At 52.0% G+C, this 57,671-nt stretch carries 52 protein-coding genes and 5 tRNA genes (1 of these 57 running past the window's edge); 23 read left to right on the top strand and 34 right to left on the bottom strand.

The window, feature by feature from the left end; translation table 11 throughout:
* Positions 1 to 180 precede the first annotated feature (180 nt).
* The 3 genes from RDU76_04820 to pckA all read right to left on the bottom strand — a co-directional run bounded on the left by RDU76_04820 (position 181) and on the right by pckA (position 3,663).
* Positions 181 to 1,233 carry a tetratricopeptide repeat protein gene (locus RDU76_04820; GenBank protein ID MDQ7798255.1) on the bottom strand — a complete coding sequence of 351 codons (1,053 nt, stop codon included), beginning with the start codon at positions 1,231 to 1,233 and terminating at the stop codon, positions 181 to 183.
* Between the two features lie 72 nt (positions 1,234 to 1,305).
* Entirely contained in the window at positions 1,306 to 2,076 is a 771-nt protein-coding gene (gene kdsB, locus RDU76_04825; protein MDQ7798256.1) for a 3-deoxy-manno-octulosonate cytidylyltransferase, read from the bottom strand.
* Between the two features lie 6 nt (positions 2,077 to 2,082).
* Positions 2,083 to 3,663, bottom strand: coding sequence for a phosphoenolpyruvate carboxykinase (ATP) (pckA, locus tag RDU76_04830; GenBank protein ID MDQ7798257.1), 1,581 nt, complete (start codon positions 3,661 to 3,663; stop codon positions 2,083 to 2,085).
* Here pckA and RDU76_04835 point away from each other — a divergent pair.
* Positions 3,656 to 3,949: a hypothetical protein gene (locus RDU76_04835; protein MDQ7798258.1), complete on the top strand. Its 294-nt coding sequence runs from the start codon at positions 3,656 to 3,658 to the stop codon at positions 3,947 to 3,949. The two genes, pckA and RDU76_04835, sit on opposite strands and share 8 nt — an antisense overlap.
* 17 nt (positions 3,950 to 3,966) lie before the next feature.
* Here RDU76_04835 and RDU76_04840 read toward each other — a convergent pair whose 3' ends face one another.
* From RDU76_04840 to secG, 4 genes are read right to left on the bottom strand one after another with little or no spacing between them, the layout of a single operon-like run.
* On the bottom strand, positions 3,967 to 4,626 hold the full coding sequence (locus tag RDU76_04840) for an MBL fold metallo-hydrolase (protein ID MDQ7798259.1): 660 nt from the start codon (positions 4,624 to 4,626) through the stop codon (positions 3,967 to 3,969).
* A gap of 49 nt (positions 4,627 to 4,675) precedes the next feature.
* A complete protein-coding gene (gene rpmA / locus RDU76_04845) occupies positions 4,676 to 4,954 on the bottom strand; it encodes a 50S ribosomal protein L27 (protein ID MDQ7798260.1) in 279 nt (92 codons plus the stop codon).
* Positions 4,954 to 5,388, bottom strand: a complete 435-nt coding sequence (gene rplU, locus RDU76_04850) for a 50S ribosomal protein L21 (GenBank protein ID MDQ7798261.1) — start codon at positions 5,386 to 5,388, stop codon at positions 4,954 to 4,956. The genes rpmA and rplU overlap by 1 nt, the downstream gene beginning before the upstream one ends.
* A gap of 37 nt (positions 5,389 to 5,425) precedes the next feature.
* On the bottom strand, positions 5,426 to 5,773 hold the full coding sequence (gene secG / locus RDU76_04855) for a preprotein translocase subunit SecG (protein MDQ7798262.1): 348 nt from the start codon (positions 5,771 to 5,773) through the stop codon (positions 5,426 to 5,428).
* Positions 5,774 to 5,961: 188 nt separating this feature from the next.
* Between secG and RDU76_04860 the strand changes: the two genes are divergently transcribed.
* Positions 5,962 to 6,948: an FAD-dependent oxidoreductase gene (locus RDU76_04860; protein ID MDQ7798263.1), complete on the top strand. Its 987-nt coding sequence runs from the start codon at positions 5,962 to 5,964 to the stop codon at positions 6,946 to 6,948.
* Between the two features lie 120 nt (positions 6,949 to 7,068).
* On the opposite strand, the gene asnS is transcribed toward RDU76_04860, so the two are convergent.
* Positions 7,069 to 8,367: an asparagine--tRNA ligase gene (asnS, locus tag RDU76_04865; GenBank protein MDQ7798264.1), complete on the bottom strand. Its 1,299-nt coding sequence runs from the start codon at positions 8,365 to 8,367 to the stop codon at positions 7,069 to 7,071.
* A gap of 203 nt (positions 8,368 to 8,570) precedes the next feature.
* On the opposite strand from asnS, the gene RDU76_04870 reads away from it, so the two are divergent.
* On the top strand, positions 8,571 to 10,229 hold the full coding sequence (locus RDU76_04870) for a nucleoside kinase (protein ID MDQ7798265.1): 1,659 nt from the start codon (positions 8,571 to 8,573) through the stop codon (positions 10,227 to 10,229).
* 60 nt (positions 10,230 to 10,289) lie between these two features.
* On the opposite strand, the gene RDU76_04875 is transcribed toward RDU76_04870, so the two are convergent.
* On the bottom strand, positions 10,290 to 11,348 hold the full coding sequence (locus tag RDU76_04875) for a DUF4388 domain-containing protein (protein MDQ7798266.1): 1,059 nt from the start codon (positions 11,346 to 11,348) through the stop codon (positions 10,290 to 10,292).
* A complete protein-coding gene (locus tag RDU76_04880; protein ID MDQ7798267.1) occupies positions 11,338 to 13,119 on the bottom strand; it encodes a tetratricopeptide repeat protein in 1,782 nt (593 codons plus the stop codon). The genes RDU76_04875 and RDU76_04880 overlap by 11 nt, the downstream gene beginning before the upstream one ends.
* 276 nt (positions 13,120 to 13,395) lie before the next feature.
* On the opposite strand from RDU76_04880, the gene rdgB reads away from it, so the two are divergent.
* The 5 genes from rdgB to RDU76_04905 all read left to right on the top strand — a co-directional run bounded on the left by rdgB (position 13,396) and on the right by RDU76_04905 (position 14,796).
* Entirely contained in the window at positions 13,396 to 14,007 is a 612-nt protein-coding gene (gene rdgB, locus RDU76_04885) for an RdgB/HAM1 family non-canonical purine NTP pyrophosphatase (protein MDQ7798268.1), read from the top strand.
* A gap of 52 nt (positions 14,008 to 14,059) precedes the next feature.
* Positions 14,060 to 14,135, top strand: a tRNA-Pro gene (locus tag RDU76_04890).
* Between the two features lie 92 nt (positions 14,136 to 14,227).
* Positions 14,228 to 14,304: transfer RNA gene (locus RDU76_04895), tRNA-Pro, on the top strand.
* A 164-nt stretch (positions 14,305 to 14,468) separates the two neighbouring features.
* A tRNA-Arg gene (locus RDU76_04900) sits at positions 14,469 to 14,545 on the top strand.
* A gap of 174 nt (positions 14,546 to 14,719) precedes the next feature.
* Positions 14,720 to 14,796, top strand: a tRNA-His gene (locus RDU76_04905).
* A gap of 94 nt (positions 14,797 to 14,890) precedes the next feature.
* Here RDU76_04905 and RDU76_04910 read toward each other — a convergent pair.
* From RDU76_04910 to RDU76_04925, 4 genes are all read right to left on the bottom strand, one after another.
* Positions 14,891 to 15,403, bottom strand: coding sequence for a hypothetical protein (locus RDU76_04910; protein ID MDQ7798269.1), 513 nt, complete (start codon positions 15,401 to 15,403; stop codon positions 14,891 to 14,893).
* Positions 15,404 to 15,661: 258 nt separating this feature from the next.
* Positions 15,662 to 16,387 (bottom strand): CPBP family intramembrane glutamic endopeptidase, encoded by a 726-nt coding sequence (locus RDU76_04915; GenBank protein MDQ7798270.1) that lies wholly within the window; start codon positions 16,385 to 16,387, stop codon positions 15,662 to 15,664.
* 201 nt (positions 16,388 to 16,588) lie between these two features.
* Positions 16,589 to 17,197, bottom strand: coding sequence for a thymidine kinase (locus RDU76_04920; protein ID MDQ7798271.1), 609 nt, complete (start codon positions 17,195 to 17,197; stop codon positions 16,589 to 16,591).
* Positions 17,198 to 17,564: 367 nt separating this feature from the next.
* Entirely contained in the window at positions 17,565 to 18,647 is a 1,083-nt protein-coding gene (locus RDU76_04925; protein ID MDQ7798272.1) for a nitronate monooxygenase family protein, read from the bottom strand.
* 352 nt (positions 18,648 to 18,999) lie between these two features.
* Between RDU76_04925 and RDU76_04930 the strand changes: the two genes are divergently transcribed.
* The 8 genes from RDU76_04930 (at position 19,000) to RDU76_04965 (ending at position 28,687) form a co-directional block, all read left to right on the top strand.
* Complete coding sequence (locus RDU76_04930) at positions 19,000 to 20,169, top strand: saccharopine dehydrogenase C-terminal domain-containing protein (protein ID MDQ7798273.1); 1,170 nt, start codon at positions 19,000 to 19,002, stop codon at positions 20,167 to 20,169.
* 357 nt (positions 20,170 to 20,526) lie between these two features.
* Entirely contained in the window at positions 20,527 to 21,525 is a 999-nt protein-coding gene (locus tag RDU76_04935) for a MoxR family ATPase (GenBank protein ID MDQ7798274.1), read from the top strand.
* Between the two features lie 140 nt (positions 21,526 to 21,665).
* The gene (locus RDU76_04940) at positions 21,666 to 22,559 is read left to right on the top strand and encodes a DUF58 domain-containing protein (GenBank protein ID MDQ7798275.1); all 894 of its coding nucleotides are present in this window, start codon (positions 21,666 to 21,668) and stop codon (positions 22,557 to 22,559) included.
* Between the two features lie 70 nt (positions 22,560 to 22,629).
* The gene (locus RDU76_04945; protein ID MDQ7798276.1) at positions 22,630 to 23,469 is read left to right on the top strand and encodes a hypothetical protein; all 840 of its coding nucleotides are present in this window, start codon (positions 22,630 to 22,632) and stop codon (positions 23,467 to 23,469) included.
* 2 nt (positions 23,470 to 23,471) lie between these two features.
* Complete coding sequence (locus RDU76_04950) at positions 23,472 to 24,449, top strand: VWA domain-containing protein (protein MDQ7798277.1); 978 nt, start codon at positions 23,472 to 23,474, stop codon at positions 24,447 to 24,449.
* Complete coding sequence (locus RDU76_04955) at positions 24,446 to 26,149, top strand: tetratricopeptide repeat protein (GenBank protein ID MDQ7798278.1); 1,704 nt, start codon at positions 24,446 to 24,448, stop codon at positions 26,147 to 26,149. The genes RDU76_04950 and RDU76_04955 overlap by 4 nt, the downstream gene beginning before the upstream one ends.
* A 46-nt stretch (positions 26,150 to 26,195) precedes the next feature.
* Positions 26,196 to 27,977, top strand: coding sequence for a BatD family protein (locus RDU76_04960; GenBank protein ID MDQ7798279.1), 1,782 nt, complete (start codon positions 26,196 to 26,198; stop codon positions 27,975 to 27,977).
* On the top strand, positions 27,974 to 28,687 hold the full coding sequence (locus RDU76_04965; GenBank protein ID MDQ7798280.1) for a tetratricopeptide repeat protein: 714 nt from the start codon (positions 27,974 to 27,976) through the stop codon (positions 28,685 to 28,687). The genes RDU76_04960 and RDU76_04965 overlap by 4 nt, the downstream gene beginning before the upstream one ends.
* 40 nt (positions 28,688 to 28,727) lie before the next feature.
* Here RDU76_04965 and RDU76_04970 read toward each other — a convergent pair whose 3' ends face one another.
* From RDU76_04970 to RDU76_04980, 3 genes are read right to left on the bottom strand one after another with little or no spacing between them, the layout of a single operon-like run.
* Entirely contained in the window at positions 28,728 to 30,092 is a 1,365-nt protein-coding gene (locus tag RDU76_04970) for an HD domain-containing phosphohydrolase (GenBank protein ID MDQ7798281.1), read from the bottom strand.
* A gap of 14 nt (positions 30,093 to 30,106) precedes the next feature.
* Positions 30,107 to 30,538: a response regulator gene (locus tag RDU76_04975; protein MDQ7798282.1), complete on the bottom strand. Its 432-nt coding sequence runs from the start codon at positions 30,536 to 30,538 to the stop codon at positions 30,107 to 30,109.
* Positions 30,539 to 30,557: 19 nt separating this feature from the next.
* Positions 30,558 to 32,684, bottom strand: coding sequence for an ATP-binding protein (locus RDU76_04980; protein MDQ7798283.1), 2,127 nt, complete (start codon positions 32,682 to 32,684; stop codon positions 30,558 to 30,560).
* 144 nt (positions 32,685 to 32,828) lie between these two features.
* Here RDU76_04980 and RDU76_04985 point away from each other — a divergent pair, with 144 nt between their 5' ends.
* Together RDU76_04985 and RDU76_04990 are read left to right on the top strand one after the other, a co-directional pair.
* The gene (locus RDU76_04985) at positions 32,829 to 34,361 is read left to right on the top strand and encodes a glycosyltransferase family 39 protein (protein MDQ7798284.1); all 1,533 of its coding nucleotides are present in this window, start codon (positions 32,829 to 32,831) and stop codon (positions 34,359 to 34,361) included.
* Positions 34,362 to 34,468: 107 nt separating this feature from the next.
* Positions 34,469 to 35,269 (top strand): outer membrane lipoprotein-sorting protein, encoded by an 801-nt coding sequence (locus RDU76_04990; protein MDQ7798285.1) that lies wholly within the window; start codon positions 34,469 to 34,471, stop codon positions 35,267 to 35,269.
* 42 nt (positions 35,270 to 35,311) lie between these two features.
* On the opposite strand, the gene mnmA is transcribed toward RDU76_04990, so the two are convergent.
* The 9 genes from mnmA to RDU76_05035 all read right to left on the bottom strand — a co-directional run bounded on the left by mnmA (position 35,312) and on the right by RDU76_05035 (position 44,858).
* Positions 35,312 to 36,379 carry a tRNA 2-thiouridine(34) synthase MnmA gene (gene mnmA / locus RDU76_04995; protein ID MDQ7798286.1) on the bottom strand — a complete coding sequence of 356 codons (1,068 nt, stop codon included), beginning with the start codon at positions 36,377 to 36,379 and terminating at the stop codon, positions 35,312 to 35,314.
* Positions 36,369 to 36,935 carry an HIT domain-containing protein gene (locus RDU76_05000; protein ID MDQ7798287.1) on the bottom strand — a complete coding sequence of 189 codons (567 nt, stop codon included), beginning with the start codon at positions 36,933 to 36,935 and terminating at the stop codon, positions 36,369 to 36,371. The genes mnmA and RDU76_05000 overlap by 11 nt, the downstream gene beginning before the upstream one ends.
* Complete coding sequence (locus tag RDU76_05005) at positions 36,932 to 37,726, bottom strand: HAD family hydrolase (protein ID MDQ7798288.1); 795 nt, start codon at positions 37,724 to 37,726, stop codon at positions 36,932 to 36,934. The genes RDU76_05000 and RDU76_05005 overlap by 4 nt, the downstream gene beginning before the upstream one ends.
* Entirely contained in the window at positions 37,726 to 38,976 is a 1,251-nt protein-coding gene (locus RDU76_05010; GenBank protein ID MDQ7798289.1) for an endonuclease Q family protein, read from the bottom strand. The genes RDU76_05005 and RDU76_05010 overlap by 1 nt, the downstream gene beginning before the upstream one ends.
* A gap of 1 nt (position 38,977) precedes the next feature.
* The gene (locus RDU76_05015; GenBank protein MDQ7798290.1) at positions 38,978 to 39,724 is read right to left on the bottom strand and encodes a class I SAM-dependent methyltransferase; all 747 of its coding nucleotides are present in this window, start codon (positions 39,722 to 39,724) and stop codon (positions 38,978 to 38,980) included.
* A gap of 14 nt (positions 39,725 to 39,738) precedes the next feature.
* On the bottom strand, positions 39,739 to 40,314 hold the full coding sequence (locus RDU76_05020) for an indolepyruvate oxidoreductase subunit beta (protein MDQ7798291.1): 576 nt from the start codon (positions 40,312 to 40,314) through the stop codon (positions 39,739 to 39,741).
* A 14-nt stretch (positions 40,315 to 40,328) separates the two neighbouring features.
* A complete protein-coding gene (gene iorA / locus RDU76_05025) occupies positions 40,329 to 42,086 on the bottom strand; it encodes an indolepyruvate ferredoxin oxidoreductase subunit alpha (protein ID MDQ7798292.1) in 1,758 nt (585 codons plus the stop codon).
* Between the two features lie 76 nt (positions 42,087 to 42,162).
* Positions 42,163 to 43,365 (bottom strand): ornithine--oxo-acid transaminase, encoded by a 1,203-nt coding sequence (gene rocD, locus RDU76_05030; GenBank protein ID MDQ7798293.1) that lies wholly within the window; start codon positions 43,363 to 43,365, stop codon positions 42,163 to 42,165.
* Positions 43,366 to 43,517: 152 nt separating this feature from the next.
* Complete coding sequence (locus tag RDU76_05035; GenBank protein ID MDQ7798294.1) at positions 43,518 to 44,858, bottom strand: acetyl ornithine aminotransferase family protein; 1,341 nt, start codon at positions 44,856 to 44,858, stop codon at positions 43,518 to 43,520.
* 177 nt (positions 44,859 to 45,035) lie between these two features.
* Here RDU76_05035 and RDU76_05040 point away from each other — a divergent pair.
* A tRNA-Gln gene (locus RDU76_05040) sits at positions 45,036 to 45,109 on the top strand.
* Between the two features lie 384 nt (positions 45,110 to 45,493).
* Here the strand turns inward: RDU76_05040 and RDU76_05045 are convergent.
* The 8 genes from RDU76_05045 to RDU76_05080 form a co-directional block, all read right to left on the bottom strand.
* Entirely contained in the window at positions 45,494 to 45,955 is a 462-nt protein-coding gene (locus RDU76_05045) for an arsenate reductase ArsC (GenBank protein ID MDQ7798295.1), read from the bottom strand.
* Between the two features lies 1 nt (position 45,956).
* Positions 45,957 to 46,622, bottom strand: coding sequence for a phosphate signaling complex protein PhoU (phoU, locus tag RDU76_05050; GenBank protein MDQ7798296.1), 666 nt, complete (start codon positions 46,620 to 46,622; stop codon positions 45,957 to 45,959).
* A gap of 41 nt (positions 46,623 to 46,663) precedes the next feature.
* On the bottom strand, positions 46,664 to 47,431 hold the full coding sequence (pstB, locus tag RDU76_05055; GenBank protein MDQ7798297.1) for a phosphate ABC transporter ATP-binding protein PstB: 768 nt from the start codon (positions 47,429 to 47,431) through the stop codon (positions 46,664 to 46,666).
* A 1-nt stretch (position 47,432) separates the two neighbouring features.
* Entirely contained in the window at positions 47,433 to 48,347 is a 915-nt protein-coding gene (gene pstA / locus RDU76_05060; protein MDQ7798298.1) for a phosphate ABC transporter permease PstA, read from the bottom strand.
* A gap of 7 nt (positions 48,348 to 48,354) precedes the next feature.
* Positions 48,355 to 49,281 carry a phosphate ABC transporter permease subunit PstC gene (gene pstC, locus RDU76_05065; GenBank protein MDQ7798299.1) on the bottom strand — a complete coding sequence of 309 codons (927 nt, stop codon included), beginning with the start codon at positions 49,279 to 49,281 and terminating at the stop codon, positions 48,355 to 48,357.
* Between the two features lie 86 nt (positions 49,282 to 49,367).
* A complete protein-coding gene (locus tag RDU76_05070; protein MDQ7798300.1) occupies positions 49,368 to 50,201 on the bottom strand; it encodes a phosphate ABC transporter substrate-binding protein in 834 nt (277 codons plus the stop codon).
* 24 nt (positions 50,202 to 50,225) lie between these two features.
* On the bottom strand, positions 50,226 to 51,548 hold the full coding sequence (locus RDU76_05075; GenBank protein ID MDQ7798301.1) for a porin: 1,323 nt from the start codon (positions 51,546 to 51,548) through the stop codon (positions 50,226 to 50,228).
* A gap of 91 nt (positions 51,549 to 51,639) precedes the next feature.
* The gene (locus tag RDU76_05080) at positions 51,640 to 52,350 is read right to left on the bottom strand and encodes a CehA/McbA family metallohydrolase (GenBank protein MDQ7798302.1); all 711 of its coding nucleotides are present in this window, start codon (positions 52,348 to 52,350) and stop codon (positions 51,640 to 51,642) included.
* Positions 52,351 to 52,529: 179 nt separating this feature from the next.
* On the opposite strand from RDU76_05080, the gene RDU76_05085 reads away from it, so the two are divergent.
* From RDU76_05085 to kdpB, 4 genes are all read left to right on the top strand, one after another.
* Positions 52,530 to 53,216 carry a response regulator transcription factor gene (locus RDU76_05085; GenBank protein MDQ7798303.1) on the top strand — a complete coding sequence of 229 codons (687 nt, stop codon included), beginning with the start codon at positions 52,530 to 52,532 and terminating at the stop codon, positions 53,214 to 53,216.
* Positions 53,216 to 54,964: an ATP-binding protein gene (locus RDU76_05090; GenBank protein ID MDQ7798304.1), complete on the top strand. Its 1,749-nt coding sequence runs from the start codon at positions 53,216 to 53,218 to the stop codon at positions 54,962 to 54,964. The genes RDU76_05085 and RDU76_05090 overlap by 1 nt, the downstream gene beginning before the upstream one ends.
* A 369-nt stretch (positions 54,965 to 55,333) precedes the next feature.
* Positions 55,334 to 57,022 (top strand): potassium-transporting ATPase subunit KdpA, encoded by a 1,689-nt coding sequence (gene kdpA, locus RDU76_05095; GenBank protein ID MDQ7798305.1) that lies wholly within the window; start codon positions 55,334 to 55,336, stop codon positions 57,020 to 57,022.
* Positions 57,023 to 57,031: 9 nt separating this feature from the next.
* Positions 57,032 to 57,671: the 5' end (the start) of a potassium-transporting ATPase subunit KdpB gene (kdpB, locus tag RDU76_05100; GenBank protein ID MDQ7798306.1), read on the top strand. The gene runs 1,436 nt beyond the window's last position; 640 of the gene's 2,076 nt are visible here — the first part of the coding sequence; its start codon is at positions 57,032 to 57,034; its stop codon lies beyond the right edge, outside the window.

Here is a 57,671-nt window from a genome sequence, read left to right on the forward strand (position 1 = left end):
CCGTTGAAAATTGAAGAAGGCCAGACTAAATCGTTCGGCGGAATGGAGATCAAAGTCGAGAGGGTACTGGTCGCGTATTTCCAGGAAGATGATGTCGTATCCGATCAGACCCTGGCCGATATTTCGATAAAAAAGGACGGTAAAACCGTCCTTTTTTTATTGATTAGCCCGTGCTGATAATTACCTTCTCTTCTTCTTGGGCTTGGCCGGAGCCTGAGAGGCCTCCTTCTGCTTTTTGGCATATTCCAGGTAATTCTTATATTCCTGGGATTCCGGTTTAATTTCCAAGGCCCTGGTATAAGCAACTATGGCTTTATCGTAATCGACAACTGACGCATGCATGGCAACCGAACCCAGAAGGCTTAAAGCCTCAACATCGGTGTTATCAAGGGCTATAACTTTTTCCAATGGCTCAATGGCCTTTTTTACGTCGCTGCCTTCGAAGTAATAGGCCTGGCCCAGATTGAACCAGGTATTCTTCTCATCCGCCTTTAACGCCCCGGCAGTAGCAAATGCTTTCTGGGCCTGGGGGTAATCCCTTTTATACATATGGACCACTCCCAGCCAATAAAACCACTGATCATTATCCTTTTTTAGTTGAGTGGCTTTTACTAAATTCTTAATAGCTTCGTCCCAGTTCTGAGACTCCATTGCTGAACGGCCGACTTGATAATAGGCATCCGGATTATTGGGATCTATGGCTATGGCCCTGGCAAACAAGTCTTCCGATTCCTTGGTCTTGCCCATATATCGGAAAAGAAGCCCTTTTCTAATGAAGTTTTCCACCTTATTGGGAACCAGGTCTATGGCAAAATTTATTTGTTCCAAAGATTTCTCAATATTGAATGCTGCAGAATCCTTGCTCCCTGATACCGATTTTTTAAGGTACACTCCCGAAAGGTTGAATAAATCGTTCCAATTATCGTCCCAGGCCTTCTGCAGGGAATCCTTCTGGGTGGAGCTGTACTCAATGGCGCTGGCGTAAGATTTCCCGGCCTCCTTGTATTTTTTGGTCTGGACATAGCAATAGGCCAACAGGCCATGCATCTCAGGGTCCTTGGGGGCGTATTCCAGACCCTCATTCAGGGTCAGTATGGCCGCATCATAGTTGGGCGGATCCTCCTGCAGGCGGACCTTGGCCCCGCTGATATACTGGTTGCATCCCACCACTCCCAGGCTGATGATCACAGCAGCTACTATAAGCATAAATGTTTGGTTTTTAAATCTGCGCATTTTTACCTTCCTCTTTTGGTTTTATTTAATTCTTTACGTTTATTTTAACCCGTTATCATTTCAAAGTCAAGTTTAATTTATCGGCTTCTTGCTCCGGCTCATAGGCCGTTTCATCTGTCGTTCGATTTGATCAACATCCCCCGGGGAATCAACCGATAGGCAAGAGTAATTCGTGCGAAGAACCTTAATATCCGCCCCATTTTCCAGGGCTCTCAGCTGTTCAAGTTTCTCCAGCCGCTCCAGCCGTCCCTCAGGCCATTGGGTGAATTTAAGCAAAAAGTTCCGGCGATAGGCATACAGCCCTATGTGTTTCAGAAAAGGTCCGGCCCTTCCGGTATTTTCATCACGGATGAACGGTATGGGGCAGCGTGAAAAATACAGGGCCCGCCCTTGGGTATCGGTCACCACCTTGGCGGTAGTGGAATTGACAACATCGCCGGCATTCTTAAAATTGGTAGCCAGGGTGGCCATCTGTTCCTTGGGATTATCTAACATTTCTTTGGCCAGCAGGTTGATGGCCCTGTGATCTATCAGTGGCTCGTCCCCTTGAATGTTCAGGATAATGTTGAAGCCTCGGTACCGGGGTTTTCTGATGACCTCGGCGATCCGGTCGCTGCCGGACCGATGTTTTCTTGAGGTCAACACTGCCTGCCCGTTAAACCCCTTGACGAAGTTATATATCCGGATATCATCGGTGGCCACCACCACCTCATCCAGCATTTTGGCTCTCAGGCATCTTTGGTAGACATGTTGGATCATCGGCTTCCCGCATATCATGGCCAGTGGTTTGCCCGGATAGCGGGTGGAGCCGTAACGGGCCGGAATAACGCCTAATATTTTCATCTTTTTTTATGCTTTTGGCCCCGAATCCGCTACTTCTTTGGAAGCATAATCCTTATACTGCTCAAAGTTTTTGGCGAACATGGCCGCCAGCTCCCGGGCTTTTTTATCGTAGGCCGCCTGGTCCGCCCAGGTGTTCCTGGGGGTCATCACTTCGGCGGGCACCCCCTCACAGGCGTCGGGCACCAGGATGTTGAACACCGGATCCGGAGTAAATTTGGATTTTTCCAGCTGGCCGCTCAGAGCGGCGGTCAGCAATGCCCGGGTGATGGAGATCTTCATCCGGCTGCCCACCCCGGCCGGCCCGCCCGACCAGCCGGTGTTGACCAGCCAGCAGTTGGTTTTATGTTTTGCCAGTTTGTCCGCCAGCATGGCGGCGTACCTGGTGGGATGCAGGGGCATGAACGGGGCGCCGAAACAGGTGGAGAAGGTGGGCTGCGGTTGGTCGATCCCGGTCTCGGTCCCGGCCAGCTTGGAGGTGAAGCCCGACAGGAAATGATAACTGGCCATCTCCGGGGTCAGCTTGGCGATGGGCGGCAGCACCCCAAAAGCGTCGCAGGTTAAAAAGAAAACGTTCTTGGGATGCCCGCACACCCCGGGGATAACGCAGTTGGGGATATGCTCCACCGGATAGGTGGCCCGGGTGTTCTCGGTGATGTCGTCGGAATTATAATCTATCAGCCGGGTGTCCGGATCGACCACCACGTTCTCCAGCAGAGAGCCGAACCTGATGGCGTTGAATATCTGGGGCTCGGCCTCGGCCGATAATTTAATGACCTTGGCGTAGCAGCCGCCCTCGAAATTGAATATTCCGGCATCGGACCAGCCGTGCTCGTCGTCTCCGACCAGACGGCGGTTGGGATCGGCCGACAGGGTGGTCTTGCCGGTGCCGGAGAGGCCGAAGAACAGCGCGGGGGCTCCATCCGTGCCCAGGTTGGCCGAGCAGTGCATGGGAAAGACGTTCTGCTGGGGCATCAGGAAATTCATGATTGAAAATATGCTCTTCTTGATCTCCCCGCCGTACATGCTGCCTATGACCAGGTTGATCTTTTTTTCAAAGCTGACCCCGACGAAAGCGCTGGATTTCGTGCCGTCGGTCTTGGGGTCGGCTTTCAGGCTGCCGCAGCCCATCAACGTAAAGCCGGGGATAAAATTTTCCAGCTCTTGCTTGGTAGGCCGGATGAAAAGGGTCTGAGCGAACAACGCATGCCAGATAGTGTCGGTTATCACCCTGACCGCCAACCGGTGTTTGGAATCGGCTCCGGCAAATCCATCGAATACGTATATATCTTTATCGCTGAGATGATGGTATGCTTTATGCAGCAATTTATCGAATTGCTCCGGGGAACATTTTAAATTGACCTTGCCCCAGGCTATCAGGTCTTTTGTGGGCAGCTCCTCGGCTATGAACTTGTCATTGGGCGACCGCCCGGTCCTTTCTCCGGTCTTCACCACCAGAGCGCCGTTGGAGGCCAGGATCCCGTCGCTGGATGCCAGCGATTTTTCGATCAGTACCGCTGCCGGCAGGTTTCGGTAAACGGCTTTGGAGGTTTTTAGGCCCAATTCCTCAAGCACTTTTCTGATGTCCATACTGGATAAAACTCCTTATGTGATAGAAATTTTATGTTGCGTTTTATGGTTTGAAGGGTATGATGATTCTTTAGATCCTGCCTTTAAAGATCAACGGATTTCCTTTGGTAAATTCCTTTTGACCGTCCGCCCGGGCCTTTCCTCAGGAAATATTTCGGAGCCCTCCCGGCCTTTTTCTGCCCTCCTGGACATCGCCTATGGGCCGGGATTGATCTGCCATAAGTTTGAAGGCCGCCATAAGGCACATCTCCCTAACGGCGGCTGTCATCTGGTCGGCAGGTGTTAAACCCGGTCGGGCGCAAATTAAAGTTTTGACGGCTTAAGCACCCAGACCTCGGTGCTCTTGGGCAACAAGGCCTTGGTTATCTCGGCCTCAGAGCTGTTCAGTATTTTAACATTGGGCCGGCCGGCGGTGAAATCCTCCAGCGGCCCCAGGTTGAATCCCACGCTTTTGGTCTTGTAATGCATGGGGAGACAGATTTTGGGCGAGAGTGATTCCATTACCTTCCCGGCCTCGCCGGCATCCACCGTAAAGGTGCCTCCCACCGGGATCATAAGAACATCCACCGGGCCGATCTGGGAAGCCTCGATTTTACTCAAGAGATGACCCAGGTCGCCCAGATGGCAGAGGGTCATTCCGTCGATGGTATAGATGAATGCTATGCAGGCGCCCCGCTCCGAACCGCGACTGGCATCGTGGTACAGGCTGACGCCCCTGACCGAAATCCCCTTGAACACAAAGGCCCCGGCCTCCCGGAAGACCCGGGCCTTGTCGTGCTCCCGGCTGATGTAATTGTGGTCGGCATGGTTATGGCTGATGGTGATGACGTCGGTGGGTTCATCGATCTTCTTGTAGCCCACCGCCCCGCCGTAAGACCCCGACTCGTAGGGATCAGTCAGCAGCCTGGTCCCCTTGGCCGAGCTTAACTGAAATGACGAGTGTGCAAAATATTTTATCTTCATTTTACGCCAGGGTATTATATTGAAGGAAATCGATGGAAAAAAAGGCGAGCTATTTGCTCGCCGCGTTGACTTTGGGTTCGGGATATACGCTTATCTTTTTGCCGTCCCGACCCCGGGATTCAAACCAGACAAAACCGTCCGATATCGCAAACAGGGTGTCATCCTTTCCCCGCATCACGTTGAGCCCAGGATGGAATTTGGTCCCCCGCTGCCGGACCAACACCGCTCCGGCGGTTACCTTCTGGTTGCCGAAAGCCTTGATGCCCAGCCGCTGAGCATTGCTCTCGCGGCCGTTTCGGGATGATCCAACGCCTTTTTTATGTGCCATTATTCCTTATCTCCTTTGCCTGGATTCTTCTTGGCCGCGGCGGGTTTGGCCGCCGGGGCTTTCTTGGGTGCTTTTTTCTTCTCGACAGCCGGGGTCGCAGGTTTGGCTATGGCCTTGATCTTGGGATGGCTGACGGTGTTGACCAGCAGGTCGGTATAATGGGTCCGGGCTCCCCAGCGCCGGCGGTAGTCTTTTTTGGGCTTGTAGATCATGGCTGATATTTTGGCCGAGCGGGAGTGGCCTACCACCGTCACTTCGACAATAGCGTCCTTGATCGTCGGCTGGCCGATGATGACATCCTGCCCGTTGGAAAGCAGCAGCACCTTCTCCATCTTGTACTTCTGGCCCTCCTGGGCATCTATCCTGGGGATCCTTACCTTCTGATTCTCGGAGACCCTCACCTGGGTTCCTCCGCATTCGATCACTGCGTACATCTGATGTTACTCCTTAAGATACGATATATTGAAACAGCTATTTGCCGGAGGGAGCTTCCGGGATTTGATTCGCCGGCAGTTCGCCCGGCCTGCTTACAGGCTGTTGGTTTGATTTCTGTTCCTGCTGCATGGCCTTCTCTATGGCCGAGGCAGCCCGCCGGTCTTTGCCGGAGATCAGTGCCAGCGACAGCGAGGTCATCATGAATACCACGGCCAGAACGGTGGTGGCCCGGGTCAGGAAGGGGGCCGCGCCCCGCCCGCCGAAGAAGGTCTCGCCACCTCCGCCCAGCGCGCTGCCCAGCCCGCCTTTGCCGCTCTGCATCAGCACCACGCCGACCAGCAGCAGGCAGGCTATCAAATGAATCACCAATAAAAGGGTATGCACCTTATGTAAACCTCCCTGTAGTCCGGAGATATATCCGCCGGATCTTAAATTATGATTTTGCGCTAAGTTTTGTATTATAACAAATTTAGATATAATATTCAAGTATTTTTATTAAATTTTATAATTGACATCGGAGCCGGCATATACTATCATCATCATATGTATAAATGCTTGATATAGGTGCTGTTATGGAACTATCATCCCTGTCGTTCTCTTTGAGTCAGGCTCCCCAGGTCGCTTTTCCCCTAGCCAGGGCTGGCAAGGACTATCAACTGGCCATCATGGGCGGCGGTCCGGCCGGCCTGACCGCGGCGGTCTATGCCGCCCGCAAGAGGACCGATACGGTGCTGATCACCAGCGATCTGGGCGGGCAGGTGCTGTGGACCTCGGGCGTGGAGAATTATCCCGGCTTCCAGTATATTAAGGGCCAGGAGCTGATCGAGAAGTTCAAATCTCAGGTGGCCCAGTTCCCCATCGATGTTTCCCTGGGGTTTAAGATCATTTCGGTCGAGCCGCTTACCCAGGGATATAAGCTCTCCTTGGAGGACGGCTCGCATTTTACCGCCCGGTCGTTGATAATCGCCACCGGGAAGAAGTACCGCAATCTTAACGTCCCCGGCGAGAAGGAGCTGATCGGCAAGGGCGTGGCCTTCTGCGCCACCTGCGACGCCCCCCTGTTCGGTGGCAAAACGGTGGCGGTGGTGGGTGGTGGGAATTCCGCCCTGACCGCGGCCCAGGACCTTATGAGCTACGCCGAGAAAATATTTATTATAAACATCTCTTCGGAGATGCAGGGCGATCCTGTCTTATTGGAGCCGCTAAAAGCATCCGGTAAGATTGAGTTTATCATGGAACACAAGGTAACCGAGATATTAGGAAAGGATTCGGTGATTGGAATAAGAGTATCATCGACCGATGATGTAAAGCAACGGAAGATAGAGCTGTCAGGCGTCTTTGTGGAGATAGGATTGATCCCTAATTCCGATCTGTTCAAAGGGCTGGTGGATATGAACCAGCGTGGCGAGATAATGGTGGACTGCGCCTGTCGGACCTCGCAAGCCGGGGTGTTCGCCGCCGGGGATGTCACCACCGTGCCGGAGAAGCAGATAGTGGTGGCGGCCGGGGAGGGGGCCAAGGCGGCGTTGAGTGCCTACGAATGGCTGGCTAGGAATTGAAAAAAATATACTGGACTAAACTGTTGCGTTAAATAATGTAGGGACATGGCAAGCCATGTCCCTATTGTTTTTTTATGCCGACATCATTTCGTCCTGCCATGGAAAGGGACAGAGATAAGATCACGGATATATTTTTTCCAGCATCCTGGCAAACGGTATGGCTTCCCTTATATGCTGCAGGCCGCAGATCCAGCTCACCGTCCGCTCTATGCCGATCCCGAACCCGGAATGCGGCACGCTGCCGTAGCGCCTCAGGTCCACGTACCACTTGTAGGGCTCATAGGGCACCTTGTGCTCCTCCATCTTCTTGAGCAGCAGGTCCAGGTCGTGTATCCGCTGGCTGCCGCCGATGATCTCCCCGTAGCCCTCCGGGGCGTACAGGTCCGAGCCCAGCACCACCGAGGGATCATCCTGATCCGGCTGCATGTAAAAGGACTTGATGGCCGCCGGGAAGCGGTCCACGAACACCGGACGGTCAAATTTACCGGCGATGGCGGTATCGTGCGGCGCCCCGAAATCCTCCCCGTATTCGATGGGCACTCCGGCCTCATTGCATAATCTGACGGCCTCTTTATATGAGATCACCGGAAATGGCGCCTTGATCTTCTCCAGCGGCGCGGTGTCGCGCTCCAGGGTCTTCAGCTCGCCCTGGCACTCGCTCAGCACCTTCTCCATGATGGCGCAGATCATCCCTTCCTGGCACTGCATGTTCTCGGCATGCTCGAAATAGCTGGCCTCGGCGTCCATCATCCATAGCTCGGTCAGGTGCCGGCGGGTCTTGGATTTCTCGGCCCGGAAGGCCGGAGTGAAGGTGTAGACCTTGCCAAAGGCCGCGGCGGTGGCCTCGATGTACATCTGCCCGGACTGGGAAAGAAAGGCCGGCTCCCCGAAATAATCGGTCTGGAAAAGCGTGGTGGTCCCCTCGCAGGAGGTGGGGGTCAGTATCGGGGCCGGGGTGTGGATGAAGCCCTCTTTATGCAGGTAGCCGTGAATGGCCTGCTCGATGGTGTCGCGGACCCGCAGGGCGGCATGCTGTTTGGACGAGCGCATCCACAGGTGGCGGTGCTCCATCAAAAAGGCCGGGCCGTGTTCCTTGGGGGTGATGGGATAATCCAGGGACAGCTGTACTATCCGGAGATCGGTGACACCCAATTCGTACCCTGAGGGCGAACGCTTGTCCTCCTTTACCATTCCCTTGACGATGATGGAGGATTCCTGGCTTACCTTGTCGCCCAGTTCGAACATCTTGGCATCCACCTCGTTCTTGACCATCACCCCCTGGATGACGCCGGAGCCGTCGCGGATCTGCAAAAAATGTATCTTGCCCGAGGACCGCTTGTTGTAAAGCCAGCCCTTGAGGGTGACCTCCTGCCCCAGGTGTTTTCCGATGTCGGAGATATAGACGAAATCCAGCTTCATATTATCCCTGCATTGATATTTTTGATTTGGTGGTAAATTTACCAAACTTCGAGCCTGCAAGTCAAGATAAAAGGCTGGCCTGAGCGGCGGTGTTATAATTCATTTTCTCTTGACATATTTGTCCTTTTAAGCTACATTATTGCATATACTGTTGGCGGGGCTTTTTTGAGTTTCGCCTTTAATTGCCAGAAAGGACATAAATAATGGGGCACAAACCTATCGAAGTTTTAATGGACGGACAGCGTCTGCCGGCCAAGGCCGGGGAGCAGGTCCATAGCTTGTTCAGGCGCTATCCTCCGAACGCCGGAAAATTGCTGGCCGCCAAGATCAACCAGAACCTGGTCAGCCTGGACGCCATATTGCACGCCAATTGCCGTCTGACCCCGGTGTTTTACACCGACCGCGAGGGCCTGGCGGTCTATCGGCGGACGGCCTGTTTGATATTGTATGAGGCGGTGGAGGAGCTTTATCCCGAGGCCCGGATTATCGTGGGCCAGTCGCTGGCCAACGGCTATTATTTTGATTTTGTATCCGATAAGCCCATCGACCAGGAGATATTGAACAACATCGAGACCCGGATGAGACAGATTGTGTCCGAGGGCCGGCCCTTTGTAAGGGAATCCATATCCATCGAAGAGGCCAAGGAATATTTCGACGCCGAGGGCTATCACGACAAGATAAAACTTCTGACCACCACCCGCCTGACCGAGGCCAAGCTTATCGGCTGCGGGGTGTTCAAGGACATCCAGCACGGACCGGTCACGCCCACCACCGGGTTTATCGACCGCTTTGAACTGGCCCTTTACGCCCCCGGTTTTCTGCTGCGCTTTCCCCAATCCAAGAACCCGGAGAGGATCCCCGACCTCTCTCCCCAGACCAAGCTGTTCAATATCCACAAGGAGACCAAGGAATGGAACAAGATCCTAGGGGTCACCAACGTAGGCGAACTTAACGAGATCTGTCTGACCAAGGAGATCGGCAACCTGATCCGGATATCCGAAGGCTTTCATGAAAAGCGCATCGCCCAGATCGCCGACATCATCACCTCCCAGCGTGACAAGGTGAAGCTGGTGCTGATCGCCGGGCCATCCTCCTCAGGCAAAACCACCTTCAGTAAAAGACTGATGATCCAGCTCAAGGTCAACGGCCTGAGGCCCATCGCCCTGTCCACCGACAATTACTTCCTGGGGCGGGCCCAGACCCCGCTGGGCGACGACGGCAAGCCCGATTTCGAATCCCTGCGGGCGGTGGATCTGGAACTGTTCAACCAGCAGATGACCGAACTGCTGAATGGCCGGGAAGTGGCCACCCCGATCTATAATTTCCACACCGGGACCCGGGACGAAAGGACCGTCAGCCTGAAGCTGGAGGCCAACGACATCCTGCTGGTGGAGGGCATTCATGGTTTGAACCAGAAGCTCACCCAGTCGGTGCCCCGGGAGAACAAGCTCAAGGTCTATATCAGCGCCCTGACCCAGCTGTGTCTGGACGACCATAACCGGATCATGACCTCGGATGTCCGGCTGTTGCGGAGGATAGTCCGCGACCGCAAGTTCCGGAGCTACAGCGCCGCCCACACCCTTCAGGTGTGGCCCTCGGTGCAGCGGGGCGAGGAACACAATATTTTTCCCTTCCAGGAGGAGGCCGATGTAATGTTCAATTCCACCTTGGTATACGAGCCATCGGTGCTGAGGATGTATGCCGAGCGTTTTTTGCTGGAGGTACCCACCGACGACGAGAGCTTCGGCGAGGCCTACCGCTTGCTGCATTTTGTAAGGATGTTCGTGCCGGTGTTTGCCGATGAAGTGCCCCACACCTCTATCTTGCGCGAATTCATCGGCGGCAGCACTTTTGAGTATTGATAAAATTCAGCAACGCAAAAGCCCTTCCGAAACATTCGGAAGGGCTTTTTTATATTCAAACTACTGCCTGGCCTCCAGCCGATAACCGGCCTCCTCTTCATTTCTATGGTAGTCGAATGAAGAAATGATTTTCCGGTCGTTGGTTATATCGCCAAGAATGGCCGGATAACTGCCGTTAAGCATGTAATAAACATCGATCCTGTTTTTCAGCCAACCCATCCTGGCCCTGATAGCCTCCCGCTGTATCAGGTTATTTTTTTTTGCTGTCAGCAGATAGATCCGGTGGGCCCCCAAGCCCGCCCCGCCCAAAACCGCCAATCCCAGCAGTACCGCTGCCGCTGTTATGATCTTACCGGCTGCGCTGGCCGTTTTCTTAGCCTGCCTTTCGGCCACCTTTGCCTCTGGCTCCGGGGTATGGATTATCTCCACCGTTCCCGACATCAGCAGATTATAGACCGCATTGAAGGTCCGGAAACGGCCCAGATAGGTATCCCCTATCATCTGGCTGATGGTCCTGGAGCCGTCTATCATTTCGAATATCTGCTGAATATCGGTTGAGATCTCAAGGCCGGTGACGGTATCCTGGATCTTTTTCAGGATGACGCCGTCGGAGGGCAGGGCCTTGGCAATGGCCGGCCATTCATCCTTGCGCCTTAAAGTTTCCAGCAGCAACGATTCGGCCGGAACGGCCACCTGGGAGCGGCTGTTCTGATACAGTCTCTCCTCGGGATTGAACTTGTAACGGGCATCGCTCCAGGTGAAGACCTCGTCCAGCACCTCCTGGATCTTGAAGATCACCAAGTCGTCTATCTCCTCCTGGGCCATCAGCCCCTCCTTCAGAAGCAGTTCCCCCAGTGGGATCCCGGTATCGACCTGTATCTTCAGGATGGATTCCAGCTTTGCCTGCTGCACCTTTTTTGACCTCAGCAGATAGTTCTGCAGCTGGTCCTGACGGCCCTGACGGCCGTACACCGCCCCGGTGATCTTACCATGATCGAAGGCGATGGAGGCTTTGTCGTTTTTTGATGTCAGCTGGAGCACCCCGGCTTTCTGGTTGCCGGCGATGAACTGCAGGACATCCGCCAGGCCGAATTCTTTTACATTACCTTCAAGCGGCATCTGATGCTCCTTGGTTTCTGAACAGATGAAGATAGCCCGCCCAGGAGATGAGATATAATCCCGCCAGGATGCCTGCGGCGGCCCAATAAAAACCATCCGCCGCCGGAAAATCCAGCCGGGCCGCTATCCAGGGAGAGATGAACAACATCAGGCCGGCATACAGCATTCCCAGGGAGAGGGAAAGAAGCAATCCCTTTATGACGCTTCCCCCCATCACATACGAGGAGCCCGGCAGGAAAAAGTTTGCCGGTCCGGAGATCATCCGCTTCCTCTTCACAGCCTGTCGGGAGAGCACCTCCGCCGCCTTTTGCTGCAGCTCCTGCGACTGGATGGAAAACACCTGGTTATGGCATTCCTGACAATATTGGTTTCCGTCCTGGGCCGGGGATTGGCATCGGTCGCAGATATATCGTCCGCATAGCCAGCAGTTGCGGACCGTTAGGCTATCCTTTACCAGGATCAGCCATATGGTGATCAGAGCCACCAGCCCCAGCCAGGCCCATAAAGACAGCCAGAGATTCAGCTGGGTGAGGCTGGTGAACTCCGTCGCATCTAAGGAAGCCAACGGCTTCCATCCCCTCCATACTTCCGGCCACAGCAGTTCCAAGCCAAGCTGGGCATCCATCACCATATTGCCGCCCGACCCCCGGCTCCGGCTTTCCATTCTGGCCGGGGCCAGCGAGGCGGCCCTCTCCAGTTCCTCCCGGGCCCGGGTGAAATCGATGGCCTTGAAATGCACCTGCCCCAGGTTGTAATGGGCCTCCGCCAGATCCTGGTCGGCTTCGATGGCTAGGCGGTAAAACGAGGCCGCGCTGTCGAACTGCCCCTTGAAATAATAAATATTCCCCAGATTATTCAGGGCGGCGGGATTGTTCCCCGATGCTTCGATAATGGCCGTCAGATAAGCCTGGGCCCGGTCAAGTTTCCCCCGGTTCTTCTCCATCAGAGAGAGGGCGTATATCGGTTTCAGGTCCGAAGGATCCAACTGCTGCTGAGCGGCCAGGTCCTGAACCAGCCCGTTGTTCCACTCCGAGGTATTGGCAACCGCCAAGGCTTCAACCCGCCCCTGATCGCTGACTTTGAAGAACTGGTGAACCAGATTGAAGCCGGCCGCCGAACAGCCGATCAGGGCCATGGTTATCCAGAAGACCACCTTCTCCCGGGTCCTTCCCATGGCGATGGCAGCTCCGGCCGGGAGGATCACGGCCAGGGCCAGACTGAATCCGGCTATGATAATCAATAAGCCGACGCCCACTGACGTAATCAGGAATATCCGCCCGAAATAAGGCCAACTTTTAGGGAGCAGGTCGGAGAGCAGGTGAAACAGGTAGGGAAGGTATTTTACCGCCAGCAACAGCAGGAAGAACAGGCCTCCCGCCATCAGGGCCAGCGAGAGTCCAAATATCCCCAGCCATAATGCCCTGTATCTATAGCGGAAATCCTGCCGGTAGCCGTTGATGGTCTGGATGAACTGCCCCAGGGCCGATGCCACTCCGCTAATGTGGCAGTTGGCCTGGAAATGGTAGATATTGTTTTTAAAGGAGTACTGATCGGCCAACAGGGCCAGCCGGGAATATTTTTGCGCCCCTTCCCAGTCCTTATCCTTCAGGGCCTGGCGGGTTATATCTCCCCAATAGGCCCCGACCACGGGAAGGTCCAATCCCAGCGCCCGGCTACGGATTAATGAGGACTCGGCGGCGGCCAAGGCCTCCTCCGGCATCCCTTGATGCTGGTAGTCCAGGCTTCTTTGCCGCCACTCCCGCCATTGCATTAGATTAGCCCAGGCGGCAGTGTCGGCAACCACGGTCGGCCCAACGGAAGCTGGGGCTATCTCCAGGCTATCTTTCTGGCCATAGCATAGCCCGGACATTAGCAGAAGGGCGGTAAATATTAATAGCTGTCTTCGCATTCTCGATTGTTGTAATTAAGTACGATAGTTGCCCAAAATGTCATATAGCAGGCTTTTTTAATGATAGTGTATATATCGGTTAAAAGTCAAGCAAAAAGGTTTGCATTTTCCCCCCTTAATTTGGTATCATTCCCCTGTATGGAGATTTTGATCGCCACCAGAAACAATGACAAGGTCCGGGAGATCTCGGAGATATTGGATCTGTCCGACACCCGCTTCGTTGGATTGGACGGCTTTCCCGACTGCCCTGAGGCCGAGGAGACCGGCCGGACCTTCGATGACAATGCCCTGATCAAAGCCAGCCAGGCGGCTTATTACAGCGGCCTTTGGGCCCTGGCCGACGATTCCGGCCTGGTGATAGATGCTCTGGATGGCCAGCCCGGAATCCTTTCCGCCCGTTTTGCCGGGCCGGAGGCCGATTCCCGGGACAACTTGATGAAAGTGCTGAAGCTGATGAAACAGGTCCCGGCCGAAAAAAGGACTGCCCGCTTTATCTGTGTCCTGTGCCTGGTGGGGAACAATAACCGGGCTTTTTTTACCCGGGGCGAGATCGAAGGGATGATAACCACAAACCCCCTCGGCAGCAACGGTTTTGGCTACGACCCCATTTTCCTTCCGGCCGGGTTTGCCAAGACCTTTGCCCAGCTGGACCCCCCGGAAAAGAACCGGATCAGCCACCGCTCCCGGGCCTTGAAAAAGATGCGGGCGTTGATCAACGGCTTGACCTCCCCGGGCTCGCCTAAAACTTAGCTTGACATATCAACCTTTGGTATAATATAATTACTGTTTGCTGAAGATGCTACGGGGTGTGGCGCAGTTGGTAGCGCGCTTGCTTTGGGAGCAAGAAGCCCCCAGTTCGAGTCTGGGCACCCCGACCAGCTTAGATTGCAGGAATAGATTTCTGATTTTGGGGTAGCTCTGAAATAGACCGGATTAAATTATCTATATTGTTCAGTTTTTTAATAAATGTCGGGGAGTAGCGCAGCCCGGTAGCGCACCTGGTTCGGGACCAGGGGGTCGGAGGTTCGAATCCTCTCTCCCCGACCATTTTGATCTAGCGGGGTCGTCCCGATAAACTCGGGATATGCCCTGTCGTTTTACGCCGGGAGTACCGGATAGATTTTAGATAATGGATTAGGGATGCCGGGAAGCAATCCGATGGTTGACATTGTTTCCCAATTATCCAATATTACTGATCTTTTATCAAAAATGCGCCTGTAGCTCAGCTGGATAGAGCATCTGCCTTCTAAGCAGAGGGTCACAGGTTCGAATCCTGTCAGGCGTACCATTTTAGGGAATTGGGAATTGATCTGTGTTATCTTGACCCTGCAATTTCGGGAACCAGAATCGGAACCTGTATTGACATTAATAAAATGCTCTGTGGGTTGCGCAAAAACCTTAGAAACAAAATGTAAATATAGCTCCCCAGGTCCCAATAATCTATTTACAAATCCCAAGCATGGTGGATGTAGTTCAGCTGGTTAGAACGTCGGATTGTGGATCCGAAGGTCGGGGGTTCGAATCCCCTCATCCACCCCACCAAATATAAAGAAACCCGGGCGATAATTCGTCCGGGTTTCTTTTAATTGGGGAAAGCGCCTGCATTTCAAGGCTGCGCTTTTTTTATTTGAGTTTATCTGCCTTTTCCGCCGTCCTTCTTTCCGCCGGCACCATCTTTAGGTGTCATTTCATCGTCTTTGCTGTCCTTTTGCTGAGTGCGGGTTTTATTTTGGGATTTTTCTTTAGTCTGAGTGGAATCGGCAATACCGTCACCGTCCTCGTCTCGGTAACGTTTCTGCTCCATGGTTCCTTTGCCTTTGTCACCCTCCTCGGTGCGAACCCGAAGCTTGTCGTCTTCCCCCTGATTCTTGGTGCGGACCTGGTTCTTTTCCTTGACCTGAGCGGAATCGCCTTCGGCCAATTTTTTCTCTTCTCTGGTTTGGGTTTGAATCATTTCACCCTGGCCCTTGTCGCCTTCTTCGGTGCGGGTTCGGATTTGGGCCTCTTCGCCCTTGTTTTGGGTCTTGATCTGGTTCTTAACCTTCAGGCTGTCAACATCGGTTTTGGGCTTTTGCCCGGCAGCGAAGACTGTGGCCGAAAAAGAAAAGATTAGAACCGGCAATAATGCCATGGTTAGTTTTTTCATTTTTCTCCTTTGGATTTAAGGGTTTATACATTTATCTAAATTAGAGACAATATGTTATCTTCGGGTTCCCTTTCGGCATTGCTGAAAAATATCATTGATACGCCTCTACTTAATGCGTCTGAATAAGCATTGCCCAATGGTCACTTATGTGGTTTACACAATTAGCATGGTATGATGCCCGGTTTGGTAAGTTACCGCAGGATATTTGGAGCACCCCAAATGAGGGTTCAAACGGGCTTTTGTCGTTGAGAAAAAATATCACTTCCCATGGTAGATGATAAATCCCAACGTCATGGCGATCAAATCGAAAACGGCATGGGCCGTTACCGCCTCCATTGCATTTCTCTTTCTCAGGTAAACCAACCCGTTAAGCAAACCTAAAATTGCGGTGGATATCATTCCCGAGGTTCCTTGATAGGCGTGCCCCAGCCCGAACATTGCCGAGAAAAATATCAGGGCAAAGATCAGGCCGGCGGTCTTGAAGGCCTTCTCGAATCTGGTCAGAACGAATATCCGCCAGATCTCCTCCAGAAATCCTCCCTTGAAAATGGCCATGGATAACAAAATCGGAATGTAATACAAATTGCTGAACAGATACCTAATGTTCTCGCCTTCGGCCGCGGCGTCGGGCAGCAGGTACTCCAGAACCGGGCTGATCAGAAAAGTATCCAGGGCAAAGATGCCGATCCCGAACAACAGACCAATAAATATCTGCCGGCCCAGTTTGCTCTTATTAAATCCCAGTGAACCGAAATTTTCATCGGTCAGTTTAAGCAGATACCAGACCAGCAGGAAGGTGAGCACACCAACCGTAACGATATACAGCGAGGCTTGTGGTAGGTTTTCGCTAAGTTTGACCTTCAGGCCCAGTTGTTCGGGCAAAGAAGGCTTGGTGGAGATATAATTGAAGATCTTCTGAATCCAGCCTATGGCGATTATGCCGATAGACAGATAGATCGCATTCCTGACCGTTGGTTTTTTCATATCATCCTCATTATCATTTGCTGTTATACTAAACCTTCAGTATGCAAAGCATGCCTGAGCCAGGCCGAAGGGAACGCTAATAAATTAATAAAATTTTATATCAATTCTTATCCCGCCGGGATATATTACTGGCTTTCGCGTGAAGGAAACAGGGCACTTCGCGTCCTTAGCATCTTTGCGGTATGGAAGCTCAATCTAATATTATATCTCAATCTGGGGCGACATGCTAAACTGCTGTTTGCCGGGCTTATTGGGCACCACGTGGCATTTGCGGCAGCGGGCCTCGTATTTCTCGGCGGACCCCACCGAGACCACCTCGCTGTCATAGGGCGCCGGATGGCCGTCCAGCAGACGCTGGGTGCGGGTGGCGGGCTCGCCGCATATTGAACAGATGGCGGATAGCTTGTCCACCTTTTCGGCCAGGGTCAACAGCTGCGGCATCGGCCCGAAGGGCTCTCCCCGGAAATCCATATCCAGCCCGGAGATTATCACCCGGATATCCTGGTGGGCTATCTCCTCGATGGCCGGAATTATATCTTCCCCGTAAAATTGCACCTCGTCTATGCCCACCACCTGAATTTTATTATCCACTGCGCCTATGATATCGCCGGCGGTCAGGCAGGTGACGGTGGGAAGTTTTAAGCCGTAATGGGTGGTTATGCACAACTCATCGTACCGGGTATCGAATGAATGCTTGAATATCTGCACTTTCTGCCTGGCATAGCTGGCCCGTTTTAACCGGCGGATCAGCTCCTCGGTCTTACCGCTGAACATGCATCCACAGATGACCTCGATTTGTCCCTGTTGCATTTCAATCCTAACGATTAATTTGGAGTAACTATACACTTAAAGCGACGTTAAAATCAAGTGAATATTAGACACCGCCAATGGTAGCTGGGTAGCAGGCGATTGTTGTACAAAGTTTAAAAATAAAAATCTTAGTGGCTTTGTAGCTAAAAAATAACCTGGATTGTTTCGTTTGCCAGCAAAGTCAGCCTGCTCGCAATGGCCGAAAATCCAAGCTCCGTAAAATCTGGGTGGATCATTGTCCTATTATCCTACAGATCTCCTGGGCTGGCCAGAAAAGACCAACAAAAAAAGCCCTGCGCAGTTAAAACGCAGAGCTTGTGACGTGGACCCAAATAAGTCCTTTGCCGGCTTATGAACCAGGGCCTGTTCAGTTCTGGCAGGCCTGGCGGTATTCCTCCACTAGAGTATCCATCAAGTCCTTGACCGACATGATCTCCGTGGCCCGGTAGGCGTTGGCGCCGGCAAAGGCGAACCCTTCATCCAACAGGCCCTTCTGGGCGTTTATCAGGGCCAGGGCGATGCAATACGGGGTGTTCTTGAAGTCGCAGGTTATTATGCAATGATGCGGACAGGTGAAAGGCTTTCTCTCCCCCCGGCTGACATCATCGAGAAATTTGTTGCGGATGGCCCGGCCCGGCATTCCCACCGGACTTTTGATTATGGTCACATCGTTCTGGCTCGAATCGATATAGGCCTGCTTGAATTTTATGGACGCGTCGCACTCGGTCGTGGTGACGAAACGGGTGCCCAACTGGACACCGGCAGCTCCCATCAACAGGAATTTACAGATATCCTGGCCGGTATATATCCCGCCGGCGGCGATCACCGGAATGGGCCTGCCGTATTTTTCGGCATAAGGTTTGATAGCCTCGATGACTTCGGGGACAAGGTTCTCCAGGATATAACGGGGATCGTCCAGATGCTCTTCCTTGAACCCCAAATGCCCCCCCGCTTTGGGGCCCTCCACCACTATGGCATCGGGAGGGTAGTTGTATTTGTCGGACCATTTTTTGGCTATGATGGCCGCCGCCCGGCCGGAGGAGACGATCGGCACCAGTTTGGTTTTGGAACCCTGCTTTAAGAACTCCGGCAGGTTGAATGGCAGGCCGGCCCCGGAGAAGATGATATCTATCTCCTCCTCTATGGCGGTCCTGACCAGATCAGCATAGTTGGAAAGCGCCACCATGATGTTCACCCCCAGAACGCCTTTGGTAAGCCTTCTGGCTTTTTTAATTTCCTTCTTTAAGGCCCGGATGTTCGCTTCCAGGTAATTGTTGTTGAAGTCCGATTCGAACATCCCGATGCCGGCGGTAGCAATGGTGCCCACCCCGCCCTGATCGGCCACCGCGGAAGCCAAGCCGGCCAGGGAAACACCCACCCCCATGCCGCCCTGAATTATGGGAAGTTTTATGACCAGATCGCCTATCTTTAATTCTTTCATTTCATTCATAATTGCAAATTTTCCTTCGAAGGCTTATGTATAGCAGGCCGGCGCTTCTATGAACATATCCGGCAGGCCATGGGTGATATTGCCCCACTGCCTGGTACTGCCGGAAATCACCCATTGAATTATCCGCCGGCCCATCCAAAAGACCAGTGCGACTATTATATGACAACTATACACTTAAAAGGCAAAAAAAGCAAGCCCCAAATTAGCAGATAAATAACTGCTGACGATATATTTACTCAACCATATGGGGCAAAGTATTATAATAAATTCCCTTGCAATCATATTTTCAATACTTTATAATGAATTTGTCTAGGTGATCTCAATAATTTAATCTAACATAAAGGCGTGAATTATGACTTTCAAATATGTGGTCCTGGGGGCCGGGAGGCAGGGCTTGGCCATCGCCTATGATCTGGCAAAATTCTGCCAGGCCAAAAGTGTCACCGTGGCCGACTTTGACGGCAAGGTTTCCTCCGCCGGGGCCAAAAAGATCAATGCCCTGTTGACAAAAAAGATCGTCAAAGCCCAGAAAGCCGATGCCGGAAACCCGGTATCATTGAAGAATTTATTCAAAGGAATGGACTGCGTGGTCAGCGCCGTCCCCTATCATTTCAACTACGGCGTGGCCAAGGCCGCCATAGACTCCGGCTGTAATTTCTGCGATCTGGGCGGCAATACCGGCGTGGTATTAAAGGAACTTTCCTTGTACCAGCAGGCCAAGAAAGCCGGGGTCACAGTGGTGCCGGATACCGGCCTGATGCCCGGCATGGGCAACACCCTGGCGGTGTACGCCATCAAAAAACTGAACCAGCCCCGGGAGATCCATATCCGCTGCGGCGGCCTGCCCCAAAATCCCAAACCGCCCTTGAATTACAAGCTGGTCTTTTCCGTGGAAGGGCTGATCAATGAGTATTTCGGCACCGCCCATATAATCAGGAAAGGAAAGGCCGCCGAGATCCCCACCTTTTCGGAATTGGAGCAGATCGATTTTCCCAAACCCGTGGGCCGATGCGAGGCCTTCGTCACCAGCGGCGGCAGTTCCACCTGTCCCTGGACCCTGGAAGGGATCGTCAAGGAATATGATTATAAAACGGTCCGTTATGCCGGCCATTATGAAAAGATCAGGACCCTGCTGGAACTGGGATTCTTTGAACAGGAGCCGGTGGATGTCAGGGGCTGCAAAGTGATCCCTCGCCAGTTGAGCCATGTTCTGCTGACCAAAAAGATAGATTTCCCCAAGGACAAGGACCTGATAGTGCTGAGGGTGACGGCCTTGGGCAAAAAGAACGGCCGGGAGACGGAAATAGTGTATGACCTGATAGATTACCAGGATGACAGAACCGGCTTCACTGCCATGGAGCGCACCACTGGATTTCCAGCCGCTATCGTGGCCCACCATCTGGTGCAGGGCAAGGCCCCCAAGGGAGCCGTACCCCTGGAGCTGGCCATCGATTCTGATGCCTTTGTGGTCGATTTCAAAAAACGGGGTTTTGCGTTAAAGGAACGGATCCGGATCAGATAATTGTCTCCCAGACCTACGGGGCAGGTAAGTACTGCCCCCTTTTTTTGGACCGTTTGTTTTGTTGATTTATTTAAACCTTTTAATAGGCTGAATGGTCAAAATGGCCGTGATTTAAAAAACATTGCTAACTCTGTTCAGCATTTAAGGTTGGTTACAAGTATATCTGTCTTTTACCGTTCTTATTGCCTCTCCGCAAATAAGTTATAATGCCCCCTGCTCCCCTGGTCTTCCCAGGAATCTGCCGGTCAAATAATGTGGCGCTACTTGACACTTGGGGATCAATTTTTTATAATACATTGTTGTGCCGAATTTTGTTTAAAATTTAACCCTTTAATATATTTTCCGGAGGGGACTTTCATGGAAAACCACAGCGACCAGATCAAGCGAATAAATGAAGAGATCGAGAAGAAGAGCATCATCATCCAAACCATCACCGCCGAGATAAGCAAGGCCATAGTCGGGCAGAATTATCTGGTCAGCCGATTATTGGTGGGGCTTTTAGCCAACGGCCACATCCTGATCGAAGGGGTGCCTGGGCTGGCCAAGACCTATGCCGTCCGGACGGTCTCTTCCGCCATCAAAGCCAAGTTTCAGAGAATTCAGTTCACCCCGGATCTGCTGCCGGCCGATATCATCGGCACCATGATATACAATCAGAAGACCGGCGAGTTCATCACCAGCAAGGGTCCCATCTTTGCCAACCTGATCTTGGCCGACGAGATCAACCGCACCCCGCCCAAGGTTCAGAGCGCCCTGCTGGAGGCCATGCAGGAACGTCAGATAACCATCGGCGAGCAGACATTCAAGCTGGATGATCCGTTCCTGGTGCTGGCCACCCAGAACCCCATTGAGCAGGAGGGTACCTATCCCCTGCCGGAAGCACAGCTGGACCGCTTTTTACTGAAGATAAAGATCAATTATCCCACCAAAGAAGAGGAAAAAGAGATAGTGGAGCGCATCGCCGTGCAGGGCGAGCCGTCCATCAAGCCGGTCATCACCCCGGCCGAGATAATCAAGGCTAGGGAGCTGTGTCAGGAGATCTATATCGACCAGAAGATCAAGGATTACATCATCGATCTGATATTCGCCACTCGGGAGCCTGAGAAATACGGCCTGAGCGAGCTCAAGGGAATGATCCGGTTCGGGGCCTCTCCCCGGGCCTCGATCAACCTGACCACCACCGCCCGGGCTTTGGCCTTTTTGAAACGCCGGGGATTCGTGATCCCGGAGGACATCAAGGAGCTGGCCGCCGACATCCTGCGGCACCGGATCATCCTGTCCTACGAAGCCGAGGCCGAGGATGTCACCACCGACGATATCATACAGAAGATCTTGGCTGGAGTGGAGGTCCCGTGATGCTGTTTCGATAATGGTTATTCGTTATCCGAAAATTGTCATTCCCGAGTCATCGGGAATCCGGGGAATTTAACCCCTCTCCCACTTCTCCCCGCAATGGAGAGAGGTTTGTTTGCAAATATTGCCTCGAGTAAAATATTGTGTTATCATCAGAATTCATAAAAAAGATCCGCCAGATCGAGCTTCATACCAAGAAGATCGTCAACACCACCTTTGCCGGGGAATACAAATCCACCTTCAAGGGCACCGGCATGGAATTCGTGGACGTGCGGGAATACCTGCCCGGAGATGATATACGCTCCATCGACTGGAAGGTCACCGCCCGGATGGGCCGTCCCTTCGTCAAAAAGTTCGTGGAGGAACGCGAACTGACGGTTATCCTGTGCCTGGACGCCTCCGGCTCGGGATATTTCGGCACCAAAATCCAATTCAAGCTGGAGCAGGCGGCCCAGGTGGCCGCCACCCTGGCCTTCTCGGCGGTCAAGAACAGCGACAAGGTCGGTCTGATGTTCTTCACCGACCGGGTGGAGAAATATATACCACCCAAGAAGGGTCGGCTGCATGTGATGCGCCTGATACGGGACATCCTTTACTTCAAGCCGCAGAGCAAAGGCACCCAGCCATCAACTGCCCTGGAATCGCTGATGCACATTTTGAAGCACCGGGCCATCATCTTTTTAATCAGCGATTTTTCCGGCAGGGGGTTTTCACCGGAAATATTCAAGACCCCGCTGGGCATAGCCGCCCGCAAGCACGACCTGGTGGCCATCGAGATCTCCGATCCGGCTGAAAGCCGCCTGCCCACGGCTGGATTGGTAGACTTCGAGGACCTGGAGACCGGCCAGCTGATGACCGTCAATACCTCCGATCCCTCTCTGCAGCAGGGATACCTGCAGTATAATCTGCTCGAAAGACAAAAACGGGAGCGCCTTTTCAAGTCCCTGGGCATAGACAGCATCAGCCTTACCACCGACGAGGATTTCGTCCCCAAATTGCACAAATTTTTCCAGCTTCGGTCCAGAAGGTTCCATTAAATAACAGTGCTTTATGCATCAAATATTATTAACGATCCTATTAGCCTCCCAGCTGCAAGGGCAGTCATCTTTGGCCACCAAAGTCGTTGCCCGAAAACTATCGGTAGGCACTCCTTTTGAATTGGTGGTCGATGTCAATTACCCCAACACCGCCAAACCTCTTGGCCCTATTGCGGATTCCACCGGTGCATTCCTGGTCATAGATCAGAAGATAAAAACTTCGAGCCACAAAGGCTTCAACACTAATACCTATCGGCTGAAGCTGGCCGGATTCAAGCCGGGGGAAACAATCCTGCCCCGTTTCATATTTTTGATAAGCGATAAAGACCGGATCGATACTCTATTTAGCGATACATTGAAGGTCAATATATCCAGCGTAATGCCGGCCAAGATGTCCGATATCAACGATATCAAACCCGCAGAGACATTTCCCAATTATTGGCTGTGGTTGATACCGGCGGCCATACTTCTGCTGGCCCTGCTGGGATACCTTGGCTACCGGATATATCTGAAGATAAAAAAGATTCAGGAATTGGCCCTGACTCCCCTACCTCCTTGGGTCGAGGCCATGAATTCCCTGAACAGCCTGTCTTTTAAGGAATTACTGGACAAGGGGCATGTCCAGAGATACTATTACGCCCTTTCCGAGATAATAAAAAGATATATCGAACGGCGTTTTGAGTTCAACGCAATGGAACAGACCACCACCGAGATAATTTACGATCTCAAAGCAAACAAGATCCCATACCGGGAGGAATTCGGAAGCTTTTTGCATAAGGCCGACCGGGTCAAATACGCCAAGCTGATCCCCACCTATCAGGAGATCGATGGAGCACTGCAGCAGGCCATAGAACTGGTGCAAAAGACCACTCCCGAAGAAATCGATGACAACAGGAAGGGGAGGGATTAGACATGCGTTTTGCTTCTCCTTTATATCTTCTGCTGCTGATTCCTCTGGTTGGCCTGATCTGGCTGGAATTAAAGAAGCGGACCGCCGCGGTAAGATTCTCCAATACCGAATTCTTCAAAAAAAATCCCGGGTACGGCAAATATATCAAGCATGCTCTCTTTGTCTTGAGTGTTGCCGCTCTGTTCCTCATGATAATCGCCCTGGCCCGGCCCCAGAAAGGCCGGGTGTACGAGGAGATCGAGGACAAGGGCATCGATATCATGCTCTGTATGGATATATCCGGGACCATGCAGGCGGAGGATTTCAGCCCCAAGAACCGCCTGTTCGTGGCCAAGGAACGGGCCAAGGAATTTGTAAATAAAAGGAAAGGCGACCGGATCGGACTGGTGCTCTTTGCCGGCCAGGCTCTGACTCAGTGTCCGCTAACCACCGATAAGAAGATACTTTCGGATCTGATAGACCGGCTTGATTTTGGATTGGTGGCCGACGGCACAGCCATCGGCATGGGCTTGGCTTCAGCCGTTGGAAGGATTAAGGATTCGAAATCAAAAAGCCGGATAATCATCCTTTTGACCGACGGCTTGAACAACGCCGGAGAGGTCGATCCAATTACGGCCGCCAAGCTGGCCCAGACTTACGGGATAAAAATTTACAGCATCGGCGTCGGTTCCAAAGGCCCGGTGCCGTTCCCGGTCGACGACCCTGTCTTCGGCCGCCGCTATGCCCAGGTCCAGCTCGATCTGGATATGGCCGCCCTGGAGGGGATATCCCGGCTGACCGGTGGACAGTCGTTCCTGGCCAGCGATGCCGAAGCATTGAAGCTGATATATGATGAAATAGACCGCATGGAACCCACCACCTATAAGGTTACTCGGCATACAGTATATTCCGAAAAAGCCGGCATCTTCATGTTGGCAGCCTTGATATTATTCCTGCTGAACCTGTTATTGTCGTTCACCTTTTTAAGGAGGCTGCCATGATCAAATGGGCTGCTTCCCAATATCTTTACCTGCTCTTGGCCATACCCCTGGCGATCGCCGGGATTTTTATCTCCTATGCGCTTAAGAAAAAGGCCTTCAAATCTCTGGCCGACCAACATTTGATATCCCGTTTAGCAGACAGCTTGAATCCAAAATTATGGTGGTTAAAATCAATTCTATTGATTCTGGGTCTATTTTTCTTGATCCTGGGATTATCCCGTCCCAAATGGGGTGAGAAACTGCAGATATACAAAGGCCGCGGAATAGATATCGTATTCTGCATCGATGCCTCCAAGAGCATGAATTCGCAGGATATCAAACCATCCCGTCTGGATTGGGCCAAGCTCCAGGCCTCTTCCTTGCTTGACAATTTGAGCACCAATCAGGTGGCCATCACCGCTTTTGCCGGAGATTGTTACGTTATGTGCCCCATGACCTCGGATGTCGAGGCCGCTAAACTGTTTTTGGATATCATCGAGCCAGGCAACATTCCCAAACCAGGCACCAATATTCAAAGAGCGGTGGAAGCATCGGGAGCGCTGTTCAATCCCAAGCAGGGAACATCAAAGGCGCTGATATTGGTCACCGATGGGGATAATCTGGAGGGCGACCCCATGGCCGCCGTCAAACAGGCCGCGGAGATTGGCATCCGGCTTTACATAATAGGCATCGGAACCTTGCAGGGCTCCACCATCCCCGAGACCGATTCCAGGGGCAATTTGATTTCCTATAAGAAGGACAGCGAAGATAAGGTCGTGGTCTCCCGGCTGGCCGAACGCCTGTTGCTGGTGATGGCCAAGGCTACCGATGGCCGTTATTATCGGGCGGAGGGGTTCCATGTGAATAACCTGGTCTCCGAGCTGGAGGGCATGGAAAAGAAGGAACTGGATGGCGGGGAATACGTGGATTATGTGGAAAGATACCAGTATTTCCTGGTGATCTCATACATATTGATATTTCTGGGGCTATTTTTGAGCGATCGTCGCGGCAAATGGTTTCCGACCTTGGGAATATCCCGGACCAAATTATTCATTTTGATTTTTATAATTTACATTTTACATTCTTCCTCTGCATATGCCGGAGTTGGGTCGGCCATGCGCACCGGCAATAAAGCCCTAAATAAGGGGAATATCGATCAGGCCCTGGAGAAATACCAGGAAGCCTTGGTTCGGGAGCCGGATAACGAGAAGATACATTATAATATCGGCCGGGCTCTGTATAAACTGCAGAAATATCCCGAAGCCATATCGGAGTTCCAGCTTGGGTTATTGACCAAAGATAAAAGTTTTCAGGCTAAAGCGCTTTATAATATTGGTAACTGTCAGTTTAAACAGGGGAAACTGGATGAGGCCATAAACAGTTATGTTTCATCGCTGCTGCTTAATCCCAATGACATAAGGGCCAAGCAGAATCTGGAGTTTTGTTTGAAGCAAAAAGAACAACAGCCATCTCAGAACGATTCAACCAAACAGGATCAAAATCAACAAAAACAAGATCAACAGCTGAAACAACAGCAACAACAAAACCAAGACCAGCAAAAACAGCAAGGGCAACAGCCCAAACCTCAACCCCAAAAGGGCCAGATGAACAAGGACGAGGCCGACCGTATCCTGCAAGCTCTCCAGAACAAAGAAAAAGAAAACATGAAAAAACAAAAAGAGCAGCCGGCCAAGCCGGAAAAGGTGGACAAAGACTGGTAAAACTTATATAATTATTGCAATCATTTTGATCGTTTTATATTACCTAATGCTAAAAGCTAAATTAAAATACTTTTTTTCCATATTGTCGGCTGTCATTATTACTTCGTCGGTTCATGCGGCCGTAATTGATTTCAATGCCTCGGTGGACCAGACCACTGTAGGGTTGGGAGATCAATTCACGTTGACTGTCACCGTTCAGGGACAGGACATGGCCAGCGTCCCCAAGCCGGAACTGCCGGAACTGCCCGATTTCAACCTGCTGGGCAATTCATCATCCCAGTCAACCAATATTCAGTTCGTGAACGGGAAGATGTCCAAGCAGGCTTCGGTTAATTTCATTTATTATCTCAGCGCCAAGAAACTGGGCCAACTGACCATCGGTCCCTGTAAAATAAAATACCAGGAACAGGAATATACTTCCCAGCCCATACAGATCGAGGTCACAAAATCCTCGACCGTCAGAGCCCAATCATCCCGGCCTGGGCGGAATTCTGGAGGGCAGGCAAACATTCCGCTCGAAGGGAATCTTTTCTTATCGGCTAATTCAGATAAAAGAACAGTATATGTCGGAGAACAAATAACGGTTGATTTTACCCTTTATAACCGTTTTCAGATATCGGATGCCGGGATATCAGAGATGCCAACCTTTAGCGGTTTCTGGACAGAAAAGGTCTACGACGCCGATAAATTCAGCTGGAAACAAAAAGACTTGAACGGCAAACAGTATAATTATATGATGCTGAAAAGGGTAGCCCTTTTCCCCATGTCAAGCGGAGAGCTCACAGTAAGTCCCATGTCCATGAATATTGCCGTGGTTCAGTCGTCACGGGACTTTTTCGATTTTTTCGGTACAACCAGAAGTGTGAGGGTCGAATCGAAACCCATAACTATTAACGCAAAGCCATTGCCCGAAGGGAAACCGGCTGAATTTACCGGCGGCGTCGGCAAATTCTCCATTCAGGCTTCATTGGACAAAAATTTGGTCACCGGAAACGAACCCATCAACCTCACCGTCAAGATAACCGGAACCGGCAATATTCGCTTGATTGAAAAACCCCTGATCGCCTCCATCCCCGGCCTGAAGATAATGGATCCCGAAGTGAAAGAAAACATCCAGGTTTCCGGGGATGCCATCAAGGGCAGCAAGACCTTCACCTTTCCCATAATCCCCCAGTCAGACGGCAAGTATGTCATTCCAGCGGTAAAGCTGGCTTATTTTGACCCGGCCGACAGAAGCTACCATACCATCCAGACCCAGCAGTTTGAATGCGCCGCTTCGGGCTGTACTCAAAACATTCCCCTGGTGGAAGCTACCGGAATGAAGGTGCTGGGAACCGATATAAACTACCTCAAGCCCGACGCCTCTGCCTTAAAAAGCGTATCCTTCGAAATTCCAAAATGGAGCTGGCTTTTATATTTATTTTTTCCGGCAACGGTTTTGTCGGCATTTTGGTATCGGGGTCATCTTGACCGGCTGTCAACCGACAGGGGCTATGCTCGAAAACATAGATCAAGCGGATTGGTTAAAAAACGCCTGCAACTTTCCGAGAAATACCTTAAGGCTGACGATCTGATTAATTTCTACTCCTCACTTTCGCAAGCCGTTTTTGGCTTTATCGGCGATCGTTATAATATGGATATGGGAGCCAGAACCAAGGAACAGATACACGAAGGATTATCAAGACATGGGGTTCCTGATGATATTTTAACCGATATCTTGGCATTGATGGACGCTTGCGACCGGGTTCGATTTTCGCCCTCTTCCGCCTCGGAAATGGATCCCCCTGGCATGCTGGATAAAGCCAAGGAGGTGCTTAGCAAGTTATGATGGAATTGATCATTATAGCCGTATTGGGATTTGCACCGATTGACTCATACAATCAGGGAAACAAGCTTTATCAGGATGGCAACTATCCTGCAGCCATCGAGGCGTACCGAAATGCCCTGGAAAAGGTTAGCTCTCCATATCTATTTTACAATCTTGGCAATGCTTATTTCAGGAATGGGCAGATTGGAAAGGCGATAGTAAATTATCGCCGGGCATATTTTCTTGAGCCCAGAGATGCCGATATAAACAATAACCTGGTGTATGCCAGAAACTACAGGGTGGATAAGATTCTCACTGGCCGGGGCCCCATCGAGCGGTATCTGTATATTTTTTTCCACTGGTTTTCAAACAGTGAATCATTCTGGTTTTCCATCGTTTCTTTTGGTTTGCTATCACTTTTTATTTCTTTTTATATATTGTCCCGCAAGGGCAAGATTCTGATCTTTGTCTTTATATCCGGCTTTGTTTTCTTTTATCTCTTACTTTCTTTCTCGCTCTGGCAAAATGAAAAAAACACCCTGCCGGCAGTGGTCGTAGTTCCCGAGGTAAGTGCGCTAAGCGGCCCCGGCGATGAATTCAAGCAGATCCTCCTGTTGCACGACGGCACCGAAGTTCTGATAAAGGATAAACGAAATGATTTTGTCTTGGTACAACTACCGGGAGGAGCCGGAGGCTGGTTAAATAAAGAAGCCTTGGAAAAAATCTATTGAAAAGCGCCCCGAAAAAAACGGGGCGCTTTTGTTTTCCGCCTCAGATGGTCTCTTTTAATTTTTCAACCATCAACGGATCGAGTTGGGTCCCGGAGGCTTGGTCGAGTCTTTTTATCACCTCCTTCATTTCGTACGCCTTCCTATACGGCCGATCCGATATCATGGATTCATAAGCATCAGCCACTCCGATTATCCTGGCTTCAATGGGGATCTCCTGGCCTCTCAGCCCCTTCGGATATCCACTGCCATCAAAATGTTCATGGTGGGCGGAAATTATCGGGGCAACGTCCTTTAAAAGTTCGATCTCACCGACCAGCCTTCCGCCTATCACCGGATGCATCTTGACCTCCTCATATTCCTCCTTTGTCAATCCGCCCTTTTTGGTAAGAAGCAGATCGCTGACCCCTATCTTGCCGATATCGTGCAACAGGGCCGCATAGGAAAGTTTTTTAAGAGATTCTGCCGGGAGGCCGAGTTTATCGCCAATGCACATGGCTATATCTCTGACCCTTTCCGAATGGCCCCTGGTATACGAATCCTTGGCGTCCATGGCGGCGGTGATGGCAATAATTGTATCATTGTAGCTTCTTTGCAATTCATCGTTGGCCCTGGCCAATTCAACCGTCCTCTCCGCCACCCGCCTTTCCAGTCCCTCATTTGCCTTAACCAGCGCCTCCTGGGCAGCTTTGCGTTCGGTTATGTCCTCGGCCACTGCCAGGATCCCCCAGGGAGTACGATAGATGCTGGAGCTCAAATAACGATTTTCATATTTGCCCTCAACCACCATGGTCTTGCCGGTCTGCAAGACATCAAGGTAGGCTTTATAGGTTTCTGAACCGTTAATTCTGGGAAAAACTTCAATTAATTTCCTGCCCTCCAGCTGTTCAATGGATAGTTTTACGAATTCTGCATAAGTATCATTGCAATAGAATATAGTGATGTCTTCTTTTAAGGCCAGTATCGGCGTTTTAATGCAATTCAAAAGAACCCGGTGCTTGATCTCGCTTTCCTTAAGAGCTTTCTCAGCCTTTTTTCTTTCCATGACATTGTTTATAGTCGCCGGCAGCACTATCAGATAGTTCCTTTCCGGGTCTTTTATCAGGTAATCGTATGCTCCACCCCGCAAAGCCTGCACCGCTATATTCTCGTCGCCACTTCCGGTCACAAATATCACGGGAACCTCCTTCGCCGTTTTTAAGAGATCCAGGCCTTTCCCGTCGGGCAACAGATAATCCAGCAGGGCCAGGTCATATTCATTGTCACTTAATTTTTGGCGGGCCTCCGATATCGAAGTGACCATATCTACTTCATACGGCAGGTCCTCCTTTTGGATATAACGGCTTATGGCCATCCTGTCGACCTCATCATCATCCAGGAGCAGTATCCTCAGTTTATCCAATTCCATAAACCACCTTCCTGTTATGGTAATTCGCTCAGGGTCCAGTACAGGTTAAGCACCCTCACCGCCTCGACAAACTTTTCAAACTCGACAGGCTTGATGATATATCCCGCCACGCTCAAATTGAAACTTTCCACCCTGTCGTTCTCTTCTTTCGATGTCGTTAGGACTATGACCGGGATTTTTCTCAACTCGCTGTCGGCTTTGGCGATTTTCAGGAACTCTATCCCGTTCATAATGGGCATGTTCAGGTCTAGCAGGATTATGCCGGGACGGGGAGAGGCATCGGGATTTTTATATTTTCCCTCCTGCTTCAAGTAGTCCAGCGCCTCCCGTCCGTTTCCCGTTATTTTAAGGGGGTTGACTATGTTATTGACCTTGAATGCCCTTTGAACGGTCATGATATCGACCTGGTCGTCATCCACCAAAAGGACCGGGATGTTATTTCTCATGTTATTGTCCTCCCAAAATTTATTTACCACATTCCCCGGGCTCCGGCTGCAGGTTCCCGGGGATAGTGAACCTGAATTCGCTTCCCCTGCCGAGCTGTGAGGTCAATTTAATGGATCCGCCATGATATTCGACTATCTTCTTGACGATGGTCAACCCGATGCCGGTAGATTCAAATTCATCCCGTGACTTAAGACTTTGGAATATTTTGAAGATCCTGTCGAAATGCTGTTCCTCGATCCCCAGGCCGTTATCCGAGACCAGATACTCCCAATACCCCTGGTATTGCCGGCAGGAGATGGTTATCAAACCACATTCCTTGTCGTTATATTTTATGGCGTTGCTGAGCAGATTCTGCATAATCTGGTCAAAGTGGATCCTGTCGTATATTATTGTCGGAAGCTTTCCGTCGATGGTTATTTTTATATGGCCGGGCGGTGATAGCAGATCTATTATCTGCCTGGTCTCTTCGTGGCTGTCTATCCGGCACATGGTCGGTTTCATGCGCCCCAGCCGCGAATAGGCCAGCACTCCTTCGATCAGGTTATGCATTCTTTTGGTGCGGCCCAGGAGAAGCCCCACTTTTTCCTTCCCCGCTTCATCCAGAATATCTCGGTAATCTTCGCTCAGCCATTGAGCCAGCGAGGATATGGCCCGCAGCGGGGCTTTTAGGTCATGGGAAACTATATAGGCAAATTCCGCCAGCTCCCGGTTGGCTTTCTGCAGTTCTTCAAGCAGGGTCTCCTTAATCTCCTCCTGATATTTATTGGCAGAGATATCGCTGACCACCCCATAAACCGTAATATTCCCGTTTTGCTTCTCCACCCGCCCGCTGTCCCTTATCCAGATTGTCTTCCCGTCACTCCGGATAATGCGGTACTCCACCTGGCTGTCCCACCCTTTCTTAAAATTCTCCACCTGGACCCTGGCGGCAGCCCTATCCTCTGGGTGTATGAGGTCATTTGCCCAAAATCCCCAATCCTCTAGGAACCGGGAATAAGGGTGTCCCGTCAGTTTTTCCACGTTGGGGGAAATATAGTCGTTAATCGGCTTGCCCTCCGCTGAATAACTGGTCATGTATATATGATCACTTATCGAAGCGACCACCTTCCGGAACCTCTCTTCGCTTGCGACCAGGGCATTTTCCCATTTCTTCCTTTCGCTTACATCGGTATAGATGAATACGCTGCCGATGGTTTTACCGCTGTGGTCATTGATGGCATTTATTCTCAGGTAGGTTTGAACAGTGCCGTTATCCTTCTTTTTGACCTCCACCTCCCCGGTCCAGGAACCCCCCGTTCTCACCACTTCCAGGATGGACCTTCCCAGGGAAGGGTCGATGAACAACTTGGCAAAACCTCCATAGGCATTGAGCCCTGAAATTGAATATTTAAAAAGGTTGTAAAAGGACTTATTGTGATATAAGTGGGTGCCATCAACATCTTCAATGGCAATGGCGTCACTGGAGCTTCTTACCGCCTGACTGATCCTGAGCAGTTCATCCTCCGCTTTCTTCCTTTGGGACATTTCGTTCTGTATTATTTGGCTGGTCTCCCGCAGCTTCATATTATGTGCCACCACGACTTTTTCTTCGTTCTCCATCACCTTGGCATAGTAACAAACCAGGGCGGATTCCAGCATAAGGCTGGCCAGCATATGTGTGCTAGTTCCGACATCGTAGGCCACGGGAATGCCACCGGCATGTGCCGCCACCTGCAGACCCAAAATAGAGATATATAAAATTGCCATCCATATGAGTCCCCCCTTCATCCCGTATAAAAAAAACGAAACAACCGGGAAAAAATATATCCAGTAGATCCCGGTCCGGTTCACACCCCCGGAGACATAAAGGAACAAGATCAGGACCAGCAGACAGCCGACGCCCAGTGAGCTTGCCAACATTACCTTTTTACTTAACCTGAGAAAGATCAGGTTCAACACCATGAAGATCCCTACTGCCAGGTCAGCCAAACCTATCGGGTAATCTCCCGAAATCATCCTGGCGGTACCAAATCCCAGCAGGGTCAGGACCCCCAAAAAAGAAAGGGCATTGGCAAACTTGACCCTCCTTAAATAGGTGCGGTCAATCTCTTCGCCTAGCCCGCTGCTGACAAAATCGCTCCATATGTTATTTAATTGCCTAATCATACTTCGCTTGTCACCTAGCTTATTGGAATAACTATACAATTTATAAGCGCCGATTTCAAGCTATAAATGGATATTTTCCCCCGGGCAATAAGTATCCTTTATTTTATGCTTGTATTCCCCGGATGAAATATATTATCATTTATCATGTTTGATAGAACCGATAAACATAGTCCGGCTAATATTCCGTTGTGTTTTCTTTTCATTGTTTCTCTTATCGGGATATTGATCATCCTCTGGCTTACCCGGTGGGGCGTTGCTATCAATAACGACTCCACGGTATATATTGCTTCGGCCCTAAACTTTTCCCGTGGCGCCGGTTTTAGCGAATGGGCCGCCAACGGCCAGCTGAAACCCATGAACCATTTCCCCCCCTTATACCCTCTCCTGCTGGCTTATGCAAACAAACTTGGTTTGGATATATTAGTTGCTTCAAGATGGTTGAATGCTCTTCTATTCGGTTTGAATATATTTTTAACCGGACTTATCTCCGCAGAACTTGTCAGGTGGAGACTATCTGCCGTTATTTCCTCTCTGCTGTTAATATTTTCCACTCATTTACTGTTGATTCATATGATGGCCGTTTCCGAACCGCTGTTTATTTTACTCTTCCTGCTTGGTATCTGGTGCTTTTTGCGGTATATGGAGAACAGTTCATTTCTCGCACTTTTGCTGTCGGGATTTTTCTTGGGCCTGGCCGCCCTCTCCCGATATATCGGCGTTGTCTTCATAATATCTGTAATTATATTTACTGTTTCATTCAGGACCGTAGCAAATAAAACGACTCTTCTTCGGGTCATCTCGTTTGTTCTTGTCTCCTTTTCCGGTTTGATGCTCTGGGTTGCAAGAAATATCCACCACACATCTTCCGTCGCCGACCGGTCATTCGCTGTTTATCCGATGGCCAAATTATCCCTGCTTAAGGGCCTTCAGACGATCTTGTGGTGGCTGATGTTTGAAGTGGACATGAATTATTTGGGTTATGTAAGATTTATTTCTTTTTTCTTGATTTTGTTCCTTTTGTTTAAATATTGGGCCCCTCAAATAACGGCCTTGTCACAGAAACGGGTACTACGAAAATTTTCGAAATCATACCTTTTTATTCTTTTATGCTTGGCTTCATACATGATCTCCCTGCTTTCGTCCATCCTCTTTTTAGATCCCGCCATCATGCTTGATTATCGGATACTCTCTCCGGCCTATGTCCTCCTGCTTCTGATCTTTCCAACGATCTTAAAACCGGTGAAAATAAAAATATTTTTTGCGTCAATTTTCATATTTTGGGCATCCGTGTCTGCAGCTTATGGAATATGGTGGGGGCTGGCCCGGACGGATTCTGTCAGCTGGGATGCCTATCAGCGTTTCAACTGGCGTAAAATTGGATCGCTCGCCTTGTTGGACGGTCTGCCGAATGATGCTGTTTATCTTACAAACGACCCTGAGCTTTTATATGCCTTATCAGGGAAAGTCCCAAGCCTTTTGAACAGGGACAAGCTATTCACTCTGATGGATCCTGAAGCCCAGACCCCTTTGACCAAAAACAGGCCGGATATTTATATGGTCTATTTCAAACCGAAGGTCTTCAAGCCCTTCCTGCCCAGCCTTGAAGACATCCGGGACATTCCCGGCCTGAATGTTATATCCGATTCACCCCATATATATATATGCCAGTTTAATTAACAGGGTTATGCTGAATTTAAGCTATTGCGTTTTGGCCGGAATTAGTATATATTATCTGCAATGATTTGATACAATCAATTACAAACCAATAATGATCGGAGTAAGCCATGCGAAATAAATTACCTTTACCCATCTTAACCGCTGTCCTGCTATCCCTTCCCCCGGCCAATGTTTTTGCCCAGGATATCTCCGTGCTGGCCCATAAGTTTCAGGACCGCTACGGCAAGCTGGAGACGCAGATCAAGGATATGACCATAATTCAAGAGATAACAATGGTCAGCGAAAAGGGCAACATGGTCAGCAATGCCACTTATTACCACAAGGGGGACAAGTTCCGGATAGATACCAAGACCAATACCGGTCAGAAAGAAGCCATCAACATGGAGACCACCGTACTTTTCGATGGAACTGATATGTGGATGATAGCCCCCTTCATGGGCAAAAAGAAGCTCTCCGAAAAGGATCAAGTAAAATACCAGAAGGACAGATCCTGGAAATGGTGGGCGGATCTGGTCAAGAACGGCAAGATCACCGGAACAGAAAAGATCGGCGATCGAAATTGTTATATCATAGAGTATGTTTCAGACCAAAAGGAAGATCGGGTCCCCTTTGATAAGATATGGATAGATATGGACAATCTGGTACAGGTCAAGGCTGAAGTGACGGTGGAAAAGAAGAAGAAAGCCGTCGCCCTTTATACCGATTTTCGCAAGGTGCCCGGCAATTGGGAGATGCCGTTCAAAACAGAGCTGTTCTACGAGAAGGACAAACAGCCCATTTCAACCATCATAGTAAAGTCGGTCGATATCAACAAAGGCGTGGACGACGCTTTGTTTGTGATAGGCAAGACCGAAAAGAAGGCCGGATTCAAGGATATGTTCAAGGGGATGGTTCCCGGGGGAGAGTAACCGGGAGTATTCAAAAAGGTTCGGTCAAGTTGACCGAACCTTTTATTTTATCAACCCGCCCCCCAGCAGCAGATCTCCCCGGTAGAATACCGCGGACTGGCCCGGGCTGATGGCCCTTTGGCTTTTTAAAAATCTTATTTGAACCGTCCGCCCGCCGGCAGGCTTGATAAAGGCGGCTGAACCTTTATGTTGGTTCCTGATTTTTACCTCAACCTTTATCTGACGGTTGGGAATTTTGATGAACCAATTCACAGCCTCAACATCCATCACATCCTTATAAAGGGATTGGTCGTCCCCAATAATCACCCGGTTCTTTAATGGATCAAGGCCTATTACATATTGCGGTTTTCCTAGTGCTATCCCCAGCCCCTCCCGCTGGCCTATGGTATAGTTGGCTATCCCCCGGTGACGGCCAATGATTTTACCGCTACTGTCAGCTATATCCCCAGCGGGGACATCCATTTTGCTTTTCAGATACTGGCTGTAATGCCCCTGGGGAATAAAGCATATCTCTTGACTCTCCGGTTTATCCGCCGCATCAAGGCCAAGGGCCGCCGCCATTCCCCTGATCTGCTGTTTCTCATAATTGCCCAAAGGAAATATGGTTGATTGCAACTGCCGCTGGCTTAGCATCCACAAAAAATATGACTGATCCTTCTGCTTATCCTTGGCTTTGGCCAGAAGGTGCCTGCCCCGCCTTTTGCAGACCCTGGCATAATGACCCGTGGCCAGGTGGGTGCAGCCCATAGCCCGGGCTGTCTCCATCAGCAGTCCGAATTTGATGCTTTTGTTGCATACTACGCAGGGATTGGGCGTCCGGGCCTTGGCGTATTCACTGAGAAAATTGCCTATCACTATTTCATTGAATTCTTTGCGGCAATCAATTGTCCGGTGCTCGATGCCCAGCTTTGATGCCGCCCTTTCGGCCGACTCCATTGCTTCATTGGCGCAGCAATCGGTTGACGAATGAGCCTGGGATGCAGGAAAAAGCTTCATGGTCAGCCCGATGACCCTGAAGCCCTTTTTTACCAGCAGGACTGCCGCTACGCTGCTGTCCACCCCGCCGGACATGGCCACCGCTACTTTTATATTTCGGTTATTAGTCAACATCTGCTAAGGATGTTGTATCCCTCTTTTTGCTTTTAACACGGGGTGGTGTTCCTTTTCCCATCCCGAAATACTCAGCTAATGCTTTTCCCAACTTTTTAAAACTATCCTCCAGGGCCTCAGAAACCACCTTGGTATCAGTCAGCACCGGCATGAAATTGGTGTCGCCGTTCCAACGCGGCACCAGATGCAGATGGACATGATCCTCTATCCCGGCTCCCGCCACCCGGCCCAGATTGAATCCCAGGTTGAACCCTTGGGGCTTCATAACCTTGGTCATGGCCTTCTGGCAAAGCTGCGCCAGCTGCATGATCTCCAGCAGCTCCGCATCGTTCAGGGCGGTAAAATCTCCCAGATGGCGGTAGGGAGCGATCATCAGATGCCCGTTGTTGTAGGGAAAGATGTTCATCATAACGAACGCCTTATTGCCGCGGTGCAGGATGTAATTATCATGATCGGCTTTGCTTTTGGACTTTCTGCAAAAAATGCAGCCAGACTGGTTTTTGTTGGCGGCGCCGGTGATGTACTTCATGCGCCAGGGGGCCCATAGCTTTTTCATCCAGCCACCTCCTGCTCGATCATTATTGATTCAATTGCGCGGGGAAGCTCCTCCAGGCTTGCGATGACGCCATCGGGTTCATAGGCCGAGCCCTTATAAGACTGGTCTATCCCCGTTATTCGCAGGTAGCTTTCGATATAAAGCCTTTCATAGTCGTCCGCCGGTTGGTAATCCATCAGTCGGTAATCCATATTCAACCAGACGGCCCTCATTCCCGCCATTTTAGCCGGGCGGACGTCATTGTCTATCCGGTCTCCCACCATCAGGCAGTGTTCCGGCCTGGCCCCGGCCAGTTCAACGGCATGCCGGAATATTTCTGGATCCGGCTTGTGAAGGCCCACCATATCGCTGATTATGATGTGTCTGAAATACCCTTCCAACCGGTATTTTTTGAGTTCATCCATGGCCAGTGGCGGCTGATTGGCAATTATTCCTAAGTGGTAATTTTCCTGAAGGGTTTTTAACAGGTCAAATATGCCTGATACCGGATGATTCGAACCCGGATAGACCGACCGCCATTGATTTACCGCCCGGTCCACTGTTTCCCGGTCTATCTGCCCGGCATATTTATCGGCGATCATCTTTCTGGGATTCATCTCCGGCGGGTTATTCTCCAGCAGTCGCTCCCTTTCCCTGAGCACCTCCTCGAAGGATAGATTGAGCCCGCCCTCTTTCAGGGTCAGATAAAAATATCTCCAGATCCTGGCCAATAGCGGCAGGTCGTAAAATATCACATTCCCCACATCAAGGAACACCCATTTTTCACCTTTGCTGCTTCCCCAGGCATCCATCAGAATATCTCCAGCTGTTCTTCCGGTTCATTTGTTTTATGGCTCTGGCGGCGGTCCCCGTCAAATATGTTCAGCTTCCCGTACTCCCCGTCATAGCCGGGGATGATGGTGACCTTTCCCTGCCGCACTCTGACTATCCCGTCGGCCACTTTGTTATTGGTCACTTCGTTCAGCTCAGCCTTGGTGGCCTCCAGCAAAACGGTGAACTCATTGCCAAAAGCTTTTACCAGCTGGTGGTACTCATGAAGCACGGTTTGAGTTCCGGCTCCCAGCCCAAAGGCCAGGGCTATGATCTCCTCCAGCGGCACCAGATGCCGGAAGGGAATGGCGTTGGCCGGTTTTATCCCCGGCGGCCTATCAGACAACTCTTCTATCCGGTGCATAACCCCGATGGTCAGTTTTTTGCCGCAAACCGGACAATTATTACCGCCGTCCCTGGCTTCTTTTGGGGTCAGGCGGGAAAGACATTTACGGTGTCCGTCATGGAAGTACTTTCCCTCCTCGGGGAAATATTCGATGGTATACAATAACCGGGAGATGTCCTGTCTTTTTAAAGCCTGGCAGATGGTCTTATAATCCATGTCGCAGTCGAAAACATTGGCCTCGCGTCCCAGTTTTGAAGGGCTGTGCGCATCGGAATTTGATATCAGGGAATGCCTGTCAAGTTTGCTCAGCCGCCAGTTCATGGCCGGATCGGAGGAAAGCCCTGTCTCCAGCACATGGATGTTCTCAGCTTGATCCTCGTAGCATTCCTCCAGGCTGTTAAAACCGAAGTTTGCCCCGAACAGCGAAAAATGCGGGGTCCAGATATGGGCCGGGATCACCAGGCAATCCGGGGAGATGCCCATCACCAATTCCACCAAGCGGGAGGCATATAAGTTGACTATGGGCCGTCCGTCCATGGAAAGATCGGCATGGCGTTTAAGCTGCCGGTTGATCTGTTCCACCACCTCGAATGACGGGGCGAAGATCATGTTGTGTATTTTGCGGCTCTTTCCGTCTTTGGTGAATAGGTTACAGACTTCGGCCGTCAGCATAAAATCTACCCCCCGATAATGGTAGATTCCATTGTCCCTGGATTCCAGCTTGAACCTCAACTCCTTCAACCAATCGGGATGGGTGAAATCCCCGCTGCCCAGGAGGCCCAGGCCCTTATACTGGGCCCATTCGGTTATGTGCTCCAGGTCCATGTCCTGGCTGGTAGCCCGGCTGTACTTGGAGTGTATGTGGAGATCGGCGATGAAACGCATATTATTTCTTGTAGGCGATTATGGTGGCCCGGATGGTATTGGGTTGGGGTGGCACCAGGGTCAAATGCTTGAATATCTCTATTTTCCCAAAACCTGCTTTTTTAAGCATTGACTTCACATCATCCAAGGGAAATGCCCTCTCTTGGTGGAATTCATCTATTCTCTTATATCCCCCTTCCCGCGGGATGAACAGCGTCAGGGACAAATTGGCATAATGGCTGACGAAGTCGTAGCTGTTCCGCCAAATGGAGACCATTCTTTCGGTTTCTTTCACCTCCAGCCGATGATCCCAATATTTGGTGAGGGCAAAGATGGTGTTAACATCAAATATGAACACCCCCTGCCCGGACAAGGCGCACTGGACACAGCTGCAGGCACTAAGGAAATCTTCTTCTTTGAGCAGGTAATTCATGCTGTCGAAAAGGCAGGTAATTATTGAATACTTCTCTTTGGCAGGAAAATCCCGGATATCACCCGGAAAGAATTTTATTTTGAATCCGGATTTTTTTGCTTTGGCCCGGGCAGCATCCAGCATTCCTGGGGACCGATCCATCCCTTTTACATTATATCCCGCCTTGGCAAAGAGCAGGGCCGATGTCCCGGTGCCGCAGGCCAGGTCCAGCAGGGCACTGTCTTTGGCCATACCCGCCCGCTGGGCCAAATGTATGATATAATCTGTCCATTCCCGATAATCCACATCCTGCATCAGCAGGTCGTAGTAGGGCGATATATCGCCAAAAGGTCTCACTCTTATCCTGCCTGTTATTTCTGACCGTACCCCGATTCAAAGGCTTTTTTATTCAGTTCCACAGTCTTGGCCGGAACCCTCCGGGAGATGACACTCTGCCATTTGTCGGGAGCCAGCTCCAATTTCCTGGCCAGGGCCCCTAATAGGACAGTATTGACGGCCTTGGCACTGCCGGCCTTTTCGGCCAGTGCCATACCGGGACACAGCACTGTGTCCTTAATATGCTGTTTGATCTTTTCGACAATGTCGACCGGATATTCCGCCTTCCCGGTGGCCACCGACATGGGGATCACCTGCTGTTGGTTGATTATAAGGGAACCGTCTGGTTTTAAAAAATGCAGATATCGGGCGGTCTCCATTTCCTCGAACGACAGGATGACATCGGCCTCGCCCTCCCGGATCAGCGGTGAGTTGATCTTGTCACCGTAACGCACGTGGCTGACCACGCTGCCCCCCCTCTGGGCCATGCCGTGCACCTCGCTTTTCTTGGCATCGAACCCGCTGGCGATGGCGGTCTCGGCAATGATGTCCCCAGCCAGCAGCACCCCCTGGCCGCCCACGCCGCAGATGAGTATATTCACCGTTTTCATCATTACTCCTTTTGCTATTTATGACCCATGGCCTGTTTGGGGCACAGCGAAGCGCAGACCTCGCAGCCGATGCAGAGCATGGGGTCGATCTTCGATTTCTTTTTGTCTTTGTCAAATGAAATGGCCGGACAGCCCAGTTTCAGGCAGATCCTACAACCCACGCATTTATCCTCATCCACCTTCAGAGCTGGCCTGTATCTCTTCTCTATCAGGATGCAGGGCGACCTGGCGATGATCACCGAAGCCCCTGGGTTGTTGACCGCTTCCTTTATGGCTTTCTCGGTCTGCTTAAGGTTTAGAGGATCTATCATCTGAACATGCTTCACTCCGCACGACCTGACCAGCGGCTCCAACTCGATTATGGGTGCCTCCTGTCCCTGCAGGGTCTTGCCGGTGCCCGGATTCTCCTGGTGCCCGGTCATGGCGGTGATCCGGTTGTCCAGAATGATGACCGTTCCTTGGGAGTTATTGTAGACCATGTCCACCAGCCCGGTGATGCCGGAATGAAAGAATGTGGAGTCGCCGATCACCGCCACGGTCTTTTGAGCCATCTCCGGCCCCAGGGCCTTCTCCAAGCCCATGGCCGCAGTAACGCTTCCTCCCATGCAGATCACGGTATCCATGGCATTAAGCGGCTCCATCATGCCCAGGGTGTAGCAGCCGATGTCTCCGGTGACCGTCAGCTTGAGCTTGTTGAGGGCATAAAAGACCCCGCGGTGCGGGCATCCCGGGCACAGCACCGGGGGACGGGCCGGCAGTTGCAATGGTTTGTAGGACGATTCTTTCTGCAGGCCGAAGACCTTGGCCAGGACGGTGGGATCGAGCTCCCCTGCGATGGGGATTTTAGCCTTGCCGGTGATCTCCTTCTCATAGGCGCAGCTGCCGGAGATCTTGTAGCCGTCGGCTTTTATCTGTTCCTCGAGAAAAGTGTCGTTCTCTTCTATCACATATATCTCGTCGACCGAGTTGATGAATTCGGAGATCATCTTGACCGGCAGGGGAAAGGTCAGTGATAGTTTCAGGAACGAAGCCTGGGGAAAAACATCCTTGGCATATTGATAGGAAATACCGCTGGTGATTATCCCCAGTTTCTTTTCGCCTTTTTCCACTTTATTATATGAAAAATGCTCGCCATATTCAGCCAGCTTTTTAAGCCGTTCCTCCACCTTGACATGCATCTTCCTGGCATGGGCCGGGATGGTGATGTTCTTGGCCACATCCTTGACGTAGCCGGTGGGCTGGTGTTCTGTCCTTTCCCCGGTCTCCACCACCCCCTTGGAATGGGAGATGCGGGTGGTCAAGCGCAACAACACCGGGGTGTCGAATTTTTCGGAGAGGTCGAAGGCCAGCTTGGCCATCTCCAGGCATTCCTGGCTGTCCGACGGCTCCAGACAGGGGATCTTGGCCATCTTGGCGTAATAGCGGTTGTCCTGCTCGTTCTGGGAGGAATGCATTCCGGGATCATCGGCGCTGACCACCACCAAACCTCCCCTGGCCCCGATATAGGCCATGGAGAACAGCGGATCGGCCGCCACGTTCAATCCCACATGTTTCATGCAGGTCAGGGCCCGGGCCCCGGCAAAGGAGGCCCCGGCCGCCACCTCCAGCCCCACCTTTTCATTGGTGGCCAGCTCGGCATATATCTCCTTATATTTCCCCAGATTTTCCAGGATCTCGGTGGATGGCGTGCCGGGATAGGCCGATACCACATTGACCCCGGCCTCCCAGGCCCCCCGGGCCACCGCCTCGTTTCCCGATAGAAACATTTTCATAGAGTCTCCGCAATGATAAATAAGTTGCATTTGATTAACTACGCAGCCCAGGCCTGAGCCTGGGCTGCGTGGGGTATCATCCTTCCAGGGCTTTGGCTATTACCTTGACCGCCCAGTCCACTTCCTTTTTGGTTATCACCAGCGGCGGGGCAAAGCGGATGGTCTGCTCGTGGGTATCCTTGGCCAGCATCCCCATCTCCTTCATTTTCAAACAATATGGCCGGGCCTTTCCAGCCGAGGCATGCAGTTCCATCCCGGTCAGCAGCCCCTTGCCCCTGATATCCTTGATCTTCTTGGTCTTGATCTTAGCCAGCTGGGAGCGGAAGTAATCGCCCAATTGCTGTGATCTTACATCCAGCTTCTCTTTGGCCAGGACCTCCAGGGCCGCGGTGCCGACGGCACAGGCCAGGGGGTTGCCTCCGAAGGTGCTGCCGTGCTGGCCGGGTTTGATGACCTTCATGATATTCCAGGAGCTGAGAATGGCGGAGACCGGATACACTCCCCCGCCCAGGGCCTTGCCCACGATCATGATATCAGGCTTGGCATTCTCATGCTGCCAACAGAACCACCTTCCGGTGCGGCAGAAGCCGGTCTGAACCTCGTCGGCGATGAACAGGACATTATGCTTCTTGCAGATCTGCTTGACCTTGGTAAGATATCCCTTGGCCGGAACCTTGACCCCGGCCTCTCCCTGGATGGGCTCCACCAAAAACCCAACGGTATTCTTGGTAATGGCCTTCTCCAGGGCCTTGGTATCATTGTAAGGAATGATTTTGAACCCGGGTGTGGCCGGCCCGAATCCGGTATAGGCATCGGGATCGGTGGAAAAACCGACGATGGTGGTGGTCCGGCCGTGAAAATTCTCGGCGCAGACGATGATCTCGGCCTGGTTCTTGGGCACCCGTTTGATCTCGTAGCCCCATTTGCGGGCCAGCTTGATGGCCGTCTCCACCGCCTCGGCACCGGTGTTCATCGGCAGGGCTACCTCCATCTGCGATACTCTGCAGAGCTTCTGCAGAAAGGGCCCCAGCCTGTCGTTATGAAAGGCCCGGCTGGTGAGGGTCACCCTCTCCAACTGGTCCTTTAAAGCTTTAAGCACTGCCGGATGGCGATGCCCCTGATTGACCGCCGAATAGGCGGAAAGCATGTCCAGGTATTTCTTGCCCTCCACATCCCACACCCAGATGCCCTTGGCTTTGGATATCACCACCGGCAGGGGATGGTAGTTGTGGGCCCCGTATTTCTCGGTGATCCTGATCAGCTCTTTGCTGCTGGCCATTTCTCTCTCCTGTAATAGATATTTTATTTATATTGTTTGATTTTGCAGCCGGTGGATCATTCTTTGGCGTCCAGATCAGAACGAAGGGCAGAGTCCATTTGTATCATAACGGCACTCTGCCCCCAAGGTTGAATGATCTGTTGTATCGGCCGTTATTTTTTCTTGGCGACCTTTTTCAGCACCTGGTCCAGAATATCCAGGCCAACCTTGGCCTCTTCCTTGGTGATGATCAGCGGCGGACATATCCTGAGGGTGTTGGTGCCGCAGCCCAGCATCAGCAGGCCGCGTTTGAAGGCCTCCTGGACCACCGCCTCCATCAGGTCGTGGTCCTTCTCCCGGGTCTTACGGTCCTTGACCAGCTCCACTCCGATCATCAGCCCCTTGCCGCGGATGTCGCCGATGGCCGGGTGCTTCTTCTGCATCTTCTTCAGCTCGGCCATCATATAATTTCCCACCACGGCCGAGTTCTTCATCAGGTCCTTCTTGATGATCTCGTAGGTGGCAATGCCGGCCGCGCAGCATACCGGGTTGCCGCTGAAGGTGTTGCCGTGGGAACCCGGCTTCCAGCTCATGACCTGGGACGACGCTATGATGGCTCCCATCGGCATACCCGAGGCTATACCCTTGGCCATGGTGATGATGTCGGGTTTTACCCCGAAATGTTCCATGGCGAACCACTTGCCGGTCCGGCCCATGCCCGACTGGATCTCATCGGATATCAGCAGCATGCCGTGCTTGTCGGCCAGTTTGCGCAGGGCCACCACCGCCTCCTTGGGGGGCACCACATATCCACCCTCGCCCTGGATGGGCTCGAAAACGATGGCCGCCACTTCCTCCGGCGGCAATATGGTCTTGAGCACCACATCTTCGATGTATTTGATGCACTCCAGTTTGCAGCCGGGATAGGTCTTGTTGAAGACACAATGATAGCAGTTGGGGTAGGGCACATGGGTCACTCCCGGCATGGTGGGAAAAAAGCCCTTCTTCTGGGTGGTCTTGGAACCGGTGCAGGAGACCGCCCCCAGGGTCCGGCCGTGAAAGGCCCCGATGAAGGCGATGAACTGGGGACGCTTGGTGTAATAGCGGGCCAGCTTCAGGGCCCCTTCCACCGCCTCGGCCCCGGAGTTGCAGAAAAACACCCGGTTGTCCTTTCCGGTGGGGGATACGGCATTCAGCCTTTCGGCCAATTCCACCTCCGGTGAATAATAGAAATCGGTGCCCGAATAGTGAAGGAATTTATTTGCCTGCTCGGTGATGGCCTTCACCACCTGGGGATGGCAGTGCCCGGTGGAATTGACCGCGATGCCGGCGCAGAAATCCAGCAGCACATTGCCGTCCACATCTGTCATCCAGACGCCCTGGGCTTTTTCGATGACCGCCGGATAGGAACGGGTGTAGGAAGGGGACAATGACTTATGGTCGCGCTCCACGATGGCCCTGGCCTTGGGCCCTGGGAAAGCACCCCTTAAGATGGGTTTTTTCAACACTTTCATGGCAGGATCCCTTCTATATGGTATTTAAATTTACTTGCCAAAACATCATATTTTAACAGAATTATCGGTTAGTGTCAACCCACCAAAGTGTACATCATAAATGGCCGCGTTATGATTTTCTTAATTGACAAGCGTCCTGATTTGATATATAATTACCTCTCTTGATTATTCATACATTGGGGGATCGTCCAACGGCAGGACACATGGCTCTGGACCATGGTATCGGGGTTCGAATCCCTGTCCCCCAGCCATAAAAAGACTGCGGTTAAATTCGCAGTCTTTTTGCTTTGCCCGTAAAAAAACCCCGCTACCGATAAATGTCGGGGTTCTCGGCCTGATATTAGGCAAGAAACCCAGCGGCGGCTGATCCGCCGCATTTTATACCCCATATCATGCCTCAGGCGGTGAATCCCCTGTCCGCCGAAGTTTGCGCATATTGCTATCACAACGCAGGCGGGCTGCCCCTCAGCCACTATTTTTACAAAGCAAGACAATTCAACGATTATCCTTGCTTTTTCTTATCATGTTTTATACTGTTTGGTTCATGGATAAAATACCAAAGCCCATTGGCATTATGCCAATGGGCTTTCACGACGGAAGACACATAGTAGACCAGACTAGAGGGTTTAACCCTGCTAGGAAATTCCACCCGTATCAGGATGGTTTGGTTTATTGATCTGTTTGATGAAATCTTCGACGGCTTTTTTTATGCTGTCCCTGACCGCAATGGTCCTTTTCAGTTTCTCCTGATCCGGGCCGGTAAAAGCGCCGGGGTCCGGAAAACTCCATTGCAGCCTCTGAGCTATGCCGGGGAAGACCGGGCATTTATCTTCTTCTTTGATATCACACACCGTTATTACATAATTATACAGCTGCCCCTTGAGGTATAGATCAAAAACGCTTTGTGCTTTTTTCCCTGATATATCTATTCCCATTTCGGCCATGGCCCGTATAGCATATGGATTCAGTTCCCCGGGCTCCAGGCCGGCGCTATCGGCCTTAAAACGATCCCCCGCCAGGTGATTGAGCAGGGCCTCGGCCATCTGGCTGCGGGCCGCATTATGGCGACAGATGAACAGAATTTTTGTTTTTTCCATTTCATTTCTCCTGATGGTGCTTGATGACTTTGGCCTGGCAAATGTAGATCACCTCTTCACTGATATTGGTAGACAGGTCGGCTATCCGCTCCAGATTGCGGCTGATCAGTATCAGCCCCAGGGCCCGGCTGATGGCTTTCGGCTTCTCGAACATATAGGTCATCAGTTCCCGCAAGGTTTGATCCTTAAGCTGGTCTACCTGGCTGTCGGTGGCGCAAACCTGACGGGCCTTTTCCACATCCTCATGGACAAAGCTATCCAAACTATCCCTGAGCATCGAAGCAACCAAATGTGCCATCCGGGGAATATCTACCAGGGGCTTTAACGGCGGCTCCTGGCCCAGCTTCAGGGTGCATTGGGCGATATTCACCCCGTGGTCGCCGATGCGCTCGATATCGTTGTTTATCTTTATTATCCCGATCAGCAGCCTCAGATCTTTAGCGGCCGGCTGGTGGCGGGCTATCAACGAGATGGCGTCGTTCTCTATCTCTATCTCCAGCCTGTCGATCTCCCTGTCCAAGGCCATGATCTGCTCGGCCTTGGCCAGGTCCCTATGTAAAAGCGATTCCACCGCCTGGCTGATTATCTGCTCGGCCTTGGACGCCATCAAAAGCAGTTTTTCCTTTATCTGCTCCAGCTCACGGTCGACGTGTCTTCTTTGTTCCATAATGCCGTTCCTTTTGTTTTATTTATTGAATGTCATTCAAATCATCCGAACCTTCCGGTGATATATTCTTCGGTCAGCTTGTTGCCTGGATTGGTCATCATCTTCTCGGTGGGGCCGAATTCCACCAGTTTGCCCAGCATCAGAAAAGCGGTGAAATCTGACACCCGGGCGGCCTGTTGCATGTTATGGGTGACGATGACAATGGTATATTTTTCCTTGAGGCGGAATATAAGTTCTTCGATCTTGGCAGTGGCAATGGGGTCCAGGGCCGAGGCCGGCTCGTCCATCAGGATGACCTCCGGCTCGACCGCCAAAGCGCGGGCGATGCATATCCGCTGCTGCTGTCCGCCGGACAGCTCCATGGCCGAACGGTGCCGCCGATCCTTTACCTCGTCCCAGATGGCGGCCTCCTTTAATGACCGCTCCACCACCTCTTCCAATTTTTCCTTGGCCGGAACGTTATCGCCCATCCTTACCCCGAAGGCCACGTTCTCGAATATAGATTTCGGAAAGGGATTGGGCCTTTGAAAGACCATGCCCACCTTGCGTCGCAACTCCACCACATCTATATCCCTTTGATAGATGTCCTCCCCGTCCAGCAGGATCTGCCCCTCTACCGTCACGCCGTCGATCATTTCGTTCATCCGGTTTATTGACCGCAATAGGGTCGACTTCCCGCAGCCCGACGGCCCGATGATGGCGGTCACCTTCTTTTCGGGGATCATCATCGAAATATCCTCCAGGGCCTTGGTGCGATTGTAGTATAGGTTGAATTCCTTTATTTCCAACCTATTGTTTCCGGTCTGCATATTATCTTCCCTTTCTAAGCTGGCTTCTGGTGCGGGATCTTATGATTATGGCGATGATGTTTAGCGAAAAGGTTAGGGCCAATAGTACCAGGGTGGCTCCCATGGCTATAGGCACCGTGGCGTCTATATCCGGCGATTGGGTGGTCATTACGAATATATGGTAGCCCAGGGTCATGAACTGGTCGGTGGGCAGCTTGGGCAGGTACGGCAGGTAATAGGCCGCCCCGGTGAACATGATTGGAGCCACCTCACCGGCCCCCCGGCTGATGACCAGCACCACTCCGGTCAGGATGCCGGGGATGGCTTGGGGAAGCACCACATGCCTTATCGATTGCCACTTGGTGGCGCCCAGGGCCAGGGCTCCGGCCCGTTCCGCCTGGGGAATGGCCCGGAGAGCCTCCTCGGTGGCCACTATGATCATCGGCAGGTTCATCAAGGCCAGGGTCAGCGAGGCCCAAAGTATGCATGGCTGTCCGAACAGGCCGGTCTGTCCCAGCGAGTGGTCAAGCCCCCCCCCGATGAACTGGATGAAAAAACCCAGCCCGAACAGGCCGAAGACGATGGAGGGGACGCCGGCCAGATTGTTGACCGCCCCGCGGATCAGCTTGGTCAGAATGAAACCGGGCCGGGCGTACTCATGTAAATAGACTGCGGTGGCCACGCCTACCGGCACCACCGCGATCAGCATCAGCATCAGCGAGAATACCATCCCGAATATGGCCGGAAATATCCCGCCCTTGGTCATGCCATCGGCGGGCGCTTGGGTCAAAAATTCCCAACTGATGCTTTTATATCCGCCGATAATAACCGTGCCTAGTATGATCGCCAGAATGGCCAGGATCAGCAGCACCGCCGATCCGGTCAGGCCAATTTTGAGTTTATCTTTGATATTTCTTAAGTTTATCTTATTTGTCATATGTCACCTATTTCTTGGCCCCGTAAAGCTTGCTCATCAGCCCGTCGAACAGCACCCAGGAGGTCATGTTTATCGCGAAGGTGACCAGGAACAGGACCAGCCCGATGAAGAACAGGGCATGGTAGTGTCCGCTGCCAAAGACCACCTCTCCCAGCTCGGCCGCGATGGTGGCGGTCATGGTCCGGGTGGAATTAAGAGGATTGAATGAGAACAGCGGGGCATTCCCGGCCGCCATCAGCACCACCATGGTCTCCCCCACCGCCCGTCCCATGCCGAACAGAACCGCTGCCGACACCCCGGGCAGGGCCGCCGGCAGAACCACTTTTAGGGCCGTCTGCCAAGGGGAGGCCCCCAGCCCCAGGGCCGCCTCCCGGAACGACCGGGGGACCGCATTGATGGCATCCTCGGCCAGTGAATAGATGGACGGAATGACGGCAAAGCCCAGGGCTATCCCGGCATTGACCGCATTTAGCCGGATCTCCCAGCCGAAGATATTTTTTAGAAAAGATGCCATAACTATCAGGGCAAAGAAGCCCAGCACTACCGAAGGGATCCCGGCCAGCAGCTCCACCGCCGGCTTGATGAATTCCTTTAAACGGCGCCCGGCGAACTCCGAGCTATAAAGAGCGGCGGAGATAGCCACCGGAACGGCTAAAAACAATGCGATCAGGGTCACCTTTAAGCTGCCCAGGATGATGGGCCACAGCGAGAACCGGGGATTATCCGACACCGGCTGCCAGGCGATGCCGTTGAAGAATTGGCCGAAGGTTATCTCCTGCTGCACCTCGCTGTTGAAGAATATCGGCAGCGACTCCCTCATGATGAATAGGAATATCAGGAATACCACCACGATGGCGAAGGTGGCGGTGATCTTGATGTTTCCCTCGATCAGGGATTCCCCGAGATATTTGAATCTCCTTTTCTTAAGGCTCATGTTCTTGATTCCTTTGATAACGGGAAATCCAAGGGGTCTCTTTGGTCGCGAAACCCCCTGGATCAAGCCCCTGAATGACGGTGATATTATTTTACGGTAAAGTATCCCACCTTTTTCACCACTTCCTGGCCCTCGGGGGAAAGCACCCAAGCGACCATCTTCTTGATCTCGCCGCTGGGCTTGCCCCTCAGGTACCAGTAAAGGTCGCGGGCCAGGGGATACTGGCCGCTCTTGACGGTCTCGGCGGTGGGCCGGAAACTGCCTTTAGCGGTCTTGATGGCCACTTCCTTGACCCCCTTGGCGTAAGCCGCCCCGCCGTAGCCGATGCCGAATTTATCCTTGGCCACCGCATTGACCACCGCCGCGGTCCCCGGCAGGGACTGCATGCTGGAAGTATAGTCGGCATTCTTCATGGCCGATTCCCGGAAGAAGACGTAGGTGCCGGAGCTGTTCTCGCGTCCGTAGACTATGATCTTGGCATCGGACCCGCCCAGCTGGGACCAGTTGGTGGTCTTGCCGGTGTAGATGTCCCGGATCTGGTCCAGGGTCAGCTCGTCCACCGGGTTTTTCTCGTTGACATAGATGGTCACCCCGTCCTTGGCCACCGGAATCTCGGTGCCCATGTTGAAATAGCGCTCGCGTAGTTTCTTCTTTTCGGAATCCTTCATGCTCCGAGAGGCCTGGCAGATGTCGGTGGAGCCGTTGATCAGCGCGGCGATCCCCACCCCCGAGCCGCCCCCGGTCACCTGGATCACCACCCCGGGGTTCTTCTGCATGTACAGCTCGGCCCATCTCTGCCCCAGCATCAGCAGGGTATCGGAGCCCTTAATGGTTATGGCTTTCCCGGCCATGACAAAACTGCAGGTCAGGATGACCACCAGGGCCAGCGAGGCCCAGAATCTGATATTCTTGAATTTCATTTGCTTATCTCCTAAATATTTATATTAGAATTTGATCTGCATCTGGGCGGTGATCTTGTCGTCCTGGTAGGTCTTATACTGGGAATCGGGGTTCTGGGCCAGGGTCATGTTGGTATGGTACAGGGTGCGGTCCACCGCCAGGGTCAGCCGGACGGCGGCATCCCACCAGTAGTTGACGGCCAGGGAGATGTTGGAGGTCTGGTCGTACTCCAGGGCCGCGGCGGTGGTATTGAAGGTAGTGGTGTCGGAGGAAATGTTGGGGTCATAGCTGTCCACCCGGAAGGCCAGCCCCAGCTTGTCGCCGATGTTCTGGATGCCCATCACATAGAGGCCCATGACCTCCTTCTCCCGGGATTCGCCCTTGACCACCTCGGCCAGCAGGCCGGTGCCGCCCACCGGCAGGAACTGGTGGTAGAACTCCAGGGCCCCGCCCATCCGGCCCTTGTAATGGTCGGCCGAATCCTTGCTGGAGGAGAACTTCTCCCGGCCCTCGTACCAGGAGCCGCTCAGGGCCACCAGCCCGAAGTCGTAGCGCACCCGGCCTACAACATCCTTGGGCTTGGTGGGATCAAACCAAGTGAAAGTGGAGTTGTCCACTCCATAGCCGTTGTAAACACCCAGGTCTACGCCAAGGTTTTTCACCGGTGTGAAATTAAGCTTGACGCCCCGGTCCCGCTCTCCCTTGAACAGGGCGCCCGACATGGTGCTGCGCTCCGGAACCTCACGCACCGATGAGGAGCGTTCGATCTCCACCCCGAACGGCCAGTTCATCTGGCCCATGGTCAGGTTGAACTTCATTGCGGTCCAGGGCTCGCTCAGGGTTATCCAGGCCTCTTTGAGGGTAACGGTATTCTTGGAAAAGTCTGGATAAATGCAATACTGCGACGTGGCCGATGGAGTGTAGACGAATTTTATTCTGCCCCGGCGGACGTAGAACCAGCTGGAATCGGCTTTGGTGTCGACCGAATTGGCGGCGCTGTCGATCTTGTCATGATTGACATACTCGAAACGGGTCTGGATGTATCCCGAGACCTTGAGCTTCTTCAGTCCTCCGATATCGCTCTCGGCGGTCAGCATCCTCTCTTCCATCCCGGCCAGTTTGTCGTGGGCGGCTGAAACCTTTTCTTCCACCACCTGGACCGGGGTCTGCTCCTGCTTGTTCAATTGATCCTTGGCGGAGCTCAGCTCCTGGCCCAGGCTGTTCACCTGAGATGTCAGGGCCTCCATCCTCTGCTGAAGGTTTATCACCGCGGTGTCCGGCTTCGCTGTTCTTGACCTCTGGGCAAACGCCGTCTGGCAGGCCATCATTACTGCCAGGCTGAATATCATCACCTTTACCTTGCTCATTTCTGCTCCTTACGTTTATTTAATGTTGATTTTGTTTTGCCATTATACCTTTCGGGCGTTAGGGATAAATTGTGTCAAAGTTAAAAATGCGTTAACTTGCCGCCATCTGGTCAATGACCCCTCCCTTGGGCCCGTACAGGGCCATTTTGCCCCACAGGTATTTCATGAGAAAGTCCCATAATGCTTTACCGGCCGATCTGCCGCTTTTGGCCCGCACCGCCTTGTTCCTAATGGCCGAGTAGAGCATGGCTGCTCCCCTTCCCGGGAAAACCGTATATCCCTGGCCGATGGCTTCCGGAGTGTGGGCATCGGAACCTCCCACCCCCGCCAGCCTGATTTTGGAGTTGAATTTTTGGGTATAGGCATTGCTGAACCCTTCGGTGGGAGAGCCGTTAACCGTCTCAATGGCATCGAACTGCAGGCTTTCCACCAGGGTTCCCACCCCGCCGCACTTGAACAATTTAAGCCATAGTGAGAACGGATGCACCGCCACGGCCAGGCCTCCCTGCCGGTGGATCTCATCCACCGTGGCCTCGGCGGTCAATAGAGGCCGGATCCGGTCTTTTAAAAACAGGCCCACCACATGCCCGTCCGAGGTGGTTATTTCCTCCCCGATTATCACATCAATATTAAGCCCCCATCTAACCGCCAGCTCCCGGGCCTTAAGGGCGCCCTCTATTTCGTTGTGGTCGGTTATGGCGATGGCGTCCAGTCCTGCGGAGATGGATTTTCGCAGAACCTCTTCAATTGTTCCGGAGCCGTCCGAATATACCGTATGGATGTGTAGATCTGATTTACCCATATTCTTTTTTAAAATTCTGCCTTAATATAACCTTTTTCAGTTATGAGATGATTACCGTAATATTAAATTCATATTAAATGTGATTTAACCGGAAATTAACAATCTCTTAACCTTTTTTCTCTTTACTTTATATATAATTTACACTATTATTTAACTGAACATATGGAGATGTTTAAGATATGCCCAAGAAGATATATATTGCGGAGGACGAAAAGGACATCGCCGATATCGTCAGGCATTACCTGAAGAATGCCGGCTATGCGGTAGAGGTCTTTGAAGATGGGGAAAAAGCTTTGCGTAGGATACGGCTTTCGGTCCCGGATCTTTTATTGTTGGACTTGATGCTTCCCGGCATGGATGGCCTGGAGATTTGCCGCCTGCTGAGATCTGAACCGCCGACAAAAAAATTACCGATAATCATGCTGACCGCCAAGGGCGAGGAGACCGACAAGATCGTCGGCCTAGAGATGGGGGCTGATGACTATATCACCAAACCCTTCAGCCCCAAGGAATTGGTGGCCAGGGTCAAGGCCCTTTTCCGCCGTAACCAACCGGATTTGGAAGCAGTAAAGAAAATTCAATATGGAAAACTTTTCCTTGATATCGAGACCCACACCGTATCCCTGAATAATAAGGAAGTGACGTTGACCGCCAAGGAATTCGCCCTGCTGGAATATCTGCTGCAACGCAAGGGCAAACTGGTGTCGCGCGATAACATACTAGATGCGGTTTGGGGCATGGATTATTACGGGGGCAACCGCACCATCGACGTTCATATCCGCCACCTGCGCGAAAAGATACCCCTCTTGAAGGCCTCCCTGGCCACCGTAAAATCATTCGGTTACAAATTGAAGGACGAAAAATAATGGCCAAAAGCCTCAAGGCACGGTTGCTTTCCCTCACCCTGCTGACCATAGTCTCTATGATAGGCCTGCTGAGCATTTATCTTTCGATGGTCAGCCGCCATTACCTGCTTAATATAACTCTCAAGGGGATGGAACCTCTGGCCAGACTGACTGCGGAAAATATCTCCATTTCCTTGACCGGTCCCGCTTCTGTCGATTTGGATTCTCTGGCTGATGGCTATTCCGGGATCACCGGGTACCGCATGACCATCATCGATGCTGATGGCACGGTTTTGGGTGATTCCGACGAGGACGGCATGAACTTGGCCGCCATGGACAATCATCTGGGCCGGCCAGAAATACGAACCGTTTCCCGAACCGGAAGCGGGCATTCATTGCGCTACAGCCAAACGTTAAAGAAGGAGCTGATTTACCTGGCTGTCCCCGTTAATGTCCGGGGCAAGCCCTGGGGTTATTGCCGCATTGCCTGGCCGTTCACCGATTTCTCCACTTACCGCTGGCATTTGTTCTTTTCTCTGCTAACCGGGTTTCTGATAGCTGCCGCCCTTTTGATCTTCATTTACAACACCTACTGGAACTCAGTCATCAGATCGATAAATAAAATTGAGGAGGCGGTAGCCCGAATAAGCGGCGGCGACCTTTCCGCCCGGGCACCTACCAACCAGGGAAGCACGGAATTGGATTTTATCGCCGGATCGCTCAATACACTGGCCCAGTCATGGGAAAACACCCTGTCCGACCGTGACGGACAAAGGCTCCGTCTATCAGCGGTCTTGCAAAGCATGTCCGAAGGAGTGCTGGTGATTGACAATCGCCAAAGAATAACGATGATAAATGCTCCGGCCTGCCGCATGTTCGGCCTGGAACATTCCGATTGCCAGGGCAGATTGCTTATTGAGGTCATACGCCATCCCGACATAGGAGAATGGTCCCGCCATTGTTCCTCCGGCCTCGAATTTGCGGTCGGCAACAAGAGCTATCTGGTTCACGGCTCGCCCCTGGAAAGCAACAAGCAGGATTCGGACATCGTAATCGTGGTCAGCGACATCACCGACTTTAAAAAGCTGGAGAACATCCGCAAGGATTTCGTGGCCAATGTTTCTCATGAGCTAAAAACACCCCTGTCGGCCATAATAGGCTATAGCCAGGCGCTCAATGACGGCAGTTATCAGAATAAAGACCAGATGCGTGATTTTTTGGAGCGGATACACCGGCAATCGGAGCGCATGAATCGGATAGTGAGCGACCTTCTGACGTTGTCCTCTTTTGAAACGGGAAGTTATGCCATCAATCTGCAGCCGGTCCTGCTAAAAGACCTGGTGCAGCGGGCTGTTGAGAACATACAGCAACCGGCCGGCCAAAAGAAACAGACAGTATTGGTGAAAGATATTCCCGAAAGCTGCCAAATAAAGGCCGATGAGATCAAAATGATACAGGCCTTGACCAACCTTATGGATAATGCCACCAAATATACACCGGAAGGCGGCCGGATAGAGGTTTCTGTCGAACTCAAGGATAATATCGTTCGTATCAGGGTATCAGATAACGGATCGGGCATATCTTCCGAGCACCTGACTCGTATTTTCGAAAGATTTTACAGGGTTGATAAGGGGCGTTCTCGCGAAATGGGGGGAACCGGCCTGGGGCTGGCTATCGTCAAACATATCGTAGAAATGCATCAAGGAAAAGTTGGTGTTTCAAGCCAGATCGGAAAAGGTAGCGAATTTTGGGCAGAATTGCCGATATAGCATCAAGTTCTGGCTCCCTGGTTTTTATTCCGATAATATCAAATGGATAGGGAACCAAAACAGCCCCACCTCAGCTATGAGATGGGGCTGTGAACCATGGTGCGGGGTAAGATTACTTTTCTGTTAATTGAACAATGCTATGTTAGTGAAGGTCTGGAATGTAGATATAGCCTTTGTATTCACAGATTGCAGTTCGGACTTGAAGGGCGATATTCAGCCATACAGACATACGAACTGAAAAGAGGCAACCAATTTGGTTGCCTCTTATTTTATTGCATAAAAGATGATGCCTATTTTTTAACACTTTTTTAATGCCTTTATACCCCTATTTAACTTGACCAAACTGCTGTTTGGCCGGATAATGAGGGCATGAAAACAAATGATTGGTATTTTTTCCTTTTCTACGGCGCTGCGCTTACAGCAACGGCTCCGTTGATCGGCTACTGGATGGCCAGGGTTTTGAACGGGCAGCGCAGTTTCCTCACCCGTTTCATCGGGCCGGTTGAAAATGGTGTCTACAAACTGGCTGGCATCCAACCGGACAAGGAAATGCATTGGAAAACCTATTTGCTGTCACTTTTGGCCTTTAACGGAATAGGCTTTACCGTGCTTTTCATCCTCCAACTGACCCAGAATAACCTGCCGCTTAATCCCCAGCACCTGCCAAACGTACCAGGTTGGCAGGCTTTTAATACGGCCGTCAGCTTTATGACCAACACCAATTGGCAGGCCTATGCCGGGGAAAACACCCTCAGCCCCCTGGTGCAGATGGCGGGGCTTGGCGTCCAGAATTTTCTAAGCGCCGCCACCGGCATTGCTGTGTTGCTGGCCTTTGCCCGGGGTTTGGTCCGCCACTCAGCGGAGACTATCGGCAATTTTTGGAGCGATGTGACCCGGACCACATTGTATGTTTTGCTGCCGCTGTCGCTGCTCTTTTCCCTGATCCTGGTCCAACAAGGGGTGGTCCAGTCGTTCCGGCAGAATGTAACCGCTAAAACGCTGAACGGCACGGAGCAGATCATTCCGCTGGGCCCGGTGGCTTCACAGGTGGCCATCAAACAACTAGGCACCAACGGCGGCGGTTACTTCGGGACCAACAGCTCCCATCCGTTTGAGAACCCAACCCCGCTTACTAATTTCCTGGAAGTGCTGGCCATTCTTTTGCTCCCGGCGGCGCTGGTGTTCATGTTCGGAAAGATGATCGGAAACAAAAAACACGCATGGATGCTGTATGGCGTGATGCTGTTGATGCTGGGGGGCGGGCTGGCCCTGTCCTGCGCGGCAGACGATCAACTGGCAAAGCAGGTCCCAGGTCTCTCCCTGGAAGGTCGGGAATTCCGGTTCGGCCGGGCGGCCAGCATACTGTGGAGCGTGGCCACCACGGCCGCTTCCAACGGCTCGGTCAATTCCATGCACGACAGCATGGCGCCTTTGGCCGGTCTGGTTCAGATGTTCAACATGATGGTCGGAGAAGTGATCTTCGGCGGGGTGGGCAGCGGAATGTACGGTATGCTGTTATACGTCCTGCTGACCGTTTTCATCGCCGGGCTGATGGTGGGACGTTCGCCCGAATACCTGGGAAAGAGGATAGACCGTTATACCGTGATCTGGGCCAGCATCGGCCTGCTGCTGCCGTCGGCGGTCATCCTTTTGGGCACGGCCCTGTCGTGCTTGTCCCCGTCGGGTTTAGCTTCGCTCTTAAACGGAGGACCTCACGGTTTCAGCGAGATATTGTACGCCTGGACCTCGGCGGCAGCCAACAACGGCAGCGCCATGGCGGGGCTCAATGCCTCCACAAATTTCTATACTATCGGGCTGGGTGCAGCCATGTTGTTGGGAAGGTTCGGGGTCATCGTCCCGGTTTTAGCCATAACCGGACGCCTGGTCCAGGGCAAGTCGGTGCCTCCCTCGACCGGGACCTTTCCCACCGACACTCTTACTTTTGCGGCCATACTGATAGCCGTGATCCTGATAGTCGGCGGACTCACTTTCTTTCCGGCGCTCTCGCTGGGCCCGATGATCGAGCATTTGCTTATGGAAACCGGCAACCTGTTTTAAGGGACTAATATGAGTTCAAACCATGTCGCAATAAAAACGTTTGACCAAGCCATGCTGATCCGGGCGGCCCGGGAAGCTTTAAAAAAACTATCTCCCCAGGCCCAGCTGCGGAATCCGGTGATGTTCGTGGTTTTTGCCGGGGCGATATACACCACAATAGCCTGGGGCTTCAACCGCTCGTCCTACCAGATCATGATTGCAAGCTGGCTGTGGTTCACCGTTATCTTCGCAAACTTCGCCGAGGCCCTGGCCGAAGGCCGGGGCAAGGCCCAGGCCGATTTCCTTCGCTCCATGCGCCGGGTGGGAAAGGCCCGGAAGATGGTGGACGGCCGGGAGGAGTCGGTGGTCCCAGTGGACCTGCACGTGGGCGACACCGTGGTCTGCGAGGCCGGGGATATCATCCCTTCCGACGGAGAGATAATAGAGGGCATAGCCAGCGTTGACGAGTCGGCCATCACCGGCGAATCGGCCCCGGTCATCCGGGAGAGCGGCGGGGACCGCAGTGCAGTTACCGGAGGCACCAGGGTCTTAAGCGACCGGATATTGGTCCGGGTCAGCAGCGAGCCGGGGCATTCCTTCATCGACAAAATGATCGCCTTGGTGGAGGGAACGAACCGCCGCCAAACCCCCAACGAGCAGGCGCTCAATG

Source organism: Candidatus Edwardsbacteria bacterium (assembly GCA_031082425.1).
Lineage (GTDB): Bacteria > Edwardsbacteria > AC1 > AC1 > EtOH8 > UBA2226.

Excerpts from the sequence above, each read along its gene's own strand:
- RDU76_04860 (MDQ7798263.1), top strand. The coding sequence starts at position 5,962 with ATGGAACTATCATCCCTGTCGTTCTCTTTGAGTCAGGCTCCCCAGGTC.
- rocD (MDQ7798293.1), bottom strand. The coding sequence starts at position 43,365 with ATGGCCAGCAGCAAAGAGCTGATCAGGATCACCGAGAAATACGGGGCC.
- RDU76_04910 (MDQ7798269.1), bottom strand. The coding sequence starts at position 15,403 with ATGAAAAAACTAACCATGGCATTATTGCCGGTTCTAATCTTTTCTTTT.
- pstA (MDQ7798298.1), bottom strand. The coding sequence starts at position 48,347 with ATGACAAATAAGATAAACTTAAGAAATATCAAAGATAAACTCAAAATT.
- RDU76_04925 (MDQ7798272.1), bottom strand. The coding sequence starts at position 18,647 with ATGAATGAAATGAAAGAATTAAAGATAGGCGATCTGGTCATAAAACTT.
- RDU76_05045 (MDQ7798295.1), bottom strand. The coding sequence starts at position 45,955 with ATGGAAAAAACAAAAATTCTGTTCATCTGTCGCCATAATGCGGCCCGC.
- RDU76_04970 (MDQ7798281.1), bottom strand. The coding sequence starts at position 30,092 with ATGGAATTGGATAAACTGAGGATACTGCTCCTGGATGATGATGAGGTC.
- kdsB (MDQ7798256.1), bottom strand. The coding sequence starts at position 2,076 with ATGAAAATATTAGGCGTTATTCCGGCCCGTTACGGCTCCACCCGCTAT.
- RDU76_04820 (MDQ7798255.1), bottom strand. The coding sequence starts at position 1,233 with ATGCGCAGATTTAAAAACCAAACATTTATGCTTATAGTAGCTGCTGTG.
- RDU76_04985 (MDQ7798284.1), top strand. The coding sequence starts at position 32,829 with ATGTTTGATAGAACCGATAAACATAGTCCGGCTAATATTCCGTTGTGT.
- RDU76_04835 (MDQ7798258.1), top strand. The coding sequence starts at position 3,656 with ATGTCCATACTGGATAAAACTCCTTATGTGATAGAAATTTTATGTTGC.
- RDU76_05075 (MDQ7798301.1), bottom strand. The coding sequence starts at position 51,548 with ATGAGCAAGGTAAAGGTGATGATATTCAGCCTGGCAGTAATGATGGCC.
- RDU76_05085 (MDQ7798303.1), top strand. The coding sequence starts at position 52,530 with ATGCCCAAGAAGATATATATTGCGGAGGACGAAAAGGACATCGCCGAT.
- RDU76_05070 (MDQ7798300.1), bottom strand. The coding sequence starts at position 50,201 with ATGAAATTCAAGAATATCAGATTCTGGGCCTCGCTGGCCCTGGTGGTC.
- phoU (MDQ7798296.1), bottom strand. The coding sequence starts at position 46,622 with ATGGAACAAAGAAGACACGTCGACCGTGAGCTGGAGCAGATAAAGGAA.
- asnS (MDQ7798264.1), bottom strand. The coding sequence starts at position 8,367 with ATGAAGCTGGATTTCGTCTATATCTCCGACATCGGAAAACACCTGGGG.
- RDU76_04955 (MDQ7798278.1), top strand. The coding sequence starts at position 24,446 with ATGATCAAATGGGCTGCTTCCCAATATCTTTACCTGCTCTTGGCCATA.
- RDU76_05035 (MDQ7798294.1), bottom strand. The coding sequence starts at position 44,858 with ATGAAAGTGTTGAAAAAACCCATCTTAAGGGGTGCTTTCCCAGGGCCC.
- RDU76_04960 (MDQ7798279.1), top strand. The coding sequence starts at position 26,196 with ATGCTAAAAGCTAAATTAAAATACTTTTTTTCCATATTGTCGGCTGTC.
- RDU76_05090 (MDQ7798304.1), top strand. The coding sequence starts at position 53,216 with ATGGCCAAAAGCCTCAAGGCACGGTTGCTTTCCCTCACCCTGCTGACC.
- RDU76_04875 (MDQ7798266.1), bottom strand. The coding sequence starts at position 11,348 with ATGCCGCTTGAAGGTAATGTAAAAGAATTCGGCCTGGCGGATGTCCTG.
- RDU76_04840 (MDQ7798259.1), bottom strand. The coding sequence starts at position 4,626 with ATGAAGATAAAATATTTTGCACACTCGTCATTTCAGTTAAGCTCGGCC.
- RDU76_05005 (MDQ7798288.1), bottom strand. The coding sequence starts at position 37,726 with ATGGATGCCTGGGGAAGCAGCAAAGGTGAAAAATGGGTGTTCCTTGAT.
- RDU76_04975 (MDQ7798282.1), bottom strand. The coding sequence starts at position 30,538 with ATGAGAAATAACATCCCGGTCCTTTTGGTGGATGACGACCAGGTCGAT.
- RDU76_05080 (MDQ7798302.1), bottom strand. The coding sequence starts at position 52,350 with ATGGGTAAATCAGATCTACACATCCATACGGTATATTCGGACGGCTCC.
- pckA (MDQ7798257.1), bottom strand. The coding sequence starts at position 3,663 with ATGGACATCAGAAAAGTGCTTGAGGAATTGGGCCTAAAAACCTCCAAA.
- RDU76_04990 (MDQ7798285.1), top strand. The coding sequence starts at position 34,469 with ATGCGAAATAAATTACCTTTACCCATCTTAACCGCTGTCCTGCTATCC.
- RDU76_04980 (MDQ7798283.1), bottom strand. The coding sequence starts at position 32,684 with ATGATTAGGCAATTAAATAACATATGGAGCGATTTTGTCAGCAGCGGG.
- RDU76_05010 (MDQ7798289.1), bottom strand. The coding sequence starts at position 38,976 with ATGCGTTTCATCGCCGATCTCCACATACACTCCAAGTACAGCCGGGCT.
- RDU76_04935 (MDQ7798274.1), top strand. The coding sequence starts at position 20,527 with ATGGAAAACCACAGCGACCAGATCAAGCGAATAAATGAAGAGATCGAG.
- mnmA (MDQ7798286.1), bottom strand. The coding sequence starts at position 36,379 with ATGTTGACTAATAACCGAAATATAAAAGTAGCGGTGGCCATGTCCGGC.
- RDU76_04915 (MDQ7798270.1), bottom strand. The coding sequence starts at position 16,387 with ATGAAAAAACCAACGGTCAGGAATGCGATCTATCTGTCTATCGGCATA.
- RDU76_04950 (MDQ7798277.1), top strand. The coding sequence starts at position 23,472 with ATGCGTTTTGCTTCTCCTTTATATCTTCTGCTGCTGATTCCTCTGGTT.
- RDU76_04880 (MDQ7798267.1), bottom strand. The coding sequence starts at position 13,119 with ATGCAATGGCGGGAGTGGCGGCAAAGAAGCCTGGACTACCAGCATCAA.
- RDU76_05000 (MDQ7798287.1), bottom strand. The coding sequence starts at position 36,935 with ATGAAAAAGCTATGGGCCCCCTGGCGCATGAAGTACATCACCGGCGCC.
- pstC (MDQ7798299.1), bottom strand. The coding sequence starts at position 49,281 with ATGAGCCTTAAGAAAAGGAGATTCAAATATCTCGGGGAATCCCTGATC.
- RDU76_05020 (MDQ7798291.1), bottom strand. The coding sequence starts at position 40,314 with ATGAAAACGGTGAATATACTCATCTGCGGCGTGGGCGGCCAGGGGGTG.
- pstB (MDQ7798297.1), bottom strand. The coding sequence starts at position 47,431 with ATGCAGACCGGAAACAATAGGTTGGAAATAAAGGAATTCAACCTATAC.
- kdpA (MDQ7798305.1), top strand. The coding sequence starts at position 55,334 with ATGAAAACAAATGATTGGTATTTTTTCCTTTTCTACGGCGCTGCGCTT.
- RDU76_04870 (MDQ7798265.1), top strand. The coding sequence starts at position 8,571 with ATGGGGCACAAACCTATCGAAGTTTTAATGGACGGACAGCGTCTGCCG.
- RDU76_04930 (MDQ7798273.1), top strand. The coding sequence starts at position 19,000 with ATGACTTTCAAATATGTGGTCCTGGGGGCCGGGAGGCAGGGCTTGGCC.
- RDU76_04965 (MDQ7798280.1), top strand. The coding sequence starts at position 27,974 with ATGATGGAATTGATCATTATAGCCGTATTGGGATTTGCACCGATTGAC.
- rdgB (MDQ7798268.1), top strand. The coding sequence starts at position 13,396 with ATGGAGATTTTGATCGCCACCAGAAACAATGACAAGGTCCGGGAGATC.
- RDU76_04920 (MDQ7798271.1), bottom strand. The coding sequence starts at position 17,197 with ATGCAACAGGGACAAATCGAGGTCATCTGTGGATGCATGTTCAGCGGT.
- rplU (MDQ7798261.1), bottom strand. The coding sequence starts at position 5,388 with ATGTACGCAGTGATCGAATGCGGAGGAACCCAGGTGAGGGTCTCCGAG.
- iorA (MDQ7798292.1), bottom strand. The coding sequence starts at position 42,086 with ATGAAAATGTTTCTATCGGGAAACGAGGCGGTGGCCCGGGGGGCCTGG.
- rpmA (MDQ7798260.1), bottom strand. The coding sequence starts at position 4,954 with ATGGCACATAAAAAAGGCGTTGGATCATCCCGAAACGGCCGCGAGAGC.